The organism is Arcicella sp. GW821-FHT09D11 (assembly GCF_059416265.1).
Genome location: NZ_JBWKOV010000004.1, coordinates 1 through 57,671 on the forward strand (window position 1 = coordinate 1; position 57,671 = coordinate 57,671).

Here is a 57,671-nt window from a genome sequence, read left to right on the forward strand (position 1 = left end):
CATGACTTTGAGTCTTTTGACAAAAATTAATCATTTTTACCCAAATTTAAAAGAACGATTATTTTATGAATCTTAATAAGTCACCCGCTAATAGAAAACACTACGCCGAGCAAGGGTATAATTTACCTAATGTATAACTATTTTAAACCAGAACAATAATCCCGAAGGGATGATAGAATTATAGCATTTAGTGAAATCATCAAGCCGCAAACCCTGAAAGGGTGATAGAAAACTCCGTATCTATCACCCTTTCAGGGTTTAGGTTATAAAATCATTATTATTTTCTATAATCCTTTCATCCCTTCGGGATTGGTCATATACGATACCACCATCAATTCTTCACCCTATTCTGCTCGCTTTCAGCACCATTGGCGTTGTGTTTGCGTAAATTAGAAATGGCTTTGCCAAAACGATAATTAAACGATAATACAACCGTTCGGGTATCGCTTAAATTCAGGTAATTGGCTTTGGTATTGGCTAAATTGTTAATCTCTCCCGCATTTCTAAAGGTATAGAATAAATCGTTGCCTACTAAACTCAACGTGGCAGACGGCGAAAGTTTTTTGGTAATTGCCATGTTTACTCTCCCCCTTGACGAAGCGATAAACTGTGCATTGGTTACCTTACTTTGGTAGCCTCCGTCTAGTTGGGCTGTCCAACCTTTTTGGAGTTTAAATTGGAAAATAGGACGGATAAAATAGAACGTCCCCTGTGTATTGAGCGCACCTGTATAAAATGTACTATTAGTATGGATATTGGTGGCACGCACAAAAAGGTGAAAGTTAAGCCATTTGGTTAAATCAAAGCTACCATCTATGCTAATACCTTTTACAGTAACAGTGCCTAAGTTCCCTGGTCTACTATAATAAATACCATTGACGATCTCGATGGTCTCGTTCACATCGTCCTTGGTTTTATTATAGTTTAAGGTAGTCGTGATGTTTTTCCAAGTATGGGTTAGTTCTAAATTATCGGTATAAGACGGTCTTAAGAACGGGTTACCTGTATAATAAGTAAACTTATCTAAGGGAGACAAAAACGGGTTAAGGTCTTCATAATAGGGGCGGTCTATACGTCGACCATAATTAAATCCAATTGTCTGAGTGCCTGATGTATCCAGCTTATACTGTACATAAAAAGTCGGAAATAGTCCATTATAATTGCGTTTAAACGTAGAATCAGGCTTTTGAATATTCCCTAGTTGATGTCCGTTAGAAATGGTATTTTCAAAACGTAATCCTAACTGTACTGCAAAGCGTTTCCAATCTTTATTGGCGTTTAGATAAGCTGCATTAATCTGTTCTTTATAAATAAAATGGTTGGTTTTGTTATAATCTGGTGTTGTTACGTTATCAACCGTATAAAAGTAATCGGCAATATTGTCTGTTTCAGTAAAGCTTGCTTTCAAACCTGCTTCTAACTTTACACCATTGCTTAGTGGATGAGTATAATCAGTTTTGGCTGACCAGATATTGATGTTAGAGGGCAAGTTACCCGTCAATAAATCATGACTGCTTACGCTATTATCAAGCAAGTAACCTGTATTATCAAAGGACTGCTTACTACGAGTTTGATAGCGAAGGTAGTCTAGGTCGGCTGTTAATTCTCTTCCTTTATCATTGTATTGATGGCGATAATTAAAATTGATACCTCCATTTTTGAAGTTTCTATTTTCTTTATTCACAGCCACGATGGTAGAATCTAGTATGCCTGAGACATTGAACAAACGGCTTTTATTTAAAGTATTAACATCGCCTACATTACTTAGTCCGTTAATCACCATTCCGAAAATATCTTTTTTGCCCAAATAATAGTCAAACCCAAGCTTTACGTTATTACTTGTAGAGATTCGACGAATAAATGAATTTTGAAGAAAATCGGAAATAGGGGAGCCGTCTTCATCAAAGAAATGACGATTAATATCTAAATCACTAAAGCCATTGGCAACATTAAAACTAACATTGCCAAATACGTTAATGTTATTATTACGATACGTAAAATTAAGCCCATTGTTGGTTTTACTATATTTTCCTTGAATATAACTAACGTTAATACCTCCGTTAAAACCTTTAGTCTTGTTCCGTTTTAGGCGAATATTAATTACTCCACCATTCCCTGCTGCATCGTATTTGGCAGGAGGGTTGCTCATAAGTTCTATTTGGTCGACGGTAGCAGACGACAGCGACCGTAGGTAGTTTTCTAAATCAGCGCCTGATAAATAAGTAGGTTTGTCGTCAATAAAAATCTTTACACCGCCTTTCCCTTTCAGGCTAATTACCCCGTTTTGCTCTACTGTCACACCCGGAGATTTCTCCAACACATCCAATGCTGTTGACCCTGCATTACTAATCAATGCATCAACGTTTATTACGGTACGGTCAATCTTTTGTTCTACGAACTGCTTTTTAGTAGTAACCACTACTTCATTCAATTCTTTACTAGCAGGTTGCAACACAATCGTCACCACGGCATCGGGCTTTAATAATTCACTTTTGTATGAAGCAAAACCTATCATGGTAATATTAATGCGGTAATTGCCCTCCTTTAGTTTATCAAACAAAAAGCGTCCCTCTGCATCAGCGAGTGCCGTTTTTACCAAGATAGAATCTTGCATTAAATATACACTCGCACCTTCAAGTGGCTTTTGGGTGGCATCGCTTATTTTCCCACTGATTGTTTGTGCTGTTAGCGAAATAGAGGCAATAAAAAGGCAGGCGACTAAAAAAGTCACAAATGTTAATTTCATAAGATTTAGTGTTAAAAATTATTAGTTTGTGTAAAAGAGATAAAAGAACTCGTCATAGCATTATTAAGTGCAAACCCTTCCTACTAGCGGTTGACTTAAGTCCTACTGATTAACCAAAAGTTGATAATTAACTGATAATCAAAGTATAACAATCTCACCCCCAGCCCCTCTCCTTCAGAGAGGGGAGCTTTAAGACCCAGAGTCTGCTCCCCTTCTCTGAAGGAGAAGGGGCTGGGGGATGAGGTTTGGAGGATGATTTAAGCCTATTCAAAGCAATTCTATCAATAATCACATCTTCATTTCAACTTTTTTAAAAGATGTGGGTAATCAATAGAACTTAAGTCACCCGCTAATAGGAAATGATTTTATCATGTTTGCTTAAAACTTCACTCTTTTTAAATCACCCACACATTATGATGATTATTTTGATTCCAAACGATTAAAACATTGCTAGTTGTGGTAGTCGTAACATAATTGCTATAGAGCGTCCAAGTGCCTTTTTTACCTTCAGTTTGTGGTGGTACAAACTTGTCTTTATAGCGTTTGAAAACCTCTTCTGGCTGACGAATACCGTTGATAATCATCTCAGAATCACTGAGTTTAAAAGAGGCATTTTTATCATCTGCATTGATTAATTTATCTTTAATCAAATCAGCCGTTATTGCTGCACCAATATCAGGCTTCTTGTTATCATATTGCGTGGTATATGGCTTATATTCAGCCTTATAAGGCTTATAAGGTGGCAGTTTCTCATTTAATGGGCCAAGTGCTTTCTGATGAACAGACAATGGTTTCAAAGTTGCTAGATTACTCTGTCTGATAGAATCTTCCAATGCCATTTTCTTGTGTTTACTAAGGCTAGTTTCTGGCAGTTCTTTTAGCTCCTTTAGCGCTTTTGGTTCTACCGATGTCGTATATACTTTAGGCTTAATTTGTTTAACTATTGGCTTTGCCGATATTGTAGTTTGTTCAGTCGTAGTTGTTACAGCATGACTGAATGCTACTTTCGTTTCCACTGCCAAATGTGCTATCTCTTTAGCATTGGTAAAAGCAGCAGTTAATAGTCCCGTAGTTAATAATGTGATGAATAGGATAGATTGCTCTCTGAAATTAAGCGATTGATTATTGCCTGATGCCATGCGTTTTACCCGATCCATCAACTGACTACGTTTCCCAGGGAAAGCCATCGCATAGGCAGGTGCTTCTAATTGATATTCTTGGCAAGATACTAAGGCACGTATATAGTCTACCTTACTGCTGGTTTGTGCCAAGGCAATATCATCGCAACAATTCTCTCTTTCTGCCCGAATCGCCGAGGACAACCACAGTACTGCAGGATTGAAAAAAAAGAAAATCTCAAGTAAGTTTTGTAACAAATTCACAAGGTAATCTCTTCGTCTAATATGTGCCAGTTCATGCACCAGTATCGCTTCTATTTCTGCTGGTGTTAAAGTAGCCATCAATCCTACAGGTACTAGAATAAGAGGCTTTAGATGACCAATCACCATTGGCACTTTGGTTAAGCTAGATTCTACAATGCCAACCATTTGGCTGATGCCTAAGCAATTGGCTAACGTTGCCACACGTTTTGCCCAAACTTCATCAACAGGAAAAAGGTTATTACGGCGTAAATGGTAAAGCTCATGTAAGCCACTCACTAGTTGAAGACAACGCATCAATACAATTAGAAACCAGATAAACACTATCTTTTGGGTATGCGAGCCAATGTAAAACTGAATCGTTTGGAATACATCACTGCCAGTGGTCGATTGTTTAGTACTTGTATCTATTCCTTGTTTGATAGGTACTGCCAATTGCTTGAGCGTATGCCCAAGCGTATTACTGCCCAATTCATAACAAAAGGTAATAAGAATAACCGATACAAATAATAACATGTTGGCTACTAGTAGGTTATAGCGAACAGTGGCGCTATGTTTACGCGTAAACACAATAATAAGTCCTGTAAAGGTTGCTAGTATTACCCCTTCCCAAAGCGAGTTTATCAGCGTATTCCCTAAAGCGACAGTGAAATTTTCCATGTTATTCCTCTAGTTTTTTGATGATATCTTTAATCTCCTGTAGCTCTTGTTGCGAATTCTTTTTGTTACCAAGTAATTGTAAGACCAGTTTACTTGCCGAACCTTTATACATCGAATCCACAAATTTTTCTAATAAGTACGATTTGGTTTTTTGTTCCTCTTCGGCTACGCAATAAATATGTTTCATCTGACTTTCATCTCTGATAAGCATTCCCTTTTCCGCCATCAGTTGCATAAACTTAAGGGTGGTAGCATAGTTTACGTCTTTCTGTTTTACCAGTTCGTCGTTTACTGCCCGTACAGTAGCAGGACCAATTTCCCATAGTACTTGCAGTATTTCTAGTTCAGATTTGGTAGGCTCTACCAGCTTATGTTCTTCTTTTTTATTCATGACAAAACAAAGGTAGGAAATTTTTCCTACCGTGCAAACAAAAGGTAGGATTTTTTTTCTACCTTGAGCTTGAGAAAGCTTAACCTCATGCTGATTCCTGTATCAGTAACGTTTCGGTGGGAGTAGAAAATAACCTTTTTTCTATTAGCGGGTGACTTAAGTCACCCGCTAATAGAAAGGGACTTAACCCTCATACTCTCTAAAGAGTAAAGAGTTTGTCAAAAGCTTTCGCTTAAAACGCACTATTACTGAGCAATTAAATCTTTAATATCCACACACATTTTCCTAATTCGCTCAAGTGAATGAACAGAATTATTCCTTTTATCTGCCTTTATTGTTATTTCACCTGCAGAAGTTTCTAACTGAAAAATAGTTTTGTCTTTTAAAACAATCTCTTTATCAAAATTTTGGTTAACATCAAAAGTGCCCTCTGGAGCAAGGTAGTTATTTAAATAACTAGTTATTCTTGGCATTTTAGCTGAGTTGAAACTTGCCCCAAAAGAATAAATTGTTTTTGTTTCTTTTACATATATTTCGGTTTTCCCCTCACTTTTTTTAGTCAGGAAATAGAGCAAACTAATGCTTAACGATAACAGCGTAATCGTTAAGATGATATTATTTTTTGTCATCTTTTTAAATGTTAATATGATAGATAAAGAGTGTTTGAGAGCATAGTGTTCTCGATTCATCCCTAGCGAGGGACTTAAGTCCCTCGCTAGGAATAAAACTTTAAAACCCGTGGGCTTTGCGTATTATTGATTGTTAGTATTTTAATCAAAACTCATCATTCACAATTCACAACTCCTACCTAGACAGATACTTGCCCAAGAAGAAATAACCTAAAAAACCAATAGCCAAACTAAAGGCGATAATTGCCGCCGCAAAGATGCCGCCTAACTGCGTAAAGCCGATAATAGTAAGTGCTATCCCCATGGCAGTTAGTACACTAAACCATTTTAAGGTGCTATGCTTGTCATCTACTTTCGCGGGCAATAGTTGGGCTATCACTCCTTCGGAAGTTCCAGTTTCGACAATCTTTTTTTTCAAACGTTCGTCCAAGAACAGTTTGATGATGTTCAGCATAAAACTAGTGACGAGATAGCATAATAACAAGATGACCACACTACGAAACATTTCCTCAAAAGTAGTCTTGTTGGTTAGTGGGTCAAATTCACTTTGAGCATTGGTAGACAGCGCAGAGGCAATCAATAAGGCCGATATTAATATTTTTTTCATGTCTTTTTTTAATTGTTTATACCTCATTAGACCGACCAGTCAGATTAAAGTTGCAATGTTTTTTGAAATAATAAAGCTTGCATTCTTTTTTGATGTTGTTTGAACATCTCAATGCACTGAAATGCCAGAATTACGATTACGCCTGTACCAGCAATGGACAACATAATGCTTGGCATTACCTTCATAACGGCTTGTATGGCTGTCCAGAAAAGACAAATACTCGCCACAATGATGGCGACTGATAAGAAGGAGATAAGCAAAGTTGCCCACGGGAAAGCTTTTTTTGCTACGACAACAGGCAATTGTGTTAATACCAATGCCGACAAATCAAAGTCAAAAGTAGGCTGGGGAGCATCGCTAATGCCCTTAAATAATAGTTCATAATTGGTAGCTTTGGTACGGCAAATAGCACAGCCTTGGATATGCGTTACCTGAGCTTTGCTGATGGCTTGTGGTTCAGCTACATAAAGCTGAATCTCGTTTTCGGTGAGATGTGCTGTTATCATAACTCGTTCCTTTTATATTTTGATAAAATACTTTCCTTTAATGTTTTCCTAGCCCTGAAGATATAGTTTTTTACGGTGCCTTCGGGCAGGGAAGTAATCTCTGCAATTTCGATATAACTCAGTTCTTCTTGATGATATAAGGATATTAATGTTTTGTAAAGCGGAGGAAGCAGGTCAATCTCAGCGTTTAAAATGTTAGCTAGTTCTTTCCCCAATAATACTTCTTCCACATCATTATGCGATTCACTTTTTAGTTGATTTTCAGTAGCATCATCGTCTTGCCCAAAATTTTCTAATAAGACCAACTTCTTTTTTTCAATGTACTGTAGGCAAGTATTATAAGTAATTTGGCCAATCCACGTAGATAGTTTAGATTTGAATTGAAAGTCAGACAGGTTTTTAAAGACTTTTAGGTAAACATCTTGTGCAATATCCTTACGGTCGCCGGGGTTGTTAATCATCTTAAAAGTCATCTGTGACACCAGTCTTTCCGTCTGTCGGATAATCAAGCCAAACGCATGGCGGTCACCGTTTAGTACGGCAGATACCAAGCGGTGATCATCTAGATTATTTTTGTTTGCATGACTCATTATTGATTAGACCGCTCAGTACATTTAAAGTTGCAATAATTTTAATCAAAATGATAAATATTTGATATCATGCAGTCGCTCGTATCCTACGAGTGACGACTATTATCACCCCTATGGGCTAGGAGACGTATTATGTTAATTTCTATTAGGGTGTGACTTAAGTCACACCCTAATAGAAATTTTAATTATTTTATATGCTTCCAAAATCTCACATTATATATTTAGGCTAGAAGCCTATAAATAGCCTTCACTCGTAAAATACGAGCGACTGCCTGAGAGGTAAAATATAAAATCACTCAATCACTAACTCGCTAATTAACTAATTAAAAAAATAGCCTCAGATTTCTCCGAGGCTATTGCTGTTTTATATTATCAACGATATTACGCTAAAAAGTTACCGCTAGTAATTTCTGCTAAACCATCCGTTGGGCGATTGTATAGATATGAATAAGATTCATAATCTTTTCCATTAATACTTACTAAAATAGATTTTCTTACGAATACACTTTCAGCAATGTTTTCTGGATAAAACTCTTCGTATTCATCCAAGATTCTGATTAATCTTATCGAATTCGATAATTTGTATAATTCACCCACTACTTTGCTACTTTCATCTTCAGAAGGTACAATACCGGGATATTCACCGATATTATACATTTTTCCTTGATAAGTAGCCATGCCGATAAATTCAGAATTACGCGTGATTAACTTGTGCAATTCATTACCGAAGTCTTTTCTAAGGGTTCCATATACAAACAAGAATTCCTCTTTATCAGGCTCTGGTAAGGTAGCTTCTTCAACTGCCAATACTAAATCCTCTTGTTCTACTACAGTTCCTTCGTTCAATACTACTTTTGAAACGATACCTTCAAAAGGAGAAGAAACGATAGATTCCATCTTCATGGCCTCGATAACATACAACGGAGCATTTTTCTTCACTTCGTCGCCTGGTTTTACCAATATTCTGCTCAAACGTCCTTGTAATGGCGCACCGATGTCTCCCTTACTAGTAGCCTTGATGTGTTGCGGACGTTCAATCTTGATATTTTTATCTAATACTTTAATTCTACGAGCTTGTCCGTTCAATTCAAATGTAACAGCACGAAGTCCAGATTCATCTGGTTCAGATTGATACAAGTATTTTACAATGATGGTTTTCCCTTCATCGATGTTAATCAAAATCTCTTCGTCAGGTTTTAAACCATACAAAAATGCAGGCGTTGGTATCAATGATACCTCACCATAAATTTGCTGTGCTTTATAGTAGTCTTCATATACTTTCGGATACATTTTGTATGAAAGATAATCCAATTCTATTTGCTCGCTTTCAGGGAATTTAGCCTTGAAATCTTCCATATCCTTACCGAAGTCGATAGGAGGGATGGTATCATTCGGACGAGAAGTCAAAGGTGTTTCGCCTTTCAAGATAATCTCCTGTAATTGTTTCGGGAAGCCTAAATAAGGCTGACCCAAACCTCCTTTGAAGAAATCTTTTACAGATTCAGGGAAAGAAAGCGTTGCACCTTTAGCATATACGTCTTCAGCCGTTAACGAATTAGCCGTCATAAAGATAGCCATGTCGCCTACTACTTTTGATGAAGGCGTTACTTTTACAATATCACCAAACAATTTGTTGGCTTCAATGTAATTGCTCTTCATCAATTCAAACTTATCACCTACGCCCAACGCAATAGCTTGTCCACGCAAGTTGGTGTACTGTCCACCCGGAATCTCATTATCATAAACCTCCGCAGTACCTGCTTTTAGTTCGGATTCAAACGGATAGTATAGCTGACGAATATCTTCCCAATAGTTAGAATATTGGTTCAATAATGGCAAATTGATTGGGCATTCACGTTCGTTGCCTTGCATCATTGCCACGATAGAGTTGAAGTTGGGCTGTGCCGTTAAGCCCGACATCGACCCTAATGAACAGTCAACAATATCAACGCCTGCTTCAATGGCTTTTAAATAAGTAGCCGCCTGAATCGAGGCAGTATCGTGTGTGTGTAAGTGTACAGGAATCGAAAGGGCTTTCTTTAATTCCGTTACTAATAGCTGTGCTTGGTAAGGTCTTAATAAACCAGCCATGTCTTTGATTGCCAAGATATGCGCTCCTTCGTCTTCTAACTGACGAGCCATATCTAGGTAATACTGTAAAGAATATTTTTGATTCGTAAATACATCCCCCGTATAGCAGATAGATGCTTCGGCAATGGCATTAGTACGCTCGCGAACGGCTTTGATAGAAACCTTCATGGCTTCAACCCAGTTTAGTGAGTCGAAAATACGGAAGACATCAATACCCGTTGCTGCAGATTTTTCTACGAATTTCTCAATCAAGTTATCTGGATATGCAGAATATCCTACCGCATTTGAACCACGGAAAAGCATTTGCAAAAGCATATTCGGCATGGCTTCGCGGAATTCTTCAAGGCGTTTCCAAGGAGATTCGTTCAAGAAACGCATCGCTACGTCAAAAGTAGCACCACCCCAAACTTCCATTGAAAATAATTGTGGGAAGTTCTTAGAATAGCTTTCTGCTACCGCTACCATATCTTTCGTACGTACACGGGTCGCTAATAACGATTGGTGACCGTCTCTGAAAGTAGTATCGGTATATAAAATCTGCTTTTGCTCTTTAATGTACTGACTGAATTTATCAGCACCCATCGAATCCAACAATTGCTTGTTGCCTGCTGGATGTTCAGAGAAAGGATTGAACGCAGGTACTACTGGCGTACGGAAAGTACGTTCGTTTTTAACCTTTACATCTGGATTACCATTTACTACTACATCACCAAGGTAACGCAATACTTTGGTAGAGCGGTCTCTTGAAGTCTTAAAGTCGAATAATTCAGGATGCGAGTCGATAAACTGTACTACGCATTTTCCTTTTTGGAAAACTGGGTGCGTAATTACGTTCTTAAGGAATGGAATATTGGTTTTTACCCCACGGATACGGAATTCAGTCAAAGCACGAGAAAGACGTTCTGACGCCCCTTTCAACGTTCTACCACGGGCAGATACTTTCACCAACATCGAGTCGAAGTAAGGTGAAATTTTTACCCCTGGATACGACGACCCCTCATCTAAACGAATACCAAACCCTGCCGCATTACGGTAAGCGATAATTGTCCCGAAGTCTGGTTTGAAACCATTAGCAGGGTCTTCCGTAGTGATACGACATTGAATAGCATAACCATTCAATGGAATATCTTCTTGTTTCAGGATAAAGATATTGCTATCTGAAAGCTTGTAGTTTTGGGCAATCAAGATTTGCGTTCTTACAATATCAATACCCGTTACTTCTTCTGTGATAGTATGCTCTACCTGAATACGTGGGTTTACTTCGATAAAGAAGATGTTTTCGTCTTTATCCACCAAGAATTCTACGGTACCAGCATTATAATAATTTACGGCTTTACCGATAGATAAAGCATATTGGTATAATTTCTGACGGGTCTCTTCTTTCAAACCAAAAGACGGGGCTACTTCAACTACTTTCTGGAAACGGCGTTGTACCGAGCAATCACGTTCGTAAAGGTGTACAAGGTTTCCATGTTGGTCACCCAATAACTGTACTTCAATGTGTTTTGGTTGGTCGATAAATTTTTCGATAAAAATAGTATCATCACCAAACGCATTTTTCGCTTCGTTTTTCGCTTCGCTGAATGCCTTTTCTAAAGACTCTTCTTCACGTACAACACGCATTCCTCGTCCACCGCCACCAGCAGCAGCTTTTACCATTACGGGGAATCCAATTTTACGTGCTTCCGAAAGGGCAATATCATAATTGATTAAATCTTCTTTCGAATCTTCAATCATCGGAACCTGCGCTTTCCTAGCAGCTACTTTAGCGGCTACTTTGTCGCCAAGGGCATCCATGGCTTCGGGCGAGGGCCCAATAAATTTGATGCCTTCTTCACGGCAACGACGTGCCAGCGTAACGTTTTCAGAAAGAAAGCCATACCCTGGGTGAATTGCGTCTACATTCTTTTCTTTACAAAGCTGAATGATTCCCTCAATATCCAAATAAGGCTTTAATGGTTCGTCATCTTTCCCGATTTGATAAGCCTCGTCGGCTTTGTATCGGTGAAGAGAGTAACGGTCTTCGAACGTATAAACGGCAACGGTGCGAATACCTAGTTCAGAGGCAGCACGCATAATACGGATAGCTATTTCACCACGATTGGCTACCAAGAGACTGTTGATTTTTTGGACGTAAGGCTGAGCCATATTTCAGAGATTGGTTGTCGGTTACTGGTAATTGCTTAATTGAATCGTCAATGTGTTATAGAAATCACAACTTATTGATAATTATTAATAAATTATAATCTACGAAACAAAAACATATTAAATCATACAAAAATCAAAAATAAATTGGGTATTTTCTTATATATGCACAAGAAAATTTGGCATATATTAGAAAGTTACAATTTTGTTGTGTTTAGGTACTATTTTGAAAAAGACTAGCATAAAATATTCATTTAAAATAAACCTGACGAAAATCATATTTATATGAAATGCAAATCATTTGGGGGTTTTTAGGCTTCAAATACCTTTATCCTACTAAAGTAAACCTTTAAAAAGAATAGCGATGATTGTTAACCACTTTTAACAGATACCATAAATTTTCATTAAATAAAAACGCATCACTATATCATCTACTAAAAGCTGAGCAAAATATTCACTAATACACCATTTACTACCTGTAGCTATTTCTGTGTTCAGAAATGGTTACAGGTATATTAATATATAGCCATTTTTTTTGTCATGTTTGTGCAAAAGTGAGTATGAAAATTGGACTAAGGAAATAAAGCCAGCATGACCCTCTATGGCATTGGTTTAGGTATAAATTATCTGTAGCTAATTATTGTTCTGCAAAGATTTCTGCATGCAACTTTTTTCATACTATCAGCATCTTGTTTTCTGTAAAAAGTACTATCTTACAATCGAAAACTTATACTATGAAACAACGAATTTTGCTGGTAGATGCCCTGAGGGGCTTTGCCTTATTAGGTATTATTCTGGCACATATCGGAGGCTGGTTTATTGCAGGGGCTATCCCTAACGAAGTATGGCAAAAATACCAAACCGATATAGGGAGTACTATTGTCAATTATATCGATGCTATTTTTATTTCGGGCAAATTCTATACTTTTTTCTCCTTCTTTTTTGGGGTGAGTTTTGCGATACAGTTGCTTCAACGCAAAGAAGATGACAACCGTTTTTTGCCTAGGTTTATGTGGCGTCTCATCATTTTATTTATCATCGGTTTTATCCATCATATTCATTGGAAAGGCGACATTCTGGGCATTTACGCCTTCCTTGGCTTTTTTATGATACTGTTCAGAAATGCCAGCGAAAAGATTTTGCTAATAGCGATTTTGTTTTTTACGCTGAATGTCCCAAGTTTTATCCATGAAGTAATAGCCTATAATAAACCTCCTGAAAAGCCAAAAACAGAAAAAGAACAAAAAGCTGAACAAGCGAAGTCAGAGAAAGAAACTGCCAAAAGTTATTATACCTTAAAGAAAGGTACGTATGCCGAAGTAATCGTGCAAAATTTTAAAGACTTTAAATTCAAAGCCCGATTTCAATGGGAATCAGGAAGGATTTTCGTGACGTTCGGCTTTTTCTTGTTGGGGCTATTGGTGGGCAAACGCAAGATTTTTGAACACTTAACCGAAAACAAAAGCCTGATTAAAAAGACAATGTGGTGGTCTATCGGGGTGAATGTTTTTATCATTGCCTTCTTTTTAACGATTGATATTGCACAGCTTTGGGACAAAATGCCAAAATGGTTTGGCATGGTTGGCAATTTCTTGTTTTCGCTACATTCACTATTAATGACGATTTTCTACATCACAGGGATGTCGCTATGGCTTAGTAAAAAATACATGATTGGCGTACTAATTAACTTTTCAGCCATTGGCAAAATGGCATTAACCAATTATTTATTACAAAGTGCTATTGGCGTGATGCTATTTTATGGCATAGGTTTTGGGTTGGCTGGCGACATTAGTCCTGCTTGGTGCTATGGAATAGGTATCGTAATTTTTTGTCTTCAGATTGTATTCAGTAAGTGGTGGCTGAGTAAGTTTAAATATGGACCTATGGAATGGCTTTGGCGTTCTGCTACTTATTTGAAGTGGCAATAGGGATTTGTGAGTTAGTGATTGAGTGAGTTAGTGATTGAGTGAGTTAGTGAATTGTGATTGAGCGAGTTGTGAGTTAGTCTCGCGCAGTCGCTCGTATTTTACGAGTGACGCCTATTCGCATAAGCCCTCTGGGCGAACGTTGAATTAGAAAGGAAACGTTGAATCAGAAAGGGTTTACAATATAGAATAGTAAGTTAGTGGATTGTAAATTAAGCCGAAGCCCCTAGCGTCTAACTCACTCATTCACCATTTACTCAATCACTAACTAACAACTCTCGCATTTATCTTACAACCGAAGACCGAAATCTGATAACTGACTACCTATATCCCAAATCCGAAGACCGAAATCCGAAGACCGACCACCTATAGCCTTCTGCGTCAAGCCAATTTTTAATTTCTATGCCCCTGTTTTTATTTCCACTACTTTTAAGATAACTTGCAGTTCTAATTTACAGAATGGGGGAAATGTTATTTTCTAAGAAAAGCCCATCTACTTTACAAAAACAATGGAACAACAAAAACCAATCATAGGAATAACTTTAGGAGATTATAATGGTGTAGGTCCTGAGGTAATTTTGAAAGCATTGACTAGCAACCGTATCTTAAAGATGTGTACGCCTGTTATTTATGGTTCACAAAGAGTATTTACTTATTACCGAAAAGCACTAGATTTAAAAGATTGGGCGCTACACAGTATCCCGAGTATCGACCAAATCAATCCGAAATTTACCAACGTAATTACGTGTTGGGACGACAAACAAACAGAAGTAAACCCTGGCAAAGTAACGCCAGAAGCTGGTGCGGCTGCTTTGGCTTGCTTACAAAAAGCTACTGAAGATTTGAAGGCTGGGCATATTCATGCTATCGTGACGGCTCCTATCAATAAAAATAATATTCAATCAGCAGAATTTAAATTCCCCGGACATACTGAATACTTCACCGAAGCGTTTGAAGCTAAAGAATCTTTGATGTTTTTAGTGTCGGATGTGCTAAGGGTTGGAGTAGTCACTGGGCATATTCCTTTAGGAAGAGTACGCGGAGCAATTACGCAAGAAAAAATTACTCAGAAGCTCAACCTGATGTTTACGTCTTTGATAGAAGATTTTGGGATTCAAAAACCTAAAATCGCTGTATTGGGACTAAACCCACATGCTGGTGAAGACGGGCTATTGGGTAATGAAGAGAAAGAAGTAATTAGTCCAGTATTAGAACAATTCAGAAAAAAAGGAAGCTTGGCTTTTGGGCCTTTTCCTGCAGATGGATTTTTCGGAAATGCTCAATTCAAACAGTATGATGCCGTATTGGCGATGTATCATGACCAAGGGTTGATACCTTTCAAATATATATCATTTGAAAATGGCGTTAACTTTACTGCGGGCTTGTCGGTAGTACGTACTTCGCCAGACCACGGTACTGCCTATGATATAGCAGGTAAAAATATAGCCAAAGAAACATCGATGCTAGAAGCCATCTTTACGGCTATTGATGTAATACGGAATAGAAAAGAGGTAGTGGCGGTTAGCGAGCAGGTAAACTAAACTTATCTTTAGGAAAAGGTTTAAATGCTTCAGTTCTCTTTAGAAAAACTATTAAGTTTAATTTAATTACTTATCCCTAGCGAGGGACTTAAGTCCTACTGATTATTCACAAGTATGTAAGTAACTGATAATTAATGCATAATAACCTCATCCCCCAGCCCCTTCTCCTTCAGAGAAGGGGAGCAGACTCTGGGTCTTAAAGCTCCCCTCTCTGAAGGAGAGGGGCTGGGGGTGAGGTTTCAACAATATTATTCAATCTAAATTCAACCTTAATTAACAATGTCAATCGAACAACAATCACGTCGTGACTTTTTGAAAAATAGCTTGATAGCTACTGCAGGAGCAACGCTTCTTACTAATGATTTATGGGCTGCGAAAAAAGAGGCTCGTCATATTGGCGTACAGTTGTATTCTGTCCGTGATGCCATCAAAGTAGATGCCAAAGGCACGTTAGCTAAAGTGGCTAAAATGGGTTACAAAGAAGTAGAAGGCTTTGGATATTCAGGTGGAAAATTCTTTGGATTAACGCCAGATGACTATGCTAAAACGTTGGCTGATAATGGTTTGAAAATGCCATCTGCACATGCTATGGTGACTTCAAAAGACTATGCAAACGGACAGCTTTCGGATGATTTCAAGAAATTGGTAGAAGATGCTATCAAGGTTGGACAAAAGTATGTGATTGCTCCGTATATGTCAGACCCAGACCGTTTGATTGGTAAGCAAATGGCTGAAACTTTCAACAAAGCAGGTGAATATTGCAAGGCTTCAGGCGTGAAATTCGGATACCATAACCATGATTTTGAATTCAAGAAGTATAATGGCGAACAACTTTATACGACGCTTTTGGACAATACCGACAAAAACTTGGTGACATTCGAAATGGATTTATACTGGGTAGTAGTAGGCGGTGAAAAACCAATAGAATGGTTCAAGAAACACCCAGGCAGATTTACGCATTTCCACGTAAAAGACCACGATCCAGTTAAAAACGTGACCGTAGAAGTAGGAGAAGGCGATATTAATTTCCAAGAAATCTTTAATGCAGCTAAAATTGCAGGAGCAAAATACTTTGTGGTAGAATTAGAAAACTACAAACGTACGCCAATGGAAGGTATCGAAATCGGCTTGAACAACTTGAAAAAGTTAAAGTTTTAGGCGCTAATTTTTCTGTAAAGTATTAATCTGTTAAATTTGTAAACAGAAAAATGAACCTGTCACCTCTGTGGCAGGTTTTTTTAGTAACACTCGTACCGAAGAGAGCAGAATTAATGATCGGTTCGAGCAACAATTATGAAGAAGAAAGTTTTAATAGCGGATGATATGCACCCAAGCATCCTGACGATGCTGGAAGAATTAGGTTTTTTACCCGACTACCAACCCAATATTCAACGTCCTGAGTTATTGAATATCATCAAAGATTATGAAGGGTTATTGATTAGAAGTAAAACCAAAATAGACAAAGAATTTTTAAGCCATAACCAAAAATTAGCATTTATCGGTAGGGCAGGAGCTGGGCTAGATTTAATAGACATCGAAGCTGTAGAACAATTGGGCATTAAATTATTTGCTGCCAACGAGGGTAATTCAGATGCTGTAGCAGAACATACTTTGGGTATGTTGTTGAGCTTATTCAATAAAATCAATGGGGCAGATGCGGAAGTACGCCAGAAAATTTGGCTCCGCGAAGCCAACCGTGGTATCGAACTAAAAGGCATGACGGTGGGCATCATTGGCTATGGCAACATGGGTAAGGCACTTTCTGAAAGATTGGTAGGCTTTGGCGTAGAGGTATTGGCTTATGATTGTTACAAAACAGGCTTTTCGTCAAACTTGGTAAAGGAAGCTAGCATGGAGGAAATCTTTGAAAAAACCGATGTGCTTTCACTGCACGTTCCGCTGAATACCTCTACCAAAATGTTGATAAATGACGACTATCTGGCAAAATTTAAGAAGAATATTTTCCTGATTAATACCTCTCGTGGGGAAGTTGCCTCGATAGCTTCGGTATTGAAACATTTGCAAAACGGAAAACTCAGAGGGGCTTGTTTGGATGTACTAGAAAATGAAAAGATGAAGCAACTTTCTGCTGAACAGGAAAGTCAATATGATCAATTGTTTCAGTTGAAAAATGTAATATTAACCCCACATATCGCTGGCTGGACGGTAGAAAGCTACCAAAAAATCAATGAAGTGTTGATTGAGAAGATAAAGGCGATGTAATGTAATGATTTGATGATTTGAGAATTTGAAGATTTGAAAATGATTATGATTAAGATTAGACAACTTTTGAAAAGTTGTTTAATCTGTTTAATTCTATTTCTTTCTATTAGCCGGTGACTTAAGTCACCGGCTAATAGAAAAGATTAGTTGCAAGTGAGATTGTTTCCCATTTTCAAATCTTCAAATCACCAGATTTTCAAATCAAACGACTAAACTTTTCTCCCCAAGTAAACAGAATAATCTGTCAGCCTTGATTCATACTCACCATTCATCAATGGCGAAGTCATCATAAAGTCAGCAGTAGCACGGTTGCAAGCCATGGGGATATTCCAAACTACACCGAGGCGAAGTAGTGCTTTAATATCAGGGTCGTGCGGTTGCGACGACATAGGATCCCAGAAGAAAATAATCAAATCTATCACACCTTCGGCCACCAAAGCTCCAATTTGTTGGTCGCCACCAAGAGGTCCACTTAATAGTTTAGCGACAGGTCGGTCGATAGCTTCCTCCACCAGTCTGCCCGTCGTACCTGTAGCATATAATTCATGTCTTGATAATACCCCCCTGTTATAATATACCCATTCAATCAATTCAGATTTTTTATTATCGTGTGCAATTAGGGCTATTCTTTTGCGAGGCTTTAATGTTCTAATATTCGACATTATCGTTAGATTGTTTTTACTTAGTTAAGTGTTTAGGAATTCCAGTAACAAAAGTAATCTTTTTAGTTTATTTACAATAGGAATGTATAAGACTACAATCGGTATCTCTGGTGAGGTGATTAATTCTCTAAGCCACTTTTTTGTATTCCTGTTACCATACTTATGTATACAAAACTATCTTTTTGTATACATATCGGTATAATCATGTATAGAAAACTATCTTTTTGTATACATATCGGTATAATCATGTATAGAAAACTACAATTTTATTGAATTGTATAATCTTGAGAGAAAAGTGTAATAAGAGCATGGTTTACATAATAACTATTTTTTCCAATCTTGTATTTAGTAAGTAACCCAATCTGGACTAATTGGTCTAAATACTTTGTTGCAGTAATTCTTCCTACTTGTAAATCTTCTTGAATAAATTCTATTTTGGTATATGGATGTTTAAAAAGATTATTCAATAAATCTTGGCTGTAAATTTTAGGTAATTCATTTCTAATCTTTTCCTTATAAACCTGCATTAATTGACGTAAGTCTTTTACAATACCTATACTTTGTATAGCCGTTTTCTCAATAGCAATGAGCATAAATTTTACCCAATCAATCCAATTTTCATGGTCACGGACATTTTGAATAAGCCTGTAATAGTCGGATTTATTTTGGTTGATATAACGGCTTAAATACAGAATGGGCAAATTAATTAATCGTTGTTTCTGTAAATATAATACATTCATAATTCTACCTGTACGACCGTTCCCATCGTAAAATGGATGGATGCTCTCAAATTGAAAATGAATAAGTGCCATTTTAATCAAATCATCTAAATCAGATATTTCATCATCATTAATGAATCTTTCAAGGGAATTCATCAACGACACAATTTCATCATTTTTTTGTGGGGGCTCATACACAACCTGACCAAAGTTGTTTTTAAGGCTTGTTCCTGGCACTTTCCTAAAACCTGCTTTATTTCTTTCTAAGGTTTCTTGAATTTCAAGAATAGTTCTATTCGTTAACAATGTACTTTCCTTAATTAATTCATAACCTCTTTTAAGGGCAATTGCATAGTTTTGTACTTCTTTGGCAGCAAGAAACTGAACTCCTTCAATATTGAGTTCTGCCTTGAATAATTCATCTTGGGTGGTTATAATATTTTCAATAGCAGAACTGTCTTTCGCTTCCTGTAAAACCAAAGTGTTGAGTAATAAATATTGATTTGGTATTGATTCTGCTACACCCTTTAGTTCTGCTAAAGCTGTGCGTGCTTTATTTACCATCTTTAAAACTTCTTTGGTTTCTATGTCTATTTTAGGAGGAAACTCTGCGATATTCCACATATTTTTCTTTTATAGTAAAACTCTAAATATTTAGTTAGAGATATTGGTATAAACAAATCTTCATGAAACTACTATCAAATACCAATTAGTTTATAGATTTGATTACCAAAGATAGAAAATTGAAGTGGTTAATAGTGTTTAATCATTTTCGAAAGAATAATATTAATGAGTAATTCCGCCTTCGTTGGAATTATCTCCAACGAAATGTGCGTGAGCAACAAGCCAATCGACTGCATCTTTAAAAATCCTCCCATCAAATACATATCGACATGGTATTTCTTGGTTTAGGTATAAATTTTAACCATATAGTACAGCGTTCAATATCGTGTAAATTTGCCTATAATTACAATATGTTTTGCTGAGTACTTAGCTTTTTAGTATGAAATATTTATAGCTGAAGTAAGACTGTTTACGCGTGAAGTGCTGATAATTAATATGAGTTAACTTTTATTCCCCATTCCTAGAACAATCAAATACTTATGAAAAATGTATTAATCAAGTTGGCTATTGTATTAAGCTTAACAGTTGTTGTGTTGTCATCATTTACCATAGATGAAAATAATATCTTGACAGAACAAGAGAAAAAAGATGGTTGGATTTTACTATTTGATGGTAAAACCACCAATGGGTGGCATATTTACAATAAAGGGAAAATTCCATCGGCATGGATTATACAGAACGACGAGTTATACTGTAAACCAGATACCTTTAAGGTTGAACATGGTGATTTGGTTTCAGATAAGGTTTTCCAGAATTTTGAGCTAAAATTTGAATGGAAAATAAGTGAAGGGGGGAACAGTGGTGTTTTTTTCAATGTCATTGAAAAACAAACTATTCCAACGGCTTGGGCTTCGGGACCAGAATATCAGCTGTTGGAGGAATCTCATCCCGACTTTGCAATAAGTCCCAAAAAACGTTCGGGTTGTTTGTATGGTTTTTATCCCCAAAAGAATACCGCACCAACCAAACCTGCTAGCGAATGGAACCAGTCGATTATTAAACAAGTAAATGGTCAGGTTCAGTTTTACCTAAATGGCATACTAACTGCGGAACAAAACCTTAATGCTAAAGAATGGAAAGCGCTAGTTGCCAAAAGTGGATTTAAGTATTTTCCTCAATTTAGTAAATCTACAAAAGGGAGTATCGCTTTACAGGATTGGTCGAAAGGAATATCATTTAGAAATATAAAAATTAAGAACCTTTAGCGTTTGTACTTGCTGTGGGATTAGATATTAACGATAATACCTTATCGGGCATATTCCCACAGACAAGGCTTTGCGAGAGAGTGTAATTCACCCCATTTTCTAATAGATTCAACACATTTCCCACTTTGGGGTCAGTCATCGCTTTAATATTGGACATGATTTTCACAAACCTCATTCATGTCATGAAAAAGCTACTTACTTTTATTTTTTGTTACTTTATTTTTTATCCAGTTTTCGCACAGTCTCCCCCCAAAACGCCTCATGCTATCAAGGGTTTTGTCATGGATTCAATAACTGGCAAGTCCGTAGCTTTTGTAAGGGTTACGCTCAAAAACTTGCCAAATAAGGCTGTCAGCCTACAAACTATTGATACAGAGGGAAGGTTTATTCTACACAGCCTTCATGAAAACAATGATTCTCTCACGATAAATTGTAGTGGTCACGTGGCTAGGAATATTACTATCAGCCCTAACGATGCTGGAAAAAATGACCTCGATATTTTGCTACTCATTCCCGAAGCACAAGAATTAAAAGAGGTGACGATAGTAGCTAACAAAACCCACCTTAAAGATGATATTGAGCGTATGGCTCAAAAAATATTAAGCTCCTCCGAGGCTACCTCTAGTCTGAAAACAAGCATGGTTACTACGTATAGATATAATGTTGAAAATATGGATAATACCATTAATATCATTTATAGCAGAGCAAAATATATTTGGTATTTTCGTGTTCTGTGGAGGTAGTTAAGGTAGACATTCCTCTTTGGTCGATGACTTAAGTCACCGACCGAAGAGGAATGTCTTTTGTTGAGAATAACTGTTATTTAATAATTCGTTGAGTGTTTTTTCTTGCGTATATTGTCACTTGTCTTATCACTAGACGGTAACTTGAGTCACCATTTTGCTACGTTTATTTTATAGAGTTTGGCATGATTTTTTTGAGTGTTTCGATTGGGTGACCATTATGGTTGCCCATAATAATATTTATTCAGATTGGATTGTCTACAGGGTTTTTAGCAAAATGAATACATCAGTAGACATCGCTAACGTATTGATTGGTTAAGTTCTAAAGCTCAAAATTATTTATTCCTAGAGGCTTAAGTCGCTGGCTAGGAATAGGGTATTGAAGTGAATAACCTAAGTAATTAATGTGCGTTATTTAATCTGAATGAATTGATATCAACGACTAAATTTTAAACGGATGTTTGCTTAATTAAGCTAGATTGTTGAAGGGTAAGCTTTATTGATTGAACAACTACCTATTCCGATGAAATCAAATTACTTCTTAAGTTTATCCCTTGAAGAGCAAAATAAGTTGCTAGAATCTATCTTAGATGCACTTCCGTATGTAGTATTTCTTTATGATGTTGAAGAAAGAAAAAATCTCTTTATCAATAATGCTGTTTTTGAAAACATAGGCTATACTATCGAGGAGATACATTCTTTAGGAGATAAAGTACTTCAAGAAATTATTCACCCTGATGATTATGAAGAAATTATAGACTTGTTTCAAAAAAATGTAGTCTCCAAAGAAGATAGTACACACATACATTTAAATAGGTGGAAGGATAAACAAGGGAAATATCACTGGTTCAAAAATCATGTTACTCCTTTTTATAAAAGCAAACTGAACAATAGTAATAAGGTAATATTAACGATGTCTAATAATATTACACCACAGGTGACGTCTCAATCAATGATATTAAAGCAAATCAAGAATATTGAGAAAATTTCGTTTACCTTATCGCATGAATTAAGGCACGAACATTCAAAAATATTAGGTATCATCAATCTCTCTCAGCAAAAAGATATTACGCTAACGTTTGAAGAACTCCAGACGTTATCTAATACAATATGCCAAAGTGCCGAAAAGATAGATGGTTCTATCAAGGAAATCAACACGCAATTGCTAAACCTCAAGAATGAGTTTTTAGCGATTACTGCACAAGTGAAATTAGAAACTGTATGATTTGTAGGAGGCTTAATGCCATTAAGCCCTACTATTATTTTGCACATTTAAAAAGTAGGGACATATTGCATATGTCCGCATTCCCGACAATAAGACAATCACGGTTCCCCACATTTATTCTTCAATATTAACAACCCGCTTTTTCTTTTTCCAAGGCTTTAACGTAAACTCTAAATCAAGCCCTGCAATATGGTTAGTACGGAGTTGTTTGTGCGAATAATCAGGCACCCACAAATAGTATAAGTTCACTTTAAAATTCTTATTCACCTCATATTTCAAACCCGCCGAATTACGAAATCTATCAAAAGCCAAGCTATTATCAAGCTCTACAAATGGTTCCGTATAGGCATAGACATCCAGTCTTCTAGTAAGTTTGTACTTTCCCGTAAAGCGTGTCCGTAGAAAAGCATCTGTATCCGACTGCTCGTCGTCGCCCACAAAATATTGTTTTTGATACTGTATCATCGGTCTGATAGAAGCCCTAAATCTGCCTATTTCTTTTTGAGCCTCAATTCCCAAAGCATAGCGATGATAAGTGCCTTTGTCGACCATCGCCAAGCGATAACTACTTGTTATTTCAAAGACATTACTAAGGCGTTTATCTACTTGTCCGTACACATACGACCCCTTGTAATTGCTGGCATCATCAGCCAAACGCATCCTATATTGCCCGGATACCGACCATCTTTTGGGTAAATCTAGCTTAATCGATGCTCCGTACCACGTCTGAAAATCGTTGTAATCTTTTGTGCTTTGTCCATGCATCAAAGTACTCATTAAGCAAAGACAAAGTATATATAGCTGTGTGTTTTTCATGGTTAGTTTAGTCAACATAGTAAATAATCATACGGGTAGCGTCTCTCAAAAAGTCAATTGATTCTATCTCAACTCGTTGTACATTCAGCCCAGTTCTGTTTTGTAAATCTTCCAATAGTTCCTGACGTCTATTGACGTGAATCAACTCTATCCGTTCATAAATGATTGATTTTGAGTGTTCTTTTTTTACCAGCCATTTACTTTCTAATACACTCGTTGTGATTAATAAGATGCCGTTCAATGCAGAAAGTTCGTCCCATCCCCCTTTGCTTACTGCCGATAGTAAACCAATGGCGATGACCAAAAAGAGGTAGGTCATATCACGGGTAGAGATACTTTCGGTACGGTAACGGAGCATTGAAAAAACAGCAAATAACCCAAAGGCCGCACCCATAGACATCTCTACATTATTCAATAAATTGGTAATGAGGAAAATGGTAAGATTGAAGGTGAAAAAAGTAAAAAACTGCTCTGTTTTGTGGTAGGTTCTGTAATAAATAAGCCTTACCAAGATAGTAGTAGCAATTAAATCAATGGTTAGTCGTAAAAAAAACTTGGGTGATAGTTTATCCAATAATTCAAACCCAGCGCCCTGAATATTTTGTAAAGTATCGGTACTAGCTATGTCCTGCAAGAGCATCATGTTGTCTGATTAATTTAGTGATTTTTAGTAAATGTGGTTTGAAACGATTGTATTTTACGCCCTCTATCAAGCTGATAATGCCAAAGCAATATTTACTGATAGAGCCTTCGCGGATATGGTATTTTTTCATGAGTTCGATAAAGTGCGAAGCTCCCTTTTTCTCTTGTTTTACCTCCGCAATCACAATCGTAGGGTATCCCTTTTCTTTGTCGTTGTTCTTGAAACAGAGTTCTAAATCTATCGTCAGCCTTTCCAGAGTATGTTTGCTAACAAGCGTGATTCGCCTATAAAACACCCAAAGCACGCCCTTTAAATCGTTGGGGTGGAAGGGAGTATGTTTTTCAAGGAAATCACGCTCATTATCTTCATCAATCGACGGTTTATTGTACTCACTTGTTCTTATTCTTTTTTTCAGGGTTCTGCCTTTGTTGTTTTTAAATTTTATCTCAAAAAACTGTAAATCAGACCCCACATAATTGCGTGTACGGATTTTATAGCGGTTCAAACTACCCGTTTGGTGCTGATGATATAGTCCCATCTGGTTATCTTCATCAAAATATTGGGTTTCATACGCACAAATGCGCTCTTGGTTCACCACCACTACTTTGTAATGTTCACAGGCTTCTTTTAATAGCTCTGGTAGCAACCAAAGTGGAATTACGTATTTTACATCCACCCTGTCCATCAGCTTTACCTTGTCCATTTCCGCCAACGTGATAGGTTCAAACTGCGCTATTTCCTTTGTGATAGTCTCCAACAAGCTACTAGTTCCCATAGATGTATTTCTTTATTTGAATGGTTTTGCCTTGTGCGTCTATGGTTTTTCGTTCGGTTCTAAACCCTTTGCTATCTATCGTATAGATTTGCTTGGTTTCCAAGGTGTTCAGTTCATTATATTTCCATTCCTCTTTTTTCTCGCCGTTGATGTCATATTTATATACCTCGCGACTTATCTGTTTGCCATTGGCATCTTGCACAATTTCTTCTACTTTATCTTTTTCTGAGTTGTATTTATTAAGGGTTTTGGTCTGGATATTGCCTTTTTTATCAAAATTGATTTCCTCGATTACATTACCGTTATCATCCAATTTCTTCTGTACATCTGTTCGTTTGGTTTCTTTCCCTCCGCTGACGTCAACAATTATTTCAGTGATGTTTTTTACACGGTATTTTTTAAGGTCTTTCTTGCTTTGTCCGAATAGTTGGGTACTTAAAATCAGGCATAAAATCGTTATTGTGGTTTTCATATTGATATGTTTGTATTGGATTTATATAAGAGGCTATTAAGTACTAACCTTTTCTATTAGCGGGTGACTTAAGTCACTCGCTAATAGAAATTTTGAGGATTATCTTACCCAAAGAACTCATTTCACAAAAGCCTTCACCGCCGTATTTCTAGTAACAACGTGTGTTTTCAAAGCTGTAATTGCCGTAGCAAAATCACTGGCATTGCTCAGGTATGTATAGCCTTTTTGTTCAGGTTCAGCACCCGTCACATAAGGGGCAATCAGGGTATAGTTTTTATCCAACATCGCATTGACATTGGCAACCGTAAAAATATTGTCATTGAATTCTTTTACGTATGCCTTGTACTTGGCATAATAGGTGGCATCATCTGCCAAATACCTAATCAATGGCCAAGCATTGGTTACTTCCGTCATCGCCAATGAAACCCCTTGCTGATTATTGCCCTGTCCACCTGTACTGCTAGTGGTCATCGAAAGGTTAAAATCCCACGGAATCCATGTTATTTTTTTAGTGGAATGGGTATAGAGGTAATAATTATGCGCCATCGCTCCATAAGCATCCCAATTCACAATCACATTGTTGACCGCTAGCACTTTCAAATAATGGTCTACATTAAAAACCTTTTCCAAATCACTTCGCCATTGACTAGCATTGCTTGTGCGAGTATTAGCATTTAGGGCAGTTATGAAGCTTTGTACATCCGAGTAATCAGCGGCTGTTTTGTTATTTTTCTTCTCAAAATCGTCTTGTACAAAAGTCTTTAGTGCCGATTCTGGTTTATAGATATTACCATCGTCTTCACCAAACTGGTTTTTCACCATTGTGTCATCTATTACTTCTACCATCGTATACACGCCACAATATTTTAGTCCACTACCGAAATTGATGTACACTTTATAAAAAGCAGTTTGAGCACTTGGGATGCCTGCTGCTCTGAACAAATCGCTTGCTATTTTATCCCTCATCAGCGAATTATCGTTATATCCCGGCGACATCGAGAATTCTTTAAAGCCATAAAAACGCTGATTTTTGATTTCGGGATAGGTATCTTCAAACTCATCAAAATTTAGTTTAAAGGGTAATTTATAGTTGCCACTTCGCCATGCTCCTGATAGACTAGAATTGCCTTTGAGTCTGAAACCTGTATGGTACCATTCTTTACCGTTGAATTTTACTGAGGTGGCTACATAAATAGGGTCGCCAGTGATGAGGTCTAAGCCACCACCACCAGCGTTCCCACCACCTCCGCCACCAGGATTTGCCCCGCCAGGCATCCCACTACCAGATGAACTCGCACCAAAATCTGACCCAGATTTGGTTTTCATATCAGTTCTGATGGCCTGCCAATCTGCCGACGTCATCGTAATTTCAAGTGTATTGACTTTATCTTGTGGAAAAGCCACATCATAATCTGGACTAACGCTATTGCCATGAGACGCTTCCGTCCAGTCGGGTGTAGAGGCACTTATCTCATCGTTTACCTTGCAAGAAGACAAAGCCATTGTTCCCAGTAAGAGAAAGCCTACTAAGTTGTTGATTTTCATATTGGTTTATTTGTATGGGGTAAAAAACCTCACCCCCAACCCCTCTCCTTCAGAGAGGGGAATCTTCGAGTACTCGTTTCTCCCCTCTCTGAAGGAGAGGGGTTGGGGGTGAGGTTTATACATCGAAGACCAGCCCCTTATTCCAACCGTTGCATACGTGTAGATGAATGTCGTGTTTGTGTAGATAGATATTATTTATTCCTTCAAAAAAGCCTGAACGGCCTCTTGTCGTGCTTCGATGTGTTTCTTAAGTCCTTCAAATTCTTTTTCAAATGCATTTACATCAGTCAATTGCGAATAAGGCTTTTGTTCTAACGCCACCAAAGGTTTTAATAATTGGTAATGTTCATCCAACAAAGCGTGCATTTTCTTGGGCGTGAAAATATACACACTAAACGCCTTTACATAGTTTTTGTATCGTTTGGCATATACCTCATCATCCATCAAAAAGCGAATTAATGGCCAGCGGTCTGTTACCTCTTTTTGGGATAACGACCCACTTTTCCCCATCATCGGAGGCATCATCTGTGGAGGCATCTCTCTGCCACCCGTTGGCATAGCAGGGGCATCGCCTTGTTGCATGGTTGGGTTAAAGGCAGGCATCCCATTCATATCTGGTGGTCCTCCAAAACCACCACCGCCACCTCTGCCAGTTTTCAGGGCTTCGTTATTATCCCAAGGAATCCACGTAAGGTGCCCCAGCGGAGAATTGTACAGGTAAAAATTATGCGCCATCGCTCCATAAGTATCCCAATTGACCGCCACCGCATTGACGGCTAACCATTTCAAAAACTGGTTTACATTGAATACGCCCTCTAAATCGCTTCGCCATTGTGCAGGGCTGTTAGTGCGCGACGACGCATTTAATACCTTAATCAACTGCTTGATGTCGCTCCAGTCGGCAGGAGAACTTTTTTTATTTTTTCTTTCAAAAGCAGTACTATCAAACCTTGCGAAGGTAGATTCTGGCTTATAAATATTGCCCGACTTCTCGCCAAACTGTGTTTTAATCATGGTGTCGTCTACTACTTCCACCATCGTATAAATACCACAATATTTTTCACCCTCACCAAAATTGATATATACCTGATAATAAGCAGTTTGTGGTGAATTGATGCCTGCTTGTTGAAAAATTTCGTTCATTACTTTTTCTCTCATTAACGAATTATCACCCATGGCGGGTGACATAGAGAGTTCTTCAAACCCATAGAAATCACTTCCCTTTTTGATGTATTTCCCGAAGTCCAGTCTGAATGGTAATTTATAAATGCCTTGTCCCCATGACATCATCAAGCTAGAATTCCCTTTCAGTCTGAAACCCACCTGTTGCCAAGTACTATCTTTAAACGTAAGTTTCGCCGAAACGTATGGTGGGTCTTTTTGTACCATCTTCATTAGAGAACCCCATTGCCTATCCTGTCTGTTTGGAGCATTTCTATCAAAGTTAGGCGGAGGCATATTAGGCATTCCTCGTCCGTTTTTCATCGTACCAAATTCAGTATTTAAAATATTTTTCATCTCCGACTGAATATGTTGCCAGTCTTCTTTCTTTAACGTAACCACCAGTTTGTTTACCTTTCGCTGAGGAAATACGATGTCATAATGAGGGTTTTCGTGGCTGGATTGTGCAAGTGTTGAACTAGCTACAGCCGAACAGAGGATAATAAGAATGAATTTACGGATAAGCATGGTTATAGTATTTTATGATTGGGAAAGCAACCTCTTGATGTTTCATTTGTAGTAGAGAAATTACGCTAGAAGCCTTAGCAACATTTACAGTAGGTACAATTCGACTACTTATCCTGCTCTCCTTTCTATTAGCGGGTGACTTAAGTCACCCGCTAATAGAAATAGGTTTTAACCGCTACATCTTCAAAGTAACGCATCAACCAGTTGATGAATAAACGAGTGTAGAATACTAGATTACATGTGTAGATAAAAGCCCAAATTGAAGGCATTTTCAATCAAAATATGCACAATGAATGTATTGATAGACACTTGTAAAGACTTCAAAACTATATCAATAAATAAAAGCGTAACTTGATACCACATTTTAATAAACTTCACGTTGTATTCAGTCTATGAAGTATTTAGAGCGATATTCTTTTTTAATACATATTTTGGGGTGGCTAGTATTTATTTTAGCGCCCTTTTCATTCTTCCCCTTCTCCATAAAGGAAAGCCTAAAGTTTTATCCCTTTCTGGTTTCCAACCTTATCAACAACTTTTTGTTGATAGGACTGTTTTATTTCAACCTACATTGGCTGACACCTAATACCCTCCAAAAAGGCACATGGGGCACATTCATCGGTTTATTGCTAGGGGCATTCCTGATTACGTTTATCATAGATAAGGTAATGTTTGACTTTACCTTTGATGATATGCCACGACCAAGGCATGAAGGCCCACCACCATTACATGGCGAGGGACGTCCGCGACCATTTTTCGCAGGACCGCCCATGATGCTCAATTCACCTCATTTTTTGGGGATGTTTGTTTCGTTTATATTGGTGGTGGCGCTCAGTAGTGTGATTGCCCTCTGGAGAGAACGCACCGAAAACAAGGCTATCCAACAGCAAATTATTTATGAAAAAGTAGCCGCAGAATTAGCAGTGTTGAAATTGCAAGTAAGTCCTCATTTTCTGTTTAATACCCTCAATAATATTCGTTGGTTGGCACGACAAAAATCAGAACAAACAGAAGGGTATATCCTCAAGCTTTCAGACTTGCTACGGTACATGATTTACCATGCGAACCATGATAAAGTGGCTTTTTCGCAAGAAATAAAATACCTCAACGACTATATCGACTTGCAACGCATGAGACTGATTGACCCTTCAAAAGTAATATTTGAAGTAGAGAGCGACACCGAAACCCTGATGATAGAGCCCATGTTGTTTATTCCATTTGTAGAAAATGCCTTTAAATATGGCGTACATAGTCAGCAAGATACGCCCATTGAATTTCGTTTATCAATCAAAGACAAAGTATTACACTTTTATAGTAAAAATGATATTTTTACGAGTAACTCGCCCTTGTTGGAAGAAGAATCTGGTATTGGAATCCCGAATGTAAAGAAGCGCTTAGCCTTGCATTATCCCGACAAACACCAGCTTAGTATTAATACTGAATGGGGAAAGTTTGAAGTAAACTTATTGATAAACCTGAGCGCATGAAAATCCGTTGTTTGGCAGTAGACGATGAGCCATTTGCCCTGAATATCTTGGTAGATGACTTACAAAAAATACCCTATCTTGATTTAGTAAAGTCAACGACCAATCCTTTAGAGGTGTTTGAAATCTTGAAAAAGGAAACGATAGACTTGCTTTTTATTGATATTCAGATGCCTAGTCTGACGGGCATACAATTGCTAAAAAGCCTTTCAGAATCGCCTATGGTGATTTTTACGACGGCCTTTGAGCAATATGCCCTACAAAGCTATGACCTGAATGTGGTAGATTATTTATTAAAGCCCATTGCCTTTGAGCGCCTGCTGAAAGCTACCAACAAAGCCAACGAATTATTTATTTTAAGGCAACTATCTAAAACTGTTCCCTTGCCAGTAAGTGAAGAAAATGAGCCTGATTGTTGTTTTGTCTATTCGGAATACAAGGAAATTAAAATCATGTATGACGAAATTCTATACATAGAAGGACTGAAAGACTATGTAAAGATTTATACTGTAAAATCCCCGCAGAAGCCTATCCTGACGCGATTAAATCTAAAGGCAATGGAGGTGAAATTATCAGAAAAGGTGTTTTGCCGAATACACAATTCCTATATCGTCAATTTAAAAAAGATAGACAGTTTTCAGAAAACCAAAATCAATATCGGGCCTATAGAAATCCCAATTGGCAGTCGTTTTTTTGATTTTTTTGAAGAGAGGTATCGGGGGAAAAGGTGATGAGTAAAAGTAGGGCTGAATTGCATTCAGCCGTTTCCGATATAGACTGAATGCAATTCAGCCCTACTTTTTACTATGTCGAGTTCGGAAGGCCAGCCACAGAGGTAAAAATATTAAAATTATGGCATTAGAAAGAATAATATTTATGATTACCCGATTAGTGGAATTTTGGGAGAAACAAAATATTTCAATACAACCAAAAACAAAAAAAGAAATTGATAAAATTCAAAAAAATAATTTCTTGAATTTACCAAATGATTTCATTGAATTTTATTTAAAGGTAAATGGCATGGAAATGCTTTATCCTAATGAAATGGATGAAGAATGTTTTTTGTTCTACCCCGTGGAAGCAATTATCTCAGTAAGTAATGAATTTGAAAACTCTCACTTAATGAATAAAGAGAACATATTTTTATTTGCTGAGTATATGCATAGAAGTTGGTGGTATGGGATTGAAGTAACTAGTAAAGAGGATTATGTAATTGGTATTCTTCCGCATGAAGATTCGTTTAAACCAATTACTAACTCTCTTGCTGAATTTATAGAGTTATATATTGAAGACTCATCAAAACTTTATGATTATTTATAGTTGTCATTACTTCCGTGGCTAGTCTTCCGACCATCGTTGTTCGGAAGAAAAAGTTGTTTATTTATTGGATGTAAGTTGAAGAAATTTTGGCACTGTTACCCAATGAATACATACAAGAATTAGCTTCGACGACCCATGTTGATTATTATGCCAAAAAACTCAAGGGGAAAATAATCTTCAAGTTTTTGATAGAGGAATTTCGGTTAGAAAGACTTATCACATTGATTGCTAGTATATTACTGATAGTTTATAAGAAAACTAACCAACTTAAAGGATATAAAATTATGAAACAAAAGTTTCTTGAGGAACTTAAATGGGAAACTATTACAGACATCATTATTTATTGTGGCGGTAACCCCAATAAAATTGAGGAAATAAAACCAAGGAACAAAACATGAGTTTTCCGAACACCAATGGTCTCCTGACCAGTCCACATTGCTTTTTAGCTATCTCACCAGTATATAAATTTACATTTTGTATCAATAATAATATAATTACTACGAATGTGGACTGGTCGGGAGACCAGCCACGGGGAAAAAAGGGAGACCAGCCATGGGGTAAAAAACCGAAGTCTGAAAGCCGACGACCGATAGCCCAATCCTAAAATTCCAAAGTCAACTGTTTCCCCACCATCTCATCAGCCGACTCTAGGTTTGATAAAGAAATACCCAATAGTCTTACACCCTTTGGAACGGGATATAATTGTTCTAATAATTCAAAGGCTATTTTTTCAAAAAAGGCACTGTCAAAAATAGGAGAGAGCGTCGTTCTGCTCCGTGTGATAATCTGAAAATCATTGTATTTTACCTTTAAGTTTACTGTTCTGCCATAGATATGAGTACGGTCGCAGTATTTCCAAACGTCGTCGATAATAGGTTTTAATCCCGCTTCTAATTCTACACTGGTTTCTAAATCTCGCCAAAAGGTATTTTCAGAGCCTACCGATTTCCTGATTCTTTCGGGATTCACGGGGCGGTTGTCTATCGCACGAGCGATGTTATAATAATATTTCCCTGCCTTGCCGAAGTTTTTGGTCAGAAAAGCTTCGTCGTATTGGCGTAAATCCAGACCCGTAAAAATATTCATTTTGTTCATTTTATCGGCCGTTACCCTGCCTATGCCATGAAAACGATATACTTCTAATTGCTCTACAAATTTTTCACCTTGGTTAGGTTTTATCACAAAGAGTCCATCAGGCTTTTTGTAGTCGGATGCTAATTTGGCTAAGAATTTATTGTATGATACCCCTGCGGAGGCCGTTAGTTGTGTTTTCTCTTTGATTTTTGCCCTAATTTCTTTGGCTATTTCTGTGGCGGATGCCATGCCTTTTAGATTTTCGGTAACATCTAAATAAGCTTCGTCTAGCGACAGGGGCTCTATCAGATGAGTATATTCCGCAAAAATCTCTCTGATTTGCTTGGAAACAGTCTTATAGCTTTCAAAACGGGGTTTGACAAAAATCAAATTCGGACATTTTCGCGCTGCCATCATCGACGACATCGCCGAACGAACGCCAAACTTACGAGCTTCATAACTGGCTGCTGCCACCACGCCACGCTCACGCGAGCCACCCACTGCGACGGGTTTTCCACGCAAAGCAGGGTTGTCTCTTTGCTCTACAGAAGCATAGAAGGCATCCATATCAATATGAATTATTTTTCGTATGTTTGTTTCGGGCATTTTTAGGCTTTCGGCTGTAAGCAATAAGCTATGAGCTTTCAGCTTTCGGATTTCAGTCGTCAGCTTTCACAAACCATTTACTGACAATAGAAAGCCGATATCTCATGACTGTTAGCTTATATCAATCACTAACTCACTCATTCACAATTCACTCATTAAAAAAAAATCACTCATTCACTCATTAAAAAAATGTCTCTCGACCAATTACTTAAACAAGATTTCAGTCCTGAATTCCAATTCCAAGCCTCAAGAAGTGGCGGAGCTGGTGGACAGAATGTTAATAAGGTTTCTACCAAGATAGAACTCCGATTCAATATAATCAATTCCGTTTTATTAGACGAAATTCAGAAAAATACGCTTCAAGAAAAACTTAAAAACCAAATTAATTCTGAGGGTGAACTCATCATTGTTTCGCAAGAAGAACGTACTCAACTTCGAAACAAACATTTGGCGATTAAAAAGTTTATGGATTTACTAAAAAAGGCTTTGTTCGTACCAAAAAAACGCAAAGCCAGTCAACCAACTTTGGCTTCTAAAATGGATAGACTCAAAACCAAAAAAATCGCTTCCATCAAAAAAGTGAATAGAAGAGGGATTTCTTTTGAAGAATAGTTTTTTGTTTGTGGACTTTAGGATTATTAGACTTTAGGACTTTAAGATACTAGACGCAAGATTCAAGATATAAGATTTTTTATTTAAGGACTTTAACGTTATAGATTTTAAGATGTGACACCGAAGGCAATTAGCCGAAATCTGACATCCGATAGCTTAAAGCTTATAGCCTAATGCTTACAGCTTTAAAGATAAATCCCTATTTTTGCACCTTAAAACAAACACAAATGCTTACTCCAAAATCACAAGGATACTTTTTCCCTGCCGAATGGCATCCACACGTAGCAACTTGGCTTACTTTTCCGCACAACGACCACTCTTGGCAAGGTGACAAACTAGCCAAAATGTACCCACAATATTTTAATTTTATCAAGGCGATTGCTAAAGGTGAAAAGGTTTGCTTGAATGTAAATGACGAAACCCTTAAATCGTTCATTTTGAATGAATTACCGAAATACGATATTGAACTTTCGCAGATAGAAATATTAGTAAACCCCACCAACGATGCTTGGTGCAGAGACCACGGTCCTGCGTTTTTGATTAATCCAGAAACCAAACAACGCATGATTGTGAACTGGGGATACAACGCTTGGGGCGGGAAATATCCTCCTTTTGATGATGATAACAATTTGCCTACCAAAATTGCCGAATACCGTGGCTTAAATAGCGTAACCCCCGGCATTATTATGGAAGGCGGGTCGGTAGAATTTAATGGAGCGGGCACAGTACTGACCAGTCGCTCATGTTTGTTGAACCCTAATAGAAATCCACATCTGAACCAAGCCCAAATAGAGCAATATTTATGTGATTTCTACGGACAAGAACAGGTGCTATGGGTAAACGATGGTATAGTAGGGGATGATACCGACGGTCATGTGGATGATACCGTTCGTTTTGTCAATGCCGATACCGTAGTAGCAGCTATTGAATACGACAAAAACGATGATAACTACGAAGTATTGAACGATAATTTACAGCTATTAAAACAGATGCGTTTGGTAAATGGCAAGCAACTGAATGTTGTAGAATTACCAATGCCCTCAGCAGTAGTGATTGATGAGTTTAGAACACCGGGCTCGTATGCCAACTTCTTGATAACCAATGCTGGCGTAATCGTTCCGACATATCAATGTAAAAATGATGATGTAGCGTTAGATATCCTCTCAGGGCTTTTTACAGACCGCCCAGTAATTGGCTTAGATGCTACTGACATTATTTGGGGACAAGGCAGTTTCCACTGTTTATCTCAGCAAGAACCAGCGGTTTAAACATTGGTAGGGACGAATTGCATTCGTCCTTTTCGTCGTCCTATTATTCGTTCGCCAAAAGGTCGTATGCAATACGACCCTACATTTTTGTTCTCGTGGATAATTCCCAGACCTGTCATGGCATAAACATTGTTTTACATAAATACATACACAATACATATTTACCACACAAATACTCTGCACGAGTTTACTATAAAATTTAAACCATGAAAAAAACACTATTACTCTTTACGCTTATTGCTGGTTTTGCACAATTATTAAAAGCACAAACAACACCTCCTACACAAGGCTTTATTAATGTCCCTGCACCATCATATTCTTTTGCACTTTTCAGCCCTATTGATGCTGCAACTACTTCTTTGGGATATGGCGGAATGGCACTCTTTAAGGATGAAACCGCTACTTTCTTAAATCCTGCTATGTTGGTACATTCCACCAATAGGAGTGGACTATTTATTGGATATTCACCTTGGCTTAGAAAATTGGTGGGTGATATGTTTATTTGGCAAGGAGGAGGATATTATCAAATCGATAAAAAGAGTGTGTTATCAAGTAATATCACCTATTTTAGAAGTGGTACTTTTCAACCTACTAATGCTGTAGGACAACTCCTTGAAGAGATTAATGCAAACAACTGGGCTGTAGGACTGAATTATTCCAGACGCTTTTCAGACAAAGTATCCATGGCTGTGGGGATGAAATACTTATCTGAACACACAATGGATGTTGGAGCTAATACGAATATGGCTTCTTCTAATACTAATCTTGTCCTTGATATCAGTATGGCTCACGTTGATCCTGATGTTTTCAAAAAACTCACTTTCAATTATGGCGTTAGTATTAATAATATTGGCGGAAAAGTTAAGGATGTTTTTACCTCACAAGAGAGTTTTTTACCCACCAATCTAAAAATAGGTATAGCGCCTACCTATAGGCTTGATGCCAAAAATAAGCTGTCGTTTACGGTAGATGCCAATAAATTACTGATACCAACATGGAATAGTAAGCATTATAAAGATTCAGCTTTAGCTGGAATCGTAGCTTCATTTTCTGATGCCCCAGGTGGACTAAGTGAAGAACTAAGAGAAATAGTATGGTCGTTGGGAATGCAGTATAGCTATAATGATTTTTTATTTCTAAGAGCAGGTAGATTTATAGAAGCCCAAGACAAGGGTAATCGTAATTTTACAACATTGGGGACAGGGGTTTTAATTAAGAAATTGGTAAATCTGGATGTTGCTTATTCAATTGACAATAATAACAGTATAATTGGCAACACATTAATACTTTCAGTAGGATTTAATTTTTCTAGGATTGAATAAGAGTTATTATAAAGCGGAATATTGATAATATACTTTGCACCCATCTGGTAGGGACGAATTGCATTCGTCCTTTTCGTCGTCCTATTATTTGTTTACCAAAAGGTCGTATGCAATACGACCCTTAGCAAACGAACAATAGGACGAATGCTATTCGTCCCTACCTGTACAGTGCCTTGCGGTTGCCCTTGGTGGGCGAAATAATTGGCTTTGGGAATGAATTTTACCTCCTGTTTTGGCATAGTGTTCTACCATTACGACTTCCGTAAGGAATGTTGCCTAGCAAAAATACAAAGCAATTTATAAGTTTGTCCAACCAAAATATGTAAGGTTATTTCTGATAAAAAACACACGATGTTATCATCAAGTATAATTCTTTTATACTTTCTTGAAGTAAACATTTATTTTTTATGGAATTTGCAATTCCATAAAAATCAAATACCTTGCTAAAGATTTGCCATATTGCCCGACGATAAAATATGGCTCTGTTATAGTTTCCACAAACTAGCATCAGAAATTATAATTTTCAATAAACTTTCAAGTAATCAATACCAATTAAGCACCGTTTTTACTTATCATAAACAACTGATAACTAGAAATTTGAAATGCCACCCCGCAGGCGAACCATTCACTCTTTACTAATTACTACTTATGAAATACTTATTTGTAATATTCGCAACGATTGTTTTTACATTTTCATCGAACAAAATTTTTGCCCAACTACCAGTAAAGCCCCTTGCATCACAAGAAGAGCTTCTGAAAAGTAGCAACGAAACACTAGCGAAAAACAAGAAACTTGTTTACGATATGTGGCGAGAATTTTTAGAAGGTGGACACCTTGAAGTGGCTGAGAAATACTTCGATGAAAATTATATGCAACACAATCCGAATGCAGCTACGGGCAGAAAAGCAATGGTTGATTTCTTTGCAAAATTTACAAAACCACAGCCAATATCAGATAACATCAAAGCATCAGTGGTTGCCATTGTTGCCGAGGGCGACCTAGTGATGATAAGTTTTGTAAGAGAACTGCCCGATCCTAACGATAAATCTAAAAAATACACCACCACATGGTTTGACTTATTTAGAATCGAAAACGGGAAAATTGCCGAACATTGGGATTCTGCTGAAAAAATGAAAATGAACTAGCTATAAAGTCATGAAACGAGTAATTTTCATGAGTATTGCTAGATAGCCGTTTTCAACTAAGTCCTACATCTAAAGACCTTGTCAAAGCTAAGCCCTAAATAATTGTGTATAGTTAATGGATTTTTTTGCAATTCCATAAGAGATTAATTAGTTAATAAGAATCTCATTTCTCCGTTAGTTACTTGTGCATAAATTTTGATGCGAAAGCACATTATTTTGAAAGTGTAGGTCAATATACGATAGCTGAATACAGAGGAAAAATTGATTAAGTCTTTGGAAATGTATAAGGTAATTCTCACAATTCCAGATAATCAGTAGGGACGAATTGCATTCGTCCTTTTCGTCGTCCGATTCATCCTATTATTGTACGTCGAAAGGTCGTATGCCATACGACCCTACTGATATATCCCCGAATTAAGTCCCTCCAAGATAAAATAACCCTCAAGCTTTAACTTTATTACTCCTTATATTCAACCCACTTTACTTCAATGAGGTCAAACTTCTTAGTATTGGGATTAAATTCATAATTTAAGGTATTCCCTTTTAAGTAATCTTTGCATTCATTTTCTTTTAGGTAACAAATATTACTTATTTCTACCTTTGTTGTATCTTGTAAGTAATATTCAAACACAAAACCTTTTTCATTCACAAACTCAATACAATTTGAATCATTTTTGTCATTTAATATTTCCGAAAAAACATCCCCAAATAAGTCTTCAACCTTAATGGCTTTGAGTTTTCCACTCTTGTATTCAAAAGCTATTATGTTGTCTCTCCCATCATAATCATTCACGATAACAATATAATTGTGTGGTACTATTTTATAAATCGACAACGTCCAAAAATAACCACCATACATAAACAAACCAAGGTTATTAGGCGCATTAAACCATAAATCCTTATCCCTATAGGGATAAAGAAAAAAATTATTCTGCTTAATGAATTCCTCCAATTCCCTTCTTTCATTAGGGTCCCACACCCAACCAATGATTGTACTAGTAGGCAAAAGGGTTAAGATATGCAGTAAATACATATGTGTTGAATAGTCAACATTTATAGTCTTTAGTTGTTTGCTTTCTGTATTTAAAATTTCCTGAGTACTTTGCACTTCCGAGGTATCTTTTTTAATTAGTGTTTTTTGTTCTTTCTTTTTATCTACCCAAAGATTATCCATCCTAAGAATCCGTGAGAAAATTATAAAAATAGCATAAATTGCATTTTTCATACAGTCATTATTTATTTTATAGTATATCTCAATCCGTTTAGTTAAACAAATTAAGAAAAATAACCATAAATCAACTATGGAAAATGGTAATAATTCACAAGAAAGTAATCCACTCTATTTTTTGACATGTGTTACCCTTTAGGGGTGAAATAGCAGTATATGAAATGAAAACTCGTCTTATATATACCCAAGCTGTTCCAATTAAATAATACAATGAAAATATTAATAAACGACTTATTAAAACTAATTGAAGTTGCAAGAATACTTGGTTTAAAGGAGAATGATTTGAGAAATGCTAAAGATTATTTACTACATAATGAGTTCGGTTTGTGCTTTGAGACAATAATAACACAAATGTATGAGGACGATATTAAAATAGATAATGAGATTTATAAATCAATTTCCAAGATTGGAGAAAGTATAAATTTGGTTCAAGATAGTTATTGTTTTATGAAAGAATTGATAAGGGAAAATATTCCTAAGTCTGTATAAGATGAAGTGATAAAACTATTCCTCCACTACTTTAATTTAAGTGCTAAACAAAACTCAAGATTAGGACGACATTAGCGGTAATCCTTGCAGTTACCGTCTCATATCTTTATTGTAAAGCATAAAAAAAAGTAGGGACGAATTGCATTCGTCCTTTTCGTCGTCCAATTCGTACTATCATTCGTTCGCCAAAAGGTCGTATGCAATACGACCCTACTGATTTAAACTAATTATAATAGCTATGTCAAGGAAAATAAACCAATCCATCATATTCTTACTTTTATTAGTCCCTGCTCTGGCGACAGCCCAAAAAAAAGAATCGGTACTTTGGAAAATAACAGGTAACAACCTCCCGTCGACATCCTATCTATTTGGTACTTTCCATACCGTAAGTTTTCAATTGATAGACAGCTTTCCTCAGCTAAAAAACATCATTAACAATTGTAAATATGGCATATTTGAAAAAGCTGAAAACGCCATTGGCAATGTTGAATATGCAGATATTAAAACCCCAGCTTTGGATGCTATTTTTACAGCCCAAGAATACGCCTTAGTAGATAGTTTTTTTACAAAATCACCCTTTGGAAGTATCAAACCGCATAATAATGATGCATCATTAATGGCGATGTTACAGGCTGTTGTAATGTTGAATGAAGAAGAAACCAAAAATCAGGCGATGTTTTTCGATGAATATATTCATACGTATATGGAAGATAGCCTGAAGAGAAATACATTCGGTTTGGATGAACCTGTAGAAATGGCAGAGTCAGCCCAAAAGTATGATTATAAAACAGCAGCAAAAACTTTAGTATATTTAATTGAGAGCAAAGTGAATGTTAATCGTCTGATAAACATTAAAACGTTGGATGAAGCCCTCTACAAAAAATCTATGCAGGCAGATATGGCGCTAAATGAAGAACCAAAAGAAGAATGGATTAAGGAGGGTACGATAAAAAGAAATCAAATTTGGCTTCCTAAGATTATCAGTAAAACCAAAGAAGGCTCTTGCTTCATTGCCGTAGGACTTGGGCATTTACAATACAAAACTGGGCTAATAGCGTTACTACGTGGTAAAGGGTATAAGGTAGAACCAATAAGACTTAATAAAATCAAATAAGTATAATAGCCTTTTTACTGTTTTACACAGGTAGCAGACTAGTATCAGCAAATCGAAGACTGCTGATGATTTATAATGTTCCAAACTCCGAAGCACCAAGCTATTCCGTAGGGACGAATTGTATTCGTCCACCATGCAAGTCCAATATTGTCAATAAACAATGGAATAATTTCATTAAACCAATAATCTCTACACCCAATAAAAATCCCACAAAATAATCATAACTTTAGCCATGCAAAACGAATTATATATGCTTTAAAATATAATTGTTTTTGATAACTAACTGATTATTATTCAATGTATTACTAACTATATCTTTGATATAGGTAGGTGCGATTTTAAAATATGCTACTAGACGATATTACACTCCAAACATTACTATTGCTCTGTTGTTTTGCTTTTTTGGCAGGTTTTATTGATGCCATCGTTGGTGGAGGAGGGCTAATTCAACTCCCAGCCCTATTGATTTTTCTTCCTCATTATGCCATTCCTACCATTATGGGGACGCATAAATTAGCCTCTGTGTCGGGCACGTTGGTGTCGGCCTCGCAATATGTACGAAAGGTAAAAATAGATTGGAAGGTAATTGTACCAGCGATAATAGTCACCAGTTTATTTGCTTTGATGGGAGCTAGGCTGGTTACCTCCTTAGATAAAAACCTACTCAAACCCATTATTCTGGCACTGTTGGTACTTGTATTGATTTATACGTTCCTTAAAAAAGATTTGGGCACCGACCATACCCCTAAATATGATGGTAAAAAGTTTTTGATAGGGGCATTACTCACAGGAGCTATCCTTGGTTTTTATGATGGTTTTTTTGGACCAGGAATGGGTAGTTTCTTAATTTTTGCCTTTGTCTCTATTTTTGGATTAGATTTCCTCCATGCTTCCGCCTATGCTAAAATACTGAATTGTGCTTCCAATATTCCTGCGATTATCTTCTTTATGTCGTCGGGCGATGTACTTTTTCAAGTAGCTATTCCACTGGGTATTGCCAATATTGCAGGCTCGATAATAGGGACAAGATTAGCATTATTAAAGGGTAGTTCCTTTGTAAGAATCTTCTTTTTGATTGTAGTAACGGCCGTTATTGCCAGATTTGGCTATGACATTTGGAAGACAGCCTAAAGGAATTTATATTACTTATATTCTTCATATTACGGTAAATACTGTGCCATCCAGACGGTAGCATTACCACAATTTGGGTCGTTAATAACATGTTTCAATACTTTAAAATGATGCTCGTTCAGGAGTCTTTCATATTCTTTTGAATCTAAGGAAGCATGAAATAGGTTTTCGCCACCATTCATTCCCCAAGCTTCACCGTTTTCGTTACCAGAAGTAAACATTAAAATACCATTAGTGTTTAGGTGTTTTTCAAAAAGGGCAAACATCAATGGCTGGTCAGAAGCTGGGAGATGAAAGAAGCTGTGCCACGCAATGATGGCATCGAATTGCTTATCTATATCTAACAAACGCATATCTTGTAAAATAAATGTTGTTGACGGGAAATTAGCCTTAGCAATATCGAGTATTTTGCTACTGGCATCTACGCCAACAACATGTAGGTTTTTACTAATAAGATATTCCAGAATGGGCTTTCCTGTTCCACAGCCTAGATCTAAAACCGTGCCTTCCACAGGCAAATGCTGTATTAAATCGTCTAGGCAATGTTTTTCTATTAAACTATCGCCTTTATTTTCAGCAAACCATGTAGCTATTTTGTTGTAAACCTCATAAACGTTCTTTCTTTCCCCTTGTTCCATAGATATGTATTGAGTGATTTAATGCATCAATCGTAGCACGAGTTTTCAACTCGTACATTATTCCACGAGTTGAAAACTCGTGCTACTGACACTGCCCGCTATTCCAATTCTTATACTTCGTCAAGCGAGGAAATTTAGCAAAATGCTAGTGAGTAGGTATTTTATCAATTAGTGATAAACCATGTACTGAAAGTGTTTCTTCAAAATATTTTGTTACAATATTGGTATCAATTAATTATCTCTTTCCCATTCATTTCGGAGATTTTCAAAGTGATTTTTAATATCTTCTTTATCTTTTGAGTCGATATTTTTCCAAGCTCCTCGCAAAGTACCTTTACTAGGAGCACTAGAAACCATTACCTGAGTCTCTTCTAGTTGCTCTAAAACTTCCTCTTCCATAAACATCACAAATACCTTTACTTTATGGGTAAGAGCTGGTTTTTCTTTTAGAATTATCTGACCATTATCATAAATACCTTCTATGGCTGTAAGCATATTATTGTTGTTTTATCATAAATCAAATATACAGATTATGTTGATAACTCGCTCTCACAAAGTCTCTGACTTCGTGAAGCAGTAAGAGTAGGCTATTACCAAAACTTTGTTTATTCTTCATAGTTCTTCTTCCTGTATAAATTTAAAGGACAAAACAACCCACAATATCATTATTATTAAAAAGGGAACATATAACCTCCAAATAAGCCAGAAACTTCCTAACCTTAAATTAATTCCTGCTATTAAATTAAGTATTAAACTGAAAATTATTACTCCTTTGAAAATGCGTCTTAATTGATAAAATAAAGAAATAAGAATACTTATTCTAATAAAAAGTAGGGTATATAAAAAAGTGATTTGATACCACGGACTTTGTGTATGTACATAATAAATATTACTCCAATCTACTGAAGCATAAAGATCCATTTCATGGAATATTCCAATAGGGGTGTTATATTGTAAAAAAAATGAAAATGATATAGCTATAATACCTATTAATTTATAAAAGCTTTTTTTTGCCATTGTAATAGTTAATAAAGTTTATCCCATGTCTTAACTTTGAATAATCGCTATTCCAAACTGTTCTAAATTAATATACTTCAACAAGGAGAGGTATAGATTAATGTAGGGCTGAATTGCATTCAGCCGTTTCCGATAAAGGCTGAATGCAATTCAGCCCTACATTTAAGTAATTTAAATTAAACTACAGGGAATTTTACAGGTTTACCCTAAGACAAAGTTTCTAATTGACGAAAGATAGGAATGAGTGATTCCCCTTTTTCAGACAAGGTATATTCTACATGCAAAGGCTTTAGCTTTACAACGATTTTATCTAATAATCCCTGTTCTTCTAGCTCTTTCAGGGCAACTGCTATCGACTGCTTGTTCGAACCTTCTATTTGACGGAGTAGTGAATTGAAACGGACAGGTCCTTCGAGCACTTGGCGGAATATTTGTGGCTTCCATTTGCCAGTTAGTATTTTTAAAAGTCCTTCGGCAGGGCAATTATTCTCGGGCTCCATGTTTAATCTTTTTAGTAGTCAGCTTTTTCTGACTAATTGATTGGTGTTTATATTGTGTTCAACTTTACAACGAAATTACAACTTTAAAAGATACAGAACGCTTTAAAAAGGTAAAAGACAACAAAAAGCAATCTGAGTGCAATTTCCATAACAACATTTTAGTAACAACAAACTATTGACCTAAAAAATGATTAAAAACAATAATCCACTTTTGTGTGACATAGAAAAAGGGATGTGTGAAATGCCTATCACATACACAACCGACGAACATCAAGATATTACCTCTAAACCTAAAAAACCTGTTAAGATAATCTATTTCACTGATCCTATTTGTTCTTCGTGCTGGGGTATCGAGCCTCAGTTACGAAAACTTAAACTCGAATACGAAACAGTTGTTGAGATTGAGTACCGTATGGGTGGACTGCTACCCAATTGGAATTATTTTAACAGTGGAGGCATCGCAAAGCCCTCTGATGTGGCACACCACTGGGACGAAGTAAGCGAGTATTATGATATGCCTATCGACGGGGATGTTTGGCTAGAAGACCCGTTACATTCATCTTTTCCACCTTCAATAGCTTTCAAAGCCGCTCAGCTACAGGATGAAGCAAAGGCTGTGTTGTTCATGAGGAGGATAAGAGAAATGGTTTTTCTAGAAAAGAAGAATATTACTAACTGGGCACACCTTAGCTTGGCTGCCAACGAAATAGGTTTGGATAGTCAATTATTAAAACATGATTATGAAAACCAAGCCAAAGAGTTGTTTCAGGAAGATTTGGCGTTGGCTCAAAAACTAGGCGTGCGAGGCTTCCCGACGTTGTTTTTCTCGGATGACTCTCACCTAAAAACACAAACAGTATATGGTTTCAGACCTTATCAAGCTTTTGAAAATGCCATACTAAAGACATTCCCCAAAGCCACAAAATATGAATATGATACTAGCTGGGAGTATTTATTTAACAAGTATCCACGTTTAACAACCCGAGAATTTGCAGAATTAAGTGGTAATACGAAGTCAGACAGCGAAATGTTATTACAACAGCTAACGACACAAGGCAAACTCAGTAGAACAGACATCAAAAACGGGACAATCTGGACTATCAATAAAGACCAAACCCCAACGACATAACCTAATTATGAAAAGATTGAAATAGTTGTACCCTTCATATGTGCTTCAGACCTTCATTGGTTTGAAGCACTTTTGCTTTACAAATGTAGTACGAGTTTTCAACTCGTAAGTGAATGATGCACGAGTTGAAAACTCGTGTTACAGTTAAGCATAGCATCTTTCTTCCCCTAATCCTCGGTTGTTTAAAGAGTAACGACGCTCTTTTTACTTTAGTAAACTAATGACCAAAGTGATGCAAGTACCCTACCAATCTACATAAAAACAAACTCGCTATTTTACCTTCACAAACCAATATCAAAAGCTTCTTTTTTGTCGATGAGCCAATTAATTTCTTTATTCGGCTCATTTTTTTGCTATATTTGAGCCGAATACACATTTTAATCGGCTCATTATGTATAATTGGCAATTTGAAAGCTGGCCCAAGTTTGAATACGATATTCATCTTTACGATGAAGTAGATAAGCAATTTCATTCACTTGCAGGACAAAATAGAGGTGTAGTTCAGTTATTAGCTCAAGAAGAAAAGGATGCTTCGATACTTACTTTATTGGTAAAAGAAGCAATTAAAACCTCTGCCATTGAGGGGGAGTTAATCAGTCGAGAAGATGTAATGTCTTCGATAAAAATTAACTTGGGCTATAATACCAATATCCAATCGGTTAAAGATAAACGGTCTATAGGCATTGCTCGTGCCATTGTTACTTCCAGAGAACATTTTGAGAAACCTTTAGATGAAACAATGCTATTTGAATGGCATCAAGCCATTATGTTTGGTAATACCAGCATCAATGCAGGCGTATGGCGTAGCCACGAAGAACCAATGCAAATTGTTTCGGGAGCAATTGGTAAAGAAATAGTTCATTTTCAAGCACCGCCTTCTAAAGATGTTCCCAGTGAAATGAAACGTTTTATAGAATGGTTTAATGAAACAAATCCAACAGGAGAAACGCCAATGAACAATGCTATTGTTCGTGCGGGTTTAGCACATTTGTATTTTGAAAGTATTCATCCTTTTGAAGATGGTAATGGCCGTATCGGAAGAATTATTGCTGAAAAAGCCTTGTCACAACACCTACAAAGTCCTATATTGCTCAGTCTTTCTACAACCATTTCAACAGATAAGACAAGTTATTACGAGCAATTAAAAAATGCTCAGCGAGGAAATGATGTAAACAATTGGATTGCGTATTTTGGTGAAGTTGTATTGGATGCACAGAAAGATTTCTTTAACACAGTACATTTTACAATAAAAAAAACCAGATTTTTAGATAAAATAAAGCCCCTCGTGGATGTAAAACAACACAAAGTAATCTATAAAATGCTGCAAGATGAAGCATTTGAGGGCGGTATGAATGCCCGAAAATATCAATCCATCACTAAAACCTCAAAGGCAACCGCTACCAGAGATTTAGCAGATTTGGTACAAAAAAACATATTGATTCAAACAGGTGGCGGACGAAGTACGAGCTACTATATTATTTTGGAGTGAGGATATACTAATCCAGCCCAGTTTGGCGTAGTGTTGGTTATATACAATAAAGAAATAAATGAAATCTATAAAATTAATTTTCGTATTGAATATTCTCTTTTTTTTGCTGGAAATGCACAAAAAAAACTTTCTACCTGTGAGGATGTGAGTCTTAAAGGCTACATTATCAATCAATACAAAGAAAGTGAAATAATAGCGTCAAAAAATACATCAATTCATATGATTGACTTCTACTATAGGCGTTATTTTATTCCAATACAGAATAGTTTAATAAATGACAAAACCTTTGATTCTTTAAATGTAATAAATTATAAAGAAGGATTGTATTTTTTCCCTAATGCAAATACGGATGAATTCATTAGTAAATACTGTGGTAATTTAAAAAAAGAATCCAATTTTATAAGCGCTAAAAAAGGATTAAATTCCTTCTTTCAGATTGTGAATAGAAAGGATGAGTTTATATATAAATTTGAATACTATGAATGTGAGGCTATTAAAACTTCTATTCCCAACACAGCAATAAATTCTTTTCTACTAAATATTCCTTACAATAAAAATTATGATAATCTTATATGTTTCTTTATTTATAGAGATGTCATAAAAGAAGAAATTAAGGAAATTGCTAATGAGAAATTTTTAAAAGTCAAATAACACCTGCTGGTTCAAGTGTTAATCGAAGCGTCACTTGTAATTAGAAGGCAAACTAATCAATGGAGAATAATCCGTTTTCCAAATATCAAGTTCAAATAATCTTCCTTTTTTATCTACATTCAAAGAAGCTATCACAGTCGTACCATCTTCATCTAAGAATAAATATTCACTAATTTTTCCTCCAAACTGACGTTCTTCGTGTATTATTCCTTCAGGGTATAAGGTAAGGCTTCCCATTCCTCCATCATTCATGGGTGATACTAACAACTTTTCTTCCCAATTATCAGAAATAGTTACAGAGGCTTTTGAAATCAAATGCGTTAAAAGCTTTTCTTCTTTAGGTAAGGCTTTCCTGATATTCATAAAACTGTGTATATGTGTTTATAACAATCAGAGATTGTCATTTATCTGTACCACGAGGTTGAGTCTGTAGTACGAGTTTTCAACTCGTATATTATTTACTTACGAGTTGAAAACTCGTGCTACAGGTACTGTAAATCTACTGCTACGCTTAAATCCAAATCCCTAAAGGTATTGATTAAACATACTTTCTGAAAAGTACCTAGGTCACTAGTTTTGATGATTCTTTCTTTTACCAATCCTTTATCTAATAATTGCTGTCTGCGAGTGCCTTTTAATAGGGGAGTGGCAGGGACGAACCATTCAGTGCCATCATAAAAAGCTAAACAGGCTATTGTACAGTCAGTTATCAAACCATTTTGTACGATGATTACTTCGTCGGCCTGTGGATATTGTTGTAGTAAATCGGCAAAGACCTGTCGGTTAGCGTATTTATGGGAATAGTCTATCGTGGGAACATCTACCACTTGTAAATGCCGAATATCTTTAAAAATATAAGGAGCAAAGGTGATTTCTTGAATATTTGCTTCATATAATACCCTACAACGCACGGTGCCAGTAGTATAATCTTCTGGAACTTGGATGATGTCTTCTAGCTTTACTGCGGTATCTATTTGGAATAATGCCTTGCGAGAAGCATTAAATCGCTGATTATGATAGGCTATATGCTGAAATTTCCCGTCTTTGATTTGTATGGTTTCTAATAATTGCATAGCTTGTAAACATCTGTTCGTCAATCAACCTCAAAGATATGAAACATCTGAATGATTTATTGTTACTTGGTGACCCACGTTTGTACGAAATATCAAAACCTATCACCCACGACGAGCTACCGCTTGTGAAAGAATGGGTGTCCGATTTGCATAATGTGATGGAGGAAATCAGGACAAAATACAATTTTGGTCGGGCTATTGCTGCGCCACAATTGGGTATTATGAAACGCCTGATTTATATGAACATCGATAAACCTGTGGTGTTTATCAACCCTGTTTTTGAGAATGTCAGTGAAGAGATGTTTGAACTTTGGGATGATTGTATGAGTTTTCCGAATCTTTTGGTAAAGGTAAAAAGGCACAGGTCGCTAACGATAAATTATTTAAATGAAAATTGGCAATTGCAGACTTGGCATATGGAGGATGCTCTGTCTGAACTTTTACAACATGAATACGACCATCTGAATGGCATTTTATGTACCATGAGGGCTGTGGATGACAAGGCTTTTAAATGGCGAAGCTGATAATAAGGGTTGAATGTGGAATATTTTACACGTAAGTAGAGTTTTTTGCTCATATTTCCGCATAAAATATTACTTTACCCCTCGCTCCTCGAAGTCTCTGACTTCGTGGCTCAGATAAGTGACAATCTGTGATTGTCAAGCGTTGCACAACATTTCTTCTCAAAGTAATAGCTATGACAGCTAGCATTTTACGTTCAGAGAACGTTTTTATCCATCGTTCGATTTGCCCTTCGGAACAAATCGAACAGCGAGAATAAAATGGTGTTTATCTACATATCTGTAATGAAAGGTGAGCTGTTTGCTATCAATGAGTTAGTCGCTTTTCTATTAGCGGGTGACTTAAGTCACCCGCTAATAGAAAGGATTAGTCCTTAAACATCCGAAATACTCACTCCGCACTCAAAACTCATCACTCTTAAAGTGCTGGATAATCAATAAACCCTTCATCCCCACCAGAATAGAACAAATCAGGATTTGGCGTTGCTAGTTCAGCACCTTGTTTTAAGCGTTCTACCAAATCAGGATTAGCAATAAATGGACGACCAATCGCAATTAAATCTGCTATGCCCGACTCCAAATCAGCCTCTGCACGAGTTACATCATATCCACCTGACAAAATAAGCGTGCCTTTGAATGCCGCACGAATATTATCCACCACAGTTTTAGGAACTGCTGGCGCACCCATTGACGAATGGTCAACCAAGTGAGTGTATACCACGCCAATTTCGTTTAATTTCTCTGCAATGTATTGATAATCAGTGTCGATGGTATCAAAAATAGCTACGTCATTAAAAGCTCCATAAGGAGAAAGACGCACACCCACCTTTTCTTTACCGATAGCCTCCACCGTTTGAGCCGCTATTTCTAATAAAAACTTAGCGCGACCTGCAATGTCACCACCATACTCATCTGTACGAATGTTTGACTTTGTATTGATAAACTGGTCAATCAAATAACCGTTCGCTCCGTGAAGTTCTACGCCATCAAACCCTGCTTCAACAGCATTTTTGGCAGCCTGAACAAACTCTGCAATCGTCAATTTGATACCATCAATCGTTAGTGCCGAAGGCGTCGGTTGTGGTTGCATTCCCTCTGTGTCTGTCCACATTTGCCCAGCCGCCGCTACTGCCGATGGCGCTACGATAGTCGCTCCCTCAGGCAAGTTGGCTGGATGTGCTATCCGACCACAGTGCATCAATTGGATAAATATTTTTCCACCTTTTTCATGCACCGCACTCGTTACTGCTTTCCAGCCTGCTATTTGTTCAGGCGAAAAAATCCCTGGAATACGGGCATAGCCCAAACCATTAGGCGATGGCGAAGTACCCTCGGTAATGATTAACCCTGTTGAGGCACGTTGTGCATAATAAGTAACCACTGACGCTGTAGGAATGTTGCCGATAGCTCTAGAGCGAGTCATGGGTGCCATTACGATATGATTGGCTAATTCAATGTTGCCAAGTTTGGCAGAAGAGAATAATTGATAACTCATAGTTATTTTTTTTAGATTGCTAATACATCGAATCTTTTCGATACGTTAACAAACCAAAAATACCTAAGAAAGTTCCTGAAAAAAGGCTGAAAGTTTTTTAAAATTCTCGCGATTCAGGGAAATTTTATGAAATTTTCCCTCTTTTTTAGATTCCACCAACTCGCTTTCAATCAATAGACCGATATGATGTGAACAGGTAGATTGAGAGAGACCAATCAATTCTTGAACATCACGACAACACATTTCTCCTTTTTTGGATAATTCCAATAGGATTTTTAGCCGATAACTATCAGCTATTGCATTGGTGCTTTTTTCAATAAATTGAGTGGTCTCTTGCATATTTTTAGTTTACTTCAGCCATAAAAATACCTGAAGTAGCATCTTGTTTGAACGATTTCATGATCCAACCGCCACCTACTACGTCGTCGCCTTCATAAAATACTGCCGCTTGCCCCGGAGCAATCCCCGAAACAGCATCATGAAAATGAGCCTTTATTTTGTTGCCTTCTTGCCAAATAGTAGCAGGCGTACCAGCATCTTTGTAGCGTACTTTGGTGATGGTTTCAATCGGATTATCGATAGAGGCATATTTTGATAAGTTCAATTGCCCTACTACCATGCCGTCTCTTTCCAAATCTTTATCACGTCCCAACACTACTTCGTTGGTTTCTTTTCTGATTTCGGTTACGAAGGCTGGATAACCCAAGGCAATGCCCAAGCCTTTGCGTTGACCGATAGTATAAAACGGGTAACCTTCGTGTTTGCCTAATATTTTGCCATCGGTATCCAAAAAGTTACCGCCTTTTACCCTTTCTTCTAGTCCTTCTACTCTTCTTTTGATAAAACCGCGGTAGTCGTTGTCAGGCACAAAACAGATTTCGTAGCTTTCAGATTTATTCACCAAATCCATGAATCCTCTTTCGGTAGCCATTTCTCTGATGCGTGCTTTGGTCAGGTGGCCTAAAGGCAATTTTGTGCGTGCCAGACTTTCTTGCGAAACGCCCCAAAGTACATAGCTTTGGTCTTTCCAAGTATCAGCTCCTTTTGAAATGATGTGTCTGCCGTTTTCTTCACGGATATTAGCATAGTGACCAGTAGCGATAAATTCGCAATCTAATTTATCGGCTCTGCGCAAAAGTGCATCCCATTTGATGTGGGTATTACACATTACGCATGGGTTGGGTGTACGCCCTTCGATGTATTCGCCCGTAAAGTAATCAATGACGGCATCGCCAAATTCATTACGGATATCTAAAATATAATGTGGAAAACCGAGTGATACCGCCACGTTGCGGGCATCGTTGATGGAGTCAAGAGAACAGCAACCTGTTTCTTTTTTGGTTCCGCCCGACGAGGCATAGTCCCAAGTTTTCATCGTCATTCCAACTACTTCGTAGCCTTCTTCATGTAGCATAACTGCTGCTACTGAACTGTCGATACCGCCACTCATGGCGACCAAAATTCTTCCGTGTTTGCTCATTGTACTGCTCAGGTTCAAGGCCTGACGTTTTAAGGGTTTGTTTTTTTAAGTGATTGGTAATTAGTAATTGGTGATTGGAGTATCCGCTTTTAGAGTATGTTTAAATTTCGAAAAGATTTATTACTTAAAGTTTTATCCAATTTGGGCGTCAGCATTTAGTGAAATTCCACTGTTTGAGCGATAGCGAGTCGGTTCGCCGATGCGATTGGAATTTCTTAACTTTCTTTTGCGGTCCACCGCTGCGGTTACTTTTCTTGTGTCAAGACAAGAAAAGTAAGGACTTACGAAAGGAAATATTGCTTTTTGGATATAAACAAAATATAATTTTTAAACATGGTCTTAAATAAAATTCTAATCACTATTTACCAATCACTAATTACTATGTCACAAATTTACAATAATATTCAACATCATTTCTGATTTTTTGGTTCGGATGGGAAATTGTGAGTTAGTGATTGAGTGAGTTGGTGATTAGTTGTACATTTCGCCCTTAATTTTGTCATAGGAATCAAAGGCTGAATAACTGTAATTAAAAACTGACAAAAGTTGTTGAAATTAACAACAAATTGTTAATTTTGTACATAAAATATTGTGTACGAAACATATACTATTATGGAAAATACAACAAAAATTAGAAAGCCAATGCCTGAAGATTTTAAAAAGGCATTAGAAGAAAAAAAAGAGCTTATAAGAAAAGTAAGAGCAGGAGAGCTAGATTATTTAAAAGGGAATGTCATCAAAACGATATAATCCATATCAAATAAATATTTTAGAACAAACTCAGAATGGGTTTGTTTTTTATTTTAAAACAGACCACGAAATAGAGTATATTGCTTCATTCAAAAAAGCGGATTATTATTTCACTGAAGACTGTCATCAACGGTTTAATGTCTATGATTTTACACTTATTAATCAACAAGACTTACAAAAAACAAAAGACTTTAGAATTAAGGATACGATTCATAAGATGATAGACTATTTTATGAAAGAAAATGGTCACGCCATTGTATATATATGCGATGGACTTGATAATAAAGCAGAAGCAAGACATAGGTTATTTCAATGGTGGTACGCATCATTTGCTACTGACGAATATCAAGCACATTTCAGAAAAATTGAGTTTGAAGGGTATGATAATTATGTAGGAATCTTATCATTAAAAGAAGATATGGGATTCGAGAGCTATGTAAATTGGTTAGAAATCGTTGGATAAAAAGCTTAGTACTCATATCAGGCATCCGAAAGCTGATAGCCGAAGTCCGAAAGCCATATAAAAATTATGCTTAAAACAACCGTAAAAGTATCAATGTTAAATAACCTCTCTGACGCACGCTATTGTGCAGGAATGGGAGTAGACCTGTTGGGTTTTTCGATGGATAAACTCGATTTTGAGAAATATAAAGAAATGCGTGGCTGGTTAGCTGGCGTACAAGTAGTGGGCGAAACCGATACTAACGACGTAGCTAAAATCGCCGAATTGGCAGAGGCCTTTCAGCCTGATTATTTACAAGTAAGTGCTTGGGAACACTTAGCTGAGATTCAAAGAATAAACTTGCCTATCATCCTGAAAGTAGATTTTGCTACGGCAAACCTTCCTGCGTTGTTTCAGACAACCAAGGGAATGGTTGAATATTTTTTATTGGAAAGTTCGGATGAGTTTGGCGTAATAGACGATGCCACCCTGAGTCAGATAGACGCATGGTCATTTCAGTACCCAATACTGTTAGGTTTTGGCGTAAAGGAATCAAACATTAATGACCTTTTAGAACAAACCCAACTGAAGGGATTTGCCCTAAAAGGTAACGACGAAATCCGACCAGGATTTGGAGATATCGACGAATTAATGAATATTCTTGAGCTACTTGAAACAGATGGTTAGTTATTCATAGGATATTTGTCATCTCTGTGTGTACTTACTTTGAACGAAAGGTACACTCCCATACCCAATAACATGATTGATAAAATTGCTAGAGCCATAACGGTAGATTTGATGTTAAGTTCAGGTTTATTTTCTTACATTAGATACGTAAAAAAACTATGCCTTAGATTTAGATTTCGAGTAAAAATAGACGAAAACTATTGAAAATCAGCAATTTCCCTTAAAATAGTATCTGTAATTTTATTAAACGGTAGTTCTGGGCTTAACCAATTGATTGTTAAGCCGTTGTTTTCCATCTTCCTAAAGTAGGTCATCTGTCGTTTTGCAAACTGATGGATGGCTACATTTAGCTTCTCGAACATGGTTTGATAGTCTATTTCTCCATTGATATATTGGGTGATAAACTTGTATTCTAGTCCGTAAAAAATCAGTTTTTCGGCAGGGATTCCCTTGGCTAACAGTGTTTGTACTTCTGCTATCATACCGTTGGCTAAACGGTCTGATAGGCGTTTGGTGATGCGTTCGCGTCGGAGTTCTACGCTTGGGTTTAAGCCAAAAATAATGGCTTTGGGAACGTTTTGTGGCTTAATTTTGAAATCAGGGTGGTTTTTCAAGAAAACGTTAATCTCGATAGCCCTGATTAATCTCTTTTTGGTAGAGGTATCCGACTTATCAGAATAGATACTTTTGTGCTCTTCAAAAATGCTAAGTAGCTCTTCTATAGACTTTTCCAGTAATTTTTCTCTGGCGGGCAAGTCTATCGGAATCGCTGTAAATTCATAACCTTTCAGAACAGCCTCTAAATACATACCCGACCCTCCACACAGAATCGGTGTTTTACCTCGCTGAATAATATCGTTGTAAGCTTGCTGAAAATCTTGTTGAAATTGGTAAATATGATAATTTTCACCCGCATCGATAATATCGATAAGGTGATGTGGAATTTTTTTCCCTTGAATCTCAAATTCGTCCAAATCTTTACCCGTACCAATGTCCATCCCTCGATACACCTGCCGAGAATCCGCACTGATGATTTCACCATCAATGATATCAGCGAGTTGTACAGCCAAATGCGTTTTTCCACTAGCAGTTGGGCCGAGTATGACGATTAGTGGGGGCATTAGTTGTGAGTTAGTGATTGAGTGAATTGTGAATTAGTGAATTGTGAATTAGTGATTATGTTTAAAGGGTGTAAGCATTAAGCTATCGGTTGTCGGTATTTTAAGTCCTAACCTTTCCTATTAGCGGGTGACTTAAGTCACCCGCTAATAGGAAAGGTTTTTGAGGATAATAATTTTTACGCAGTCGCTCGTTTCTAACGAGTGACGACTATTATAAGGCTTCCAGCCGAAAAGTATTAATAATAAGATACTTATCTCTAGCGAGGGACTTAAGTCCCTCGCTAGAGATGAGGGCTTCAACGCTTGGTTTTAAAGGCTAAAAACCTCACCCCCAACCCCTCTCCTTCAGAGAGGGGAGCTCTCGCCCCTAGAGTCTGCTCCCCTTCTCTGAAGGAGGAGGGTGACCCGCACAGGGGCTGGGGGATGAGGTTGTTAAACATTGATTTAAACCTATTTCTATCAGCTTCACATCTCCATTTAAACATTTAAAGAGAGCCTAAAACTTATGTATAAACCATAGCTCCTTCAGAGAGGGGAGCTTTAAATTGCCTTTGTTGGTGTTTTCACCAACAAATCAAGCACACTCCAAAGAAACAATAAAATCCAACTATGAAGTTGATAGGTTGCTGACGCTTAGGTTGTTGGTGAAAAACACCAACAAAGGCGAAATTCACAACTCAATCAATCATTCACTAACTCACTCACTCACAACTAATTCACATCAACAACCGCCAAATAGCCGAAAGAAAGATGCCTAGAATAGCGAAAGGAGTGAGGACTTTCCAAGTAAGATACATCAATTGGTCAACACGTAAACGAGGGAAAGTCCAGCGAATCCACATTTGAATAAATACCCCTATATACGATTTAGCAATCAGCCAGAAAAAACCCCAGAGCGCACCAGCCCAAGTATTAGGCTCGCCAGAAGTCCAGTCGGCTAACCTTAAAAAGCCGATATTTGGGAAAGGCGTATTCCAGCTACCCCAAAATAAAATTGCCCCAAGGATACTTACCAGTAACATCATACCGTATTCCGACAAAAACACCAACGCCCAACGCATCCCCGAATATTCTGTATGAAAGCCACCTACCAATTCAGATTCAGCCTCGGGCAAATCAAAAGGAGCACGGTTACATTCCGCCAAAGTAGCAATAAAAAAGATGACATAAATAGGGAAGAAAAACGGAACACGAACGATATTCCATGAAAGAAATCCCCCCACTTTTGAAACATCAATATCCAGAAACTTCAAGCCAAATAAATAGTTGGTTTCTTCGGTATAAATCCCTTGTTGTAAGCTAATTTCTTGTAAATTAAGGCTTTGTGAAATCATCGCTACACAGATTACGGTTAGCCCCAAAGGTACTTCATAAGAAACAATCTGTGCTACAGAGCGCATGGCGCCAAACAAAGAATATTTGTTGTTAGAAGCCCAGCCCGCCATCAGGATACCGATGATGTCGATAGAAATTACCGCTAATAAATAGAACAGCCCAACCTCCGCTTGCGAACCTTGAAGGTATTCGCTAGGGCCCAAAGGCAACACGGCGAAGCCAGCAAAAATAGCCACGAAAATAATACATGGAGCAACCAAGAAGAGTTTTCTATTGGCCAAGGCAGGAACGATGTCCTCTTTTTGAAGTAATTTAACCAAGTCGGCTATTACTTGGAGCAAACCATACTTCCCTACTTCCATAGGACCGAGGCGGTCTTGCATAAAAGCAGAAACTTTACGTTCGGCATATACACCAACTACGACATTGGCTAATACTAAACTCAGACAAATAAGTAAGGCTATATACATTGTTGTAGGAGACTCTTTCGCCAAGTCATTTTTACTGATTTTTACCCTTATCCCTAGCGAGGGACTTAAGTCCCTCGCTAGGGATAAAATTCATTTTCTATTAGCAGGTGACTTAAGTCACCTGCTAATAGAAAGGGTTAGCACTTAATAATCCTGCTTTCAGTAAAAGTATGGCTCGGAAAACGATATTTTTTAAAAAGACTATTCTGCCACAGCTGTTTCTTCTTCCTCTTCTTCAAGTTGGAGCTGCGTTGCTTTTTCTAATGCTTGTTCAAAATCTTCTATCAAATCTTCAACGGCTTCTAGGCCTACTGCTATTCTTACCAAGCCGTCGGTGATACCTACTTCGGCTCTTTGCTCAGGGCTTAGTTTAGAGTGCGTTGTTGAAGCAGGGTGCGTAATGATAGTTCTAGTATCGCCTAAGTTTGGTGAAATAGACGCAATTTTGATATGTTTCGATACCTCGTTTACCATTTCAAAACCACCTTTGATGTCAATCGTCAAGATAGCACCACCCATTCTCATTTGCTTTTTAGCTAATTCAAACTGCGGATGCGAAGTAAGGAATGGATATTTTACAGCATTCAATGCAGGGTTTTTCTCTAATGCTTGCGCCAGTTTGAACGCATTTTCTGAATGTTTCTCTATGCGTAAATGGATGGTTTCTAAGCTTTTAGATAAAATCCAAGCATTGAAAGGCGACATTGACGGTCCTGTGTGGCGTGAGAAGAAACGGATTTCATTAATCAACGACTCTCTACCACATATTACACCACCCAACACACGACCTTGTCCGTCAATATATTTTGTAGCCGAGTGAATTACCAAGTCAGCACCCCAGTCGGCTGGTGTTTGAATCACTGGTGTAGCAAAGCAGTTATCTACAGCCAAAATCAAGTTATGTTTCGCTTTTAGCTGACAAATCGCCTCAAGGTCGATTAAATCCAAGCCCGGGTTTGAAGGACTTTCGCAGAATAAGAATTTAGTATTATCCTGAATAGCAGCCTCCCAAGCGTGAAGGTCGTGTCCATCCACAAAAGTAGTAGTGATACCCCATTTAGGAAGGATTTTACTTAGAATCTGGATACATGAACCAAAAAGGGCTTTTGAAGCCACCACGTGGTCGCCAGATTTTAATAAACCCGCCATAGCAGCAAAGTTGGCAGCCATACCAGTAGCAAAAGCGATACCGTCTTCAGTATTTTCAAGCATACACATTTTTTCTACGAACTCATCTACGTTAGGGTTCATATAGCGAGAATAGATATTGCCTTCCATTTCATCTGCGAAAATGGCACGTCCTTGTTCAGCATCTTCAAACGTAAAGCTTGAAGTAAGATATAGTGGAACAGAGTGCTCACGGTTTTGTGAACGTTCTGCTTGAATTCTGATGGCTTTTGTCTGTTTTTTCATCGTGTCCTCCGTAAAATAATTTCAACATGGAATGATTAGTGGCTTCATTATAATCGTCAGAAGCTAATAATAGCCGTAAAGATAAAACAAAAAAGCTACTAAATCATAGATTTAG

The 57,671-nt window shown here is 37.2% G+C and carries 57 protein-coding genes; 26 read left to right on the forward strand and 31 right to left on the reverse strand.

The genetic code is table 11. From position 1 onward, the window contains the following. Positions 1 to 331: 331 nt before the first annotated feature. From AC07N0_RS12795 to AC07N0_RS12830, 8 genes are all read right to left on the reverse strand, one after another. Positions 332 to 2,746 carry a TonB-dependent receptor gene (locus AC07N0_RS12795; RefSeq protein ID WP_494589473.1) on the reverse strand — a complete coding sequence of 805 codons (2,415 nt, stop codon included), beginning with the start codon at positions 2,744 to 2,746 and terminating at the stop codon, positions 332 to 334. Between the two features lie 395 nt (positions 2,747 to 3,141). Then, positions 3,142 to 4,785: a M56 family metallopeptidase gene (locus AC07N0_RS12800; protein ID WP_494589474.1), complete on the reverse strand. Its 1,644-nt coding sequence runs from the start codon at positions 4,783 to 4,785 to the stop codon at positions 3,142 to 3,144. 1 nt (position 4,786) lies between these two features. Next, positions 4,787 to 5,176, reverse strand: coding sequence for a BlaI/MecI/CopY family transcriptional regulator (locus AC07N0_RS12805; RefSeq protein WP_494589475.1), 390 nt, complete (start codon positions 5,174 to 5,176; stop codon positions 4,787 to 4,789). Positions 5,177 to 5,421: 245 nt separating this feature from the next. Then, on the reverse strand, positions 5,422 to 5,805 hold the full coding sequence (locus tag AC07N0_RS12810; protein WP_494589476.1) for a hypothetical protein: 384 nt from the start codon (positions 5,803 to 5,805) through the stop codon (positions 5,422 to 5,424). A 175-nt stretch (positions 5,806 to 5,980) separates the two neighbouring features. Next, on the reverse strand, positions 5,981 to 6,439 hold the full coding sequence (locus AC07N0_RS12815) for a hypothetical protein (RefSeq protein ID WP_494589477.1): 459 nt from the start codon (positions 6,437 to 6,439) through the stop codon (positions 5,981 to 5,983). A 17-nt stretch (positions 6,440 to 6,456) separates the two neighbouring features. Then, positions 6,457 to 6,918, reverse strand: a complete 462-nt coding sequence (locus AC07N0_RS12820) for a hypothetical protein (protein ID WP_494589478.1) — start codon at positions 6,916 to 6,918, stop codon at positions 6,457 to 6,459. Beyond that, positions 6,915 to 7,508 carry an RNA polymerase sigma factor gene (locus AC07N0_RS12825; RefSeq protein WP_494589479.1) on the reverse strand — a complete coding sequence of 198 codons (594 nt, stop codon included), beginning with the start codon at positions 7,506 to 7,508 and terminating at the stop codon, positions 6,915 to 6,917. Before AC07N0_RS12825 ends, AC07N0_RS12820 begins: the two co-directional genes overlap by 4 nt. A gap of 381 nt (positions 7,509 to 7,889) precedes the next feature. Then, entirely contained in the window at positions 7,890 to 11,747 is a 3,858-nt protein-coding gene (locus AC07N0_RS12830) for a pyruvate carboxylase (RefSeq protein ID WP_494589480.1), read from the reverse strand. Positions 11,748 to 12,478: 731 nt separating this feature from the next. On the opposite strand from AC07N0_RS12830, the gene AC07N0_RS12835 reads away from it, so the two are divergent. The 4 genes from AC07N0_RS12835 (at position 12,479) to AC07N0_RS12850 (ending at position 17,433) form a co-directional block, all read left to right on the forward strand. After that, the gene (locus AC07N0_RS12835) at positions 12,479 to 13,672 is read left to right on the forward strand and encodes a DUF418 domain-containing protein (RefSeq protein ID WP_494589481.1); all 1,194 of its coding nucleotides are present in this window, start codon (positions 12,479 to 12,481) and stop codon (positions 13,670 to 13,672) included. A gap of 506 nt (positions 13,673 to 14,178) precedes the next feature. Further along, the gene (gene pdxA / locus AC07N0_RS12840; protein ID WP_492800112.1) at positions 14,179 to 15,210 is read left to right on the forward strand and encodes a 4-hydroxythreonine-4-phosphate dehydrogenase PdxA; all 1,032 of its coding nucleotides are present in this window, start codon (positions 14,179 to 14,181) and stop codon (positions 15,208 to 15,210) included. A gap of 279 nt (positions 15,211 to 15,489) precedes the next feature. Then, positions 15,490 to 16,368, forward strand: coding sequence for a sugar phosphate isomerase/epimerase family protein (locus AC07N0_RS12845; protein ID WP_494589482.1), 879 nt, complete (start codon positions 15,490 to 15,492; stop codon positions 16,366 to 16,368). 135 nt (positions 16,369 to 16,503) lie between these two features. Next, on the forward strand, positions 16,504 to 17,433 hold the full coding sequence (locus tag AC07N0_RS12850; RefSeq protein WP_494589483.1) for an NAD(P)-dependent oxidoreductase: 930 nt from the start codon (positions 16,504 to 16,506) through the stop codon (positions 17,431 to 17,433). Positions 17,434 to 17,642: 209 nt separating this feature from the next. Here AC07N0_RS12850 and AC07N0_RS12855 read toward each other — a convergent pair whose 3' ends face one another. Next, complete coding sequence (locus AC07N0_RS12855; protein ID WP_494589484.1) at positions 17,643 to 18,095, reverse strand: methylglyoxal synthase; 453 nt, start codon at positions 18,093 to 18,095, stop codon at positions 17,643 to 17,645. Positions 18,096 to 18,361: 266 nt separating this feature from the next. Then, positions 18,362 to 19,438, reverse strand: a complete 1,077-nt coding sequence (locus tag AC07N0_RS12860) for a Fic family protein (protein WP_492800108.1) — start codon at positions 19,436 to 19,438, stop codon at positions 18,362 to 18,364. Between the two features lie 479 nt (positions 19,439 to 19,917). Here AC07N0_RS12860 and AC07N0_RS12865 point away from each other — a divergent pair, with 479 nt between their 5' ends. After that, positions 19,918 to 20,643, forward strand: coding sequence for a 3-keto-disaccharide hydrolase (locus tag AC07N0_RS12865; protein WP_494589485.1), 726 nt, complete (start codon positions 19,918 to 19,920; stop codon positions 20,641 to 20,643). Here AC07N0_RS12865 and AC07N0_RS12870 read toward each other — a convergent pair. Next, positions 20,630 to 20,800, reverse strand: a complete 171-nt coding sequence (locus tag AC07N0_RS12870) for a hypothetical protein (protein ID WP_494589486.1) — start codon at positions 20,798 to 20,800, stop codon at positions 20,630 to 20,632. The two genes, AC07N0_RS12865 and AC07N0_RS12870, sit on opposite strands and share 14 nt — an antisense overlap. A gap of 25 nt (positions 20,801 to 20,825) precedes the next feature. Here AC07N0_RS12870 and AC07N0_RS12875 point away from each other — a divergent pair, with 25 nt between their 5' ends. Further along, complete coding sequence (locus AC07N0_RS12875) at positions 20,826 to 21,386, forward strand: carboxypeptidase regulatory-like domain-containing protein (protein ID WP_494589487.1); 561 nt, start codon at positions 20,826 to 20,828, stop codon at positions 21,384 to 21,386. Positions 21,387 to 21,909: 523 nt separating this feature from the next. Beyond that, on the forward strand, positions 21,910 to 22,611 hold the full coding sequence (locus AC07N0_RS12880) for a PAS domain-containing protein (RefSeq protein ID WP_494589488.1): 702 nt from the start codon (positions 21,910 to 21,912) through the stop codon (positions 22,609 to 22,611). A gap of 114 nt (positions 22,612 to 22,725) precedes the next feature. Here the strand turns inward: AC07N0_RS12880 and AC07N0_RS12885 are convergent, their stop codons facing one another. From AC07N0_RS12885 to AC07N0_RS12910, 6 genes are all read right to left on the reverse strand, one after another. Beyond that, positions 22,726 to 23,427 (reverse strand): DUF2490 domain-containing protein, encoded by a 702-nt coding sequence (locus AC07N0_RS12885; RefSeq protein WP_494589489.1) that lies wholly within the window; start codon positions 23,425 to 23,427, stop codon positions 22,726 to 22,728. A 7-nt stretch (positions 23,428 to 23,434) separates the two neighbouring features. Further along, positions 23,435 to 24,070 (reverse strand): DUF4956 domain-containing protein, encoded by a 636-nt coding sequence (locus AC07N0_RS12890; RefSeq protein WP_492800102.1) that lies wholly within the window; start codon positions 24,068 to 24,070, stop codon positions 23,435 to 23,437. Further along, positions 24,045 to 24,845 (reverse strand): polyphosphate polymerase domain-containing protein, encoded by an 801-nt coding sequence (locus AC07N0_RS12895; RefSeq protein WP_494589490.1) that lies wholly within the window; start codon positions 24,843 to 24,845, stop codon positions 24,045 to 24,047. Before AC07N0_RS12895 ends, AC07N0_RS12890 begins: the two co-directional genes overlap by 26 nt. Next, positions 24,835 to 25,317 (reverse strand): hypothetical protein, encoded by a 483-nt coding sequence (locus tag AC07N0_RS12900; protein ID WP_494589491.1) that lies wholly within the window; start codon positions 25,315 to 25,317, stop codon positions 24,835 to 24,837. The genes AC07N0_RS12895 and AC07N0_RS12900 overlap by 11 nt, the downstream gene beginning before the upstream one ends. Before the next feature lie 117 nt (positions 25,318 to 25,434). Next, positions 25,435 to 26,862: a CotH kinase family protein gene (locus AC07N0_RS12905; protein ID WP_494589492.1), complete on the reverse strand. Its 1,428-nt coding sequence runs from the start codon at positions 26,860 to 26,862 to the stop codon at positions 25,435 to 25,437. Between the two features lie 195 nt (positions 26,863 to 27,057). Further along, positions 27,058 to 28,551, reverse strand: coding sequence for a CotH kinase family protein (locus AC07N0_RS12910; RefSeq protein ID WP_494589493.1), 1,494 nt, complete (start codon positions 28,549 to 28,551; stop codon positions 27,058 to 27,060). A 392-nt stretch (positions 28,552 to 28,943) separates the two neighbouring features. On the opposite strand from AC07N0_RS12910, the gene AC07N0_RS12915 reads away from it, so the two are divergent. The 4 genes from AC07N0_RS12915 (at position 28,944) to AC07N0_RS12930 (ending at position 31,959) form a co-directional block, all read left to right on the forward strand. Then, positions 28,944 to 30,038, forward strand: coding sequence for a sensor histidine kinase (locus AC07N0_RS12915; protein WP_494589494.1), 1,095 nt, complete (start codon positions 28,944 to 28,946; stop codon positions 30,036 to 30,038). Next, on the forward strand, positions 30,035 to 30,766 hold the full coding sequence (locus tag AC07N0_RS12920) for a LytR/AlgR family response regulator transcription factor (protein ID WP_494589495.1): 732 nt from the start codon (positions 30,035 to 30,037) through the stop codon (positions 30,764 to 30,766). Before AC07N0_RS12915 ends, AC07N0_RS12920 begins: the two co-directional genes overlap by 4 nt. Before the next feature lie 121 nt (positions 30,767 to 30,887). Further along, positions 30,888 to 31,355, forward strand: coding sequence for an SMI1/KNR4 family protein (locus AC07N0_RS12925; RefSeq protein WP_494589496.1), 468 nt, complete (start codon positions 30,888 to 30,890; stop codon positions 31,353 to 31,355). 394 nt (positions 31,356 to 31,749) lie between these two features. Next, positions 31,750 to 31,959 (forward strand): hypothetical protein, encoded by a 210-nt coding sequence (locus AC07N0_RS12930; RefSeq protein ID WP_494589497.1) that lies wholly within the window; start codon positions 31,750 to 31,752, stop codon positions 31,957 to 31,959. On the opposite strand, the gene dinB is transcribed toward AC07N0_RS12930, so the two are convergent. Next, the gene (gene dinB, locus AC07N0_RS12935) at positions 31,956 to 33,035 is read right to left on the reverse strand and encodes a DNA polymerase IV (protein ID WP_494589498.1); all 1,080 of its coding nucleotides are present in this window, start codon (positions 33,033 to 33,035) and stop codon (positions 31,956 to 31,958) included. The two genes, AC07N0_RS12930 and dinB, sit on opposite strands and share 4 nt — an antisense overlap. A gap of 189 nt (positions 33,036 to 33,224) precedes the next feature. On the opposite strand from dinB, the gene arfB reads away from it, so the two are divergent. From arfB to porV, 4 genes are all read left to right on the forward strand, one after another. Then, complete coding sequence (gene arfB, locus AC07N0_RS12940; protein ID WP_494589499.1) at positions 33,225 to 33,647, forward strand: alternative ribosome rescue aminoacyl-tRNA hydrolase ArfB; 423 nt, start codon at positions 33,225 to 33,227, stop codon at positions 33,645 to 33,647. A 227-nt stretch (positions 33,648 to 33,874) separates the two neighbouring features. Next, positions 33,875 to 34,915, forward strand: coding sequence for an agmatine deiminase family protein (locus AC07N0_RS12945; RefSeq protein ID WP_494589500.1), 1,041 nt, complete (start codon positions 33,875 to 33,877; stop codon positions 34,913 to 34,915). A 3-nt stretch (positions 34,916 to 34,918) separates the two neighbouring features. Continuing rightward, on the forward strand, positions 34,919 to 35,041 hold the full coding sequence (locus tag AC07N0_RS12950) for a hypothetical protein (protein WP_494589501.1): 123 nt from the start codon (positions 34,919 to 34,921) through the stop codon (positions 35,039 to 35,041). 80 nt (positions 35,042 to 35,121) lie between these two features. After that, positions 35,122 to 36,237, forward strand: a complete 1,116-nt coding sequence (gene porV / locus AC07N0_RS12955) for a type IX secretion system outer membrane channel protein PorV (protein WP_494589502.1) — start codon at positions 35,122 to 35,124, stop codon at positions 36,235 to 36,237. A 92-nt stretch (positions 36,238 to 36,329) separates the two neighbouring features. Here porV and AC07N0_RS12960 read toward each other — a convergent pair whose 3' ends face one another. After that, on the reverse strand, positions 36,330 to 36,476 hold the full coding sequence (locus AC07N0_RS12960) for a hypothetical protein (RefSeq protein WP_494589503.1): 147 nt from the start codon (positions 36,474 to 36,476) through the stop codon (positions 36,330 to 36,332). Between the two features lie 409 nt (positions 36,477 to 36,885). Here AC07N0_RS12960 and AC07N0_RS12965 point away from each other — a divergent pair, with 409 nt between their 5' ends. Beyond that, a complete protein-coding gene (locus AC07N0_RS12965) occupies positions 36,886 to 37,383 on the forward strand; it encodes a nuclear transport factor 2 family protein (protein WP_494589504.1) in 498 nt (165 codons plus the stop codon). A 457-nt stretch (positions 37,384 to 37,840) separates the two neighbouring features. On the opposite strand, the gene AC07N0_RS12970 is transcribed toward AC07N0_RS12965, so the two are convergent. Further along, entirely contained in the window at positions 37,841 to 38,608 is a 768-nt protein-coding gene (locus AC07N0_RS12970; RefSeq protein ID WP_494589505.1) for a hypothetical protein, read from the reverse strand. A 213-nt stretch (positions 38,609 to 38,821) separates the two neighbouring features. On the opposite strand from AC07N0_RS12970, the gene AC07N0_RS12975 reads away from it, so the two are divergent. From AC07N0_RS12975 to AC07N0_RS12985, 3 genes are all read left to right on the forward strand, one after another. Then, entirely contained in the window at positions 38,822 to 39,100 is a 279-nt protein-coding gene (locus AC07N0_RS12975) for a MafI family immunity protein (RefSeq protein ID WP_494589506.1), read from the forward strand. 238 nt (positions 39,101 to 39,338) lie between these two features. After that, a complete protein-coding gene (locus AC07N0_RS12980) occupies positions 39,339 to 40,214 on the forward strand; it encodes a TraB/GumN family protein (RefSeq protein WP_494589507.1) in 876 nt (291 codons plus the stop codon). Between the two features lie 345 nt (positions 40,215 to 40,559). After that, positions 40,560 to 41,345 carry a sulfite exporter TauE/SafE family protein gene (locus tag AC07N0_RS12985; RefSeq protein WP_494589508.1) on the forward strand — a complete coding sequence of 262 codons (786 nt, stop codon included), beginning with the start codon at positions 40,560 to 40,562 and terminating at the stop codon, positions 41,343 to 41,345. A 29-nt stretch (positions 41,346 to 41,374) separates the two neighbouring features. Here the strand turns inward: AC07N0_RS12985 and AC07N0_RS12990 are convergent, their stop codons facing one another. The 3 genes from AC07N0_RS12990 to AC07N0_RS13000 form a co-directional block, all read right to left on the reverse strand. Further along, a complete protein-coding gene (locus AC07N0_RS12990; protein ID WP_494589509.1) occupies positions 41,375 to 41,983 on the reverse strand; it encodes a class I SAM-dependent DNA methyltransferase in 609 nt (202 codons plus the stop codon). 231 nt (positions 41,984 to 42,214) lie between these two features. After that, positions 42,215 to 42,478, reverse strand: a complete 264-nt coding sequence (locus AC07N0_RS12995; protein ID WP_494589510.1) for a hypothetical protein — start codon at positions 42,476 to 42,478, stop codon at positions 42,215 to 42,217. 728 nt (positions 42,479 to 43,206) lie between these two features. Further along, on the reverse strand, positions 43,207 to 43,500 hold the full coding sequence (locus tag AC07N0_RS13000; protein ID WP_494589511.1) for a winged helix-turn-helix transcriptional regulator: 294 nt from the start codon (positions 43,498 to 43,500) through the stop codon (positions 43,207 to 43,209). A 187-nt stretch (positions 43,501 to 43,687) separates the two neighbouring features. Between AC07N0_RS13000 and AC07N0_RS13005 the strand changes: the two genes are divergently transcribed. The 3 genes from AC07N0_RS13005 (at position 43,688) to AC07N0_RS13015 (ending at position 46,769) form a co-directional block, all read left to right on the forward strand. Beyond that, positions 43,688 to 44,629: a DsbA family protein gene (locus AC07N0_RS13005; protein WP_494589512.1), complete on the forward strand. Its 942-nt coding sequence runs from the start codon at positions 43,688 to 43,690 to the stop codon at positions 44,627 to 44,629. A 391-nt stretch (positions 44,630 to 45,020) separates the two neighbouring features. Next, complete coding sequence (locus AC07N0_RS13010; protein WP_494589513.1) at positions 45,021 to 46,118, forward strand: DUF4172 domain-containing protein; 1,098 nt, start codon at positions 45,021 to 45,023, stop codon at positions 46,116 to 46,118. A gap of 30 nt (positions 46,119 to 46,148) precedes the next feature. Then, entirely contained in the window at positions 46,149 to 46,769 is a 621-nt protein-coding gene (locus AC07N0_RS13015; protein ID WP_494589514.1) for a hypothetical protein, read from the forward strand. A gap of 30 nt (positions 46,770 to 46,799) precedes the next feature. Here the strand turns inward: AC07N0_RS13015 and AC07N0_RS13020 are convergent, their stop codons facing one another. Then, complete coding sequence (locus tag AC07N0_RS13020; protein WP_494589515.1) at positions 46,800 to 47,132, reverse strand: DUF6984 family protein; 333 nt, start codon at positions 47,130 to 47,132, stop codon at positions 46,800 to 46,802. Positions 47,133 to 47,251: 119 nt separating this feature from the next. Continuing rightward, positions 47,252 to 47,842, reverse strand: a complete 591-nt coding sequence (locus tag AC07N0_RS13025) for an aminotransferase class IV (protein WP_494589516.1) — start codon at positions 47,840 to 47,842, stop codon at positions 47,252 to 47,254. A 38-nt stretch (positions 47,843 to 47,880) separates the two neighbouring features. Here AC07N0_RS13025 and AC07N0_RS13030 point away from each other — a divergent pair, with 38 nt between their 5' ends. Beyond that, positions 47,881 to 48,366: a peptide deformylase gene (locus tag AC07N0_RS13030; protein WP_494589517.1), complete on the forward strand. Its 486-nt coding sequence runs from the start codon at positions 47,881 to 47,883 to the stop codon at positions 48,364 to 48,366. A gap of 415 nt (positions 48,367 to 48,781) precedes the next feature. On the opposite strand, the gene AC07N0_RS13035 is transcribed toward AC07N0_RS13030, so the two are convergent. The 3 genes from AC07N0_RS13035 to mnmA form a co-directional block, all read right to left on the reverse strand. Next, positions 48,782 to 49,858, reverse strand: a complete 1,077-nt coding sequence (locus AC07N0_RS13035; RefSeq protein WP_494589518.1) for an alkene reductase — start codon at positions 49,856 to 49,858, stop codon at positions 48,782 to 48,784. Between the two features lie 63 nt (positions 49,859 to 49,921). Then, positions 49,922 to 50,197 carry an ArsR/SmtB family transcription factor gene (locus tag AC07N0_RS13040; protein WP_492800077.1) on the reverse strand — a complete coding sequence of 92 codons (276 nt, stop codon included), beginning with the start codon at positions 50,195 to 50,197 and terminating at the stop codon, positions 49,922 to 49,924. A gap of 4 nt (positions 50,198 to 50,201) precedes the next feature. Next, positions 50,202 to 51,338, reverse strand: coding sequence for a tRNA 2-thiouridine(34) synthase MnmA (mnmA, locus tag AC07N0_RS13045; protein WP_309923976.1), 1,137 nt, complete (start codon positions 51,336 to 51,338; stop codon positions 50,202 to 50,204). A gap of 612 nt (positions 51,339 to 51,950) precedes the next feature. Here mnmA and AC07N0_RS13050 point away from each other — a divergent pair. The 3 genes from AC07N0_RS13050 to AC07N0_RS13060 all read left to right on the forward strand — a co-directional run bounded on the left by AC07N0_RS13050 (position 51,951) and on the right by AC07N0_RS13060 (position 53,217). Beyond that, a complete protein-coding gene (locus AC07N0_RS13050; RefSeq protein ID WP_323253084.1) occupies positions 51,951 to 52,088 on the forward strand; it encodes a hypothetical protein in 138 nt (45 codons plus the stop codon). After that, positions 52,069 to 52,551 carry a DUF6169 family protein gene (locus tag AC07N0_RS13055; protein ID WP_494589519.1) on the forward strand — a complete coding sequence of 161 codons (483 nt, stop codon included), beginning with the start codon at positions 52,069 to 52,071 and terminating at the stop codon, positions 52,549 to 52,551. Before AC07N0_RS13050 ends, AC07N0_RS13055 begins: the two co-directional genes overlap by 20 nt. Positions 52,552 to 52,617: 66 nt before the next feature. Then, complete coding sequence (locus AC07N0_RS13060) at positions 52,618 to 53,217, forward strand: beta/alpha barrel domain-containing protein (RefSeq protein WP_494589520.1); 600 nt, start codon at positions 52,618 to 52,620, stop codon at positions 53,215 to 53,217. A 197-nt stretch (positions 53,218 to 53,414) separates the two neighbouring features. Here the strand turns inward: AC07N0_RS13060 and miaA are convergent, their stop codons facing one another. The 3 genes from miaA to AC07N0_RS13075 all read right to left on the reverse strand — a co-directional run bounded on the left by miaA (position 53,415) and on the right by AC07N0_RS13075 (position 57,556). Continuing rightward, positions 53,415 to 54,338 (reverse strand): tRNA (adenosine(37)-N6)-dimethylallyltransferase MiaA, encoded by a 924-nt coding sequence (gene miaA, locus AC07N0_RS13065; protein WP_494589521.1) that lies wholly within the window; start codon positions 54,336 to 54,338, stop codon positions 53,415 to 53,417. A gap of 716 nt (positions 54,339 to 55,054) precedes the next feature. Beyond that, positions 55,055 to 56,143 (reverse strand): complex I subunit 1/NuoH family protein, encoded by a 1,089-nt coding sequence (locus tag AC07N0_RS13070; protein ID WP_492800070.1) that lies wholly within the window; start codon positions 56,141 to 56,143, stop codon positions 55,055 to 55,057. A gap of 201 nt (positions 56,144 to 56,344) precedes the next feature. After that, complete coding sequence (locus tag AC07N0_RS13075; RefSeq protein ID WP_494589522.1) at positions 56,345 to 57,556, reverse strand: trans-sulfuration enzyme family protein; 1,212 nt, start codon at positions 57,554 to 57,556, stop codon at positions 56,345 to 56,347. Between the last annotated feature and the right edge of the window lie 115 nt (positions 57,557 to 57,671).

Coding starts and splice junctions, on each gene's coding strand:
- AC07N0_RS12910 (WP_494589493.1), bottom strand. CDS start 28,551: ATGCTTATCCGTAAATTCATTCTTATTATCCTCTGTTCGGCTGTAGCT.
- AC07N0_RS13040 (WP_492800077.1), bottom strand. CDS start 50,197: ATGCAAGAGACCACTCAATTTATTGAAAAAAGCACCAATGCAATAGCT.
- AC07N0_RS12990 (WP_494589509.1), bottom strand. CDS start 41,983: ATGGAACAAGGGGAAAGAAAGAACGTTTATGAGGTTTACAACAAAATA.
- AC07N0_RS13010 (WP_494589513.1), top strand. CDS start 45,021: ATGTATAATTGGCAATTTGAAAGCTGGCCCAAGTTTGAATACGATATT.
- pdxA (WP_492800112.1), top strand. CDS start 14,179: ATGGAACAACAAAAACCAATCATAGGAATAACTTTAGGAGATTATAAT.
- porV (WP_494589502.1), top strand. CDS start 35,122: ATGAAAAAAACACTATTACTCTTTACGCTTATTGCTGGTTTTGCACAA.
- arfB (WP_494589499.1), top strand. CDS start 33,225: ATGTCTCTCGACCAATTACTTAAACAAGATTTCAGTCCTGAATTCCAA.
- AC07N0_RS12820 (WP_494589478.1), bottom strand. CDS start 6,918: ATGATAACAGCACATCTCACCGAAAACGAGATTCAGCTTTATGTAGCT.
- AC07N0_RS12860 (WP_492800108.1), bottom strand. CDS start 19,438: ATGTGGAATATCGCAGAGTTTCCTCCTAAAATAGACATAGAAACCAAA.
- AC07N0_RS13060 (WP_494589520.1), top strand. CDS start 52,618: ATGCTTAAAACAACCGTAAAAGTATCAATGTTAAATAACCTCTCTGAC.
- AC07N0_RS12865 (WP_494589485.1), top strand. CDS start 19,918: ATGAAAAATGTATTAATCAAGTTGGCTATTGTATTAAGCTTAACAGTT.
- AC07N0_RS12975 (WP_494589506.1), top strand. CDS start 38,822: ATGAAAATATTAATAAACGACTTATTAAAACTAATTGAAGTTGCAAGA.
- AC07N0_RS13035 (WP_494589518.1), bottom strand. CDS start 49,858: ATGAGTTATCAATTATTCTCTTCTGCCAAACTTGGCAACATTGAATTA.
- AC07N0_RS12995 (WP_494589510.1), bottom strand. CDS start 42,478: ATGCTTACAGCCATAGAAGGTATTTATGATAATGGTCAGATAATTCTA.
- AC07N0_RS12875 (WP_494589487.1), top strand. CDS start 20,826: ATGAAAAAGCTACTTACTTTTATTTTTTGTTACTTTATTTTTTATCCA.
- AC07N0_RS13050 (WP_323253084.1), top strand. CDS start 51,951: ATGGAAAATACAACAAAAATTAGAAAGCCAATGCCTGAAGATTTTAAA.
- AC07N0_RS12825 (WP_494589479.1), bottom strand. CDS start 7,508: ATGAGTCATGCAAACAAAAATAATCTAGATGATCACCGCTTGGTATCT.
- AC07N0_RS13025 (WP_494589516.1), bottom strand. CDS start 47,842: ATGCAATTATTAGAAACCATACAAATCAAAGACGGGAAATTTCAGCAT.
- AC07N0_RS12815 (WP_494589477.1), bottom strand. CDS start 6,439: ATGAGGTATAAACAATTAAAAAAAGACATGAAAAAAATATTAATATCG.
- AC07N0_RS12970 (WP_494589505.1), bottom strand. CDS start 38,608: ATGAAAAATGCAATTTATGCTATTTTTATAATTTTCTCACGGATTCTT.
- AC07N0_RS13005 (WP_494589512.1), top strand. CDS start 43,688: ATGATTAAAAACAATAATCCACTTTTGTGTGACATAGAAAAAGGGATG.
- AC07N0_RS13070 (WP_492800070.1), bottom strand. CDS start 56,143: ATGTATATAGCCTTACTTATTTGTCTGAGTTTAGTATTAGCCAATGTC.
- AC07N0_RS12810 (WP_494589476.1), bottom strand. CDS start 5,805: ATGACAAAAAATAATATCATCTTAACGATTACGCTGTTATCGTTAAGC.
- AC07N0_RS12830 (WP_494589480.1), bottom strand. CDS start 11,747: ATGGCTCAGCCTTACGTCCAAAAAATCAACAGTCTCTTGGTAGCCAAT.
- AC07N0_RS12885 (WP_494589489.1), bottom strand. CDS start 23,427: ATGAAAAACACACAGCTATATATACTTTGTCTTTGCTTAATGAGTACT.
- AC07N0_RS12960 (WP_494589503.1), bottom strand. CDS start 36,476: ATGCCAAAACAGGAGGTAAAATTCATTCCCAAAGCCAATTATTTCGCC.
- AC07N0_RS13000 (WP_494589511.1), bottom strand. CDS start 43,500: ATGGAGCCCGAGAATAATTGCCCTGCCGAAGGACTTTTAAAAATACTA.
- AC07N0_RS12890 (WP_492800102.1), bottom strand. CDS start 24,070: ATGATGCTCTTGCAGGACATAGCTAGTACCGATACTTTACAAAATATT.
- AC07N0_RS12925 (WP_494589496.1), top strand. CDS start 30,888: ATGGCATTAGAAAGAATAATATTTATGATTACCCGATTAGTGGAATTT.
- AC07N0_RS12795 (WP_494589473.1), bottom strand. CDS start 2,746: ATGAAATTAACATTTGTGACTTTTTTAGTCGCCTGCCTTTTTATTGCC.
- mnmA (WP_309923976.1), bottom strand. CDS start 51,338: ATGAGCAAACACGGAAGAATTTTGGTCGCCATGAGTGGCGGTATCGAC.
- AC07N0_RS12880 (WP_494589488.1), top strand. CDS start 21,910: ATGAAATCAAATTACTTCTTAAGTTTATCCCTTGAAGAGCAAAATAAG.
- AC07N0_RS12800 (WP_494589474.1), bottom strand. CDS start 4,785: ATGGAAAATTTCACTGTCGCTTTAGGGAATACGCTGATAAACTCGCTT.
- AC07N0_RS12835 (WP_494589481.1), top strand. CDS start 12,479: ATGAAACAACGAATTTTGCTGGTAGATGCCCTGAGGGGCTTTGCCTTA.
- AC07N0_RS12850 (WP_494589483.1), top strand. CDS start 16,504: ATGAAGAAGAAAGTTTTAATAGCGGATGATATGCACCCAAGCATCCTG.
- AC07N0_RS12965 (WP_494589504.1), top strand. CDS start 36,886: ATGAAATACTTATTTGTAATATTCGCAACGATTGTTTTTACATTTTCA.
- AC07N0_RS12945 (WP_494589500.1), top strand. CDS start 33,875: ATGCTTACTCCAAAATCACAAGGATACTTTTTCCCTGCCGAATGGCAT.
- AC07N0_RS12805 (WP_494589475.1), bottom strand. CDS start 5,176: ATGAATAAAAAAGAAGAACATAAGCTGGTAGAGCCTACCAAATCTGAA.
- AC07N0_RS12980 (WP_494589507.1), top strand. CDS start 39,339: ATGTCAAGGAAAATAAACCAATCCATCATATTCTTACTTTTATTAGTC.
- AC07N0_RS12920 (WP_494589495.1), top strand. CDS start 30,035: ATGAAAATCCGTTGTTTGGCAGTAGACGATGAGCCATTTGCCCTGAAT.
- AC07N0_RS12930 (WP_494589497.1), top strand. CDS start 31,750: ATGAGTTTTCCGAACACCAATGGTCTCCTGACCAGTCCACATTGCTTT.
- AC07N0_RS12900 (WP_494589491.1), bottom strand. CDS start 25,317: ATGAAAACCACAATAACGATTTTATGCCTGATTTTAAGTACCCAACTA.
- AC07N0_RS12985 (WP_494589508.1), top strand. CDS start 40,560: ATGCTACTAGACGATATTACACTCCAAACATTACTATTGCTCTGTTGT.
- AC07N0_RS12870 (WP_494589486.1), bottom strand. CDS start 20,800: ATGTCCAATATTAAAGCGATGACTGACCCCAAAGTGGGAAATGTGTTG.
- dinB (WP_494589498.1), bottom strand. CDS start 33,035: ATGCCCGAAACAAACATACGAAAAATAATTCATATTGATATGGATGCC.
- AC07N0_RS13030 (WP_494589517.1), top strand. CDS start 47,881: ATGAAACATCTGAATGATTTATTGTTACTTGGTGACCCACGTTTGTAC.
- AC07N0_RS13075 (WP_494589522.1), bottom strand. CDS start 57,556: ATGAAAAAACAGACAAAAGCCATCAGAATTCAAGCAGAACGTTCACAA.
- AC07N0_RS12845 (WP_494589482.1), top strand. CDS start 15,490: ATGTCAATCGAACAACAATCACGTCGTGACTTTTTGAAAAATAGCTTG.
- AC07N0_RS12895 (WP_494589490.1), bottom strand. CDS start 24,845: ATGGGAACTAGTAGCTTGTTGGAGACTATCACAAAGGAAATAGCGCAG.
- AC07N0_RS12915 (WP_494589494.1), top strand. CDS start 28,944: ATGAAGTATTTAGAGCGATATTCTTTTTTAATACATATTTTGGGGTGG.
- AC07N0_RS12855 (WP_494589484.1), bottom strand. CDS start 18,095: ATGTCGAATATTAGAACATTAAAGCCTCGCAAAAGAATAGCCCTAATT.
- AC07N0_RS13020 (WP_494589515.1), bottom strand. CDS start 47,132: ATGAATATCAGGAAAGCCTTACCTAAAGAAGAAAAGCTTTTAACGCAT.
- AC07N0_RS12905 (WP_494589492.1), bottom strand. CDS start 26,862: ATGAAAATCAACAACTTAGTAGGCTTTCTCTTACTGGGAACAATGGCT.
- miaA (WP_494589521.1), bottom strand. CDS start 54,338: ATGCCCCCACTAATCGTCATACTCGGCCCAACTGCTAGTGGAAAAACG.
- AC07N0_RS13055 (WP_494589519.1), top strand. CDS start 52,069: ATGTCATCAAAACGATATAATCCATATCAAATAAATATTTTAGAACAA.